The organism is Acidovorax sp. K2F (assembly GCF_025246485.1).
GTDB classification, from domain to species: domain Bacteria; phylum Pseudomonadota; class Gammaproteobacteria; order Burkholderiales; family Burkholderiaceae_C; genus Acidovorax; species Acidovorax delafieldii.
The window spans coordinates 1-55,045 of the sequence record NZ_JAOBSQ010000059.1; the positions used below are offsets into that span (position 1 = coordinate 1).

Consider the following 55,045-nt stretch of genomic DNA (forward strand, 5'->3'; position numbering starts at 1 on the left):
TTAGGGGTGGGGTTCTAAAAGCCTGCGAACCCTTTGGGGCTTCACGCAGGCATCACGGCTGTCATTTGACGGTGTCGAACACGGCCTTGGCCTGCGCATGGCAGAACGGCGGCTCGTAGGTGCCGTGGTAGCTGCCGTAGTAGGTGGCAAAGGCTGCCGAGTTAGGGTCGGTGGGCGCCTTGCCGCCAGGGCCGTAGGTGGCCTGGATGGCAGCGTCCACATCGACTGTGTTGACGTTCGTCACACCCCGGCTGTCAAAGTCGGCTTTCATGACGACCATGTGAACGGCCGGCGGCACGGTGGGGTCGCCAGCACCGCCACACAGCATCACACGCGCCTTGGGGGTCCAGCCGAGCAGGTCATTCTTTTTGGCGGCCAGGTACAGCGGGTGGGTGGTGCTGGTCTGGGAGCCGGTGATGAACGCCGACTGGAACAGCGCGTCACGCGCCTGGTTGGGTGTGCCCGAGGGCAGCGTGCCCGTGGTCACCAGGGTGGTGTAGTTGAGCGTGGGGTTGGGCAGCAGGTTCTCGATGTAGCCGGAGTACGGCGCCTTGAACACATCCTTCACGTCGGTATAGACGTTGCCATAGACCTTCTGCCAGGCCGTGACGAGGTAGGGCACAAAGAACTGCACGCCCGCGATCGCGTCCGGAATGCGCAGCGAGCCCGACAGGTTGTAGGGGCCTGCCAGGTGCGCGCCTGCGACCACATTGAATTCGTTGCCGTAGTCCCGCTCGGCTGCGCGCTGCGCTGCCATGGACGAGTGGCCGCCCTGCGAGTACCCGGTGAACATCACCTTGCCAGACAGCGTGGCCCCCACCGTGCCTGCCGCATTGCGTGCAGCACGCACCGAGTCGATGACCGAGGTGGCTTCCGAGTCGGCATGCAGGTAGGGGTGATAGCTGTAGCCCGACTTGGCAAAGCCCAGGTAGTCGGTGGCTACCACGGCATAGCCCTGCGCGGCGTACATGGCCGCCAGCAGGAAGGTTTCGCTGTCCTGCGGGTTGGCCAGGGTGCGGGGCTTTTGCACATCGGTGCCCTTGGCATAGGCCACCAGCGGGGCTGCGGTGGTGCAGCTGCCGGCTGGCACCAGCATCACGCCCGAGGCGTTGGTGTTTTCGCCGCTCTTGGCACCCACGGTCGCATAGTTCAGCGACACCACCTTCACATCGCACTTGGCCTTGCCACTGATCGCCTGCAGGCCGCTGCTGGCCGTGGCCGCGTCGATCTGCGCTACGGTGAGCGTCGTGAGCGTGGCGGGGGGGTCGATCAGTGCGCCGCGCGCCGGGTCGTCAGAGCCACCGCAGGCGACAAGCAGGACCGCTGCAGCGGCCACACAGGTAAGGCGGAAATAGGTCATGGATGGATACCTCGGTCAGTGAAGAACGACGCATCGTGCGCGCACCTGCGCTGCAGCATCCATAGGGGATAACGCGGGAGGACGGGCGCCGCCAGACACCTAGGCGACAGCGCGCGCAGGCCTGTTAGACCAGTCAGTCGGGACGTCGCACGCCGTACAAAACCTTCATGCCCAGGATGGTGCCCGCGAGGGCCAGGGTGATGGCATTGGCCACCACGATGGGCCAGGCCGCCAGCGCCAGGCCGTAGGCCAGCCACAGCGCGACCCCCACGGTAAAGACGCTGTACATGCCCAACGAGATACCGCTCACGTCCCGCGTGCGAAAGGTGTGCAGGGCCTGCGGCACAAAGCTGCAGGTGGTCAGGCAGGCGGCCACGTAGCCGATCAGTTCATGGAGTTGCATGGTGGGGAAAACGCAGGGCAGCAGCGATTATTCACTGCTCACGCGCCGTCCAGTCGATGAGGCTGTCGAGCACGGGCCGCGCTGCCCCTGCATTGGCGTGGTTGACCACCGCCACCAGCACATAGCGGCGCCCGCTGGCGGCATGCACATAGCCTGCCACAGCCATCACGTCGCGCAGGCTGCCCGTCTTGAGGTGGGCGGTGCCAGCGCGGCTCTGGCTGCGGCGCAGCGTGCCGTCCACCCCCGTGATCGGCAGCGACGCCACCAGCTCGGGCATCACGGGCGATACCCAGGCCACCTGCAGCATGCGGGCCAGTGCCTGTGCGGTCAGGCGTGCGTCGCGGCTGAGCCCGGCGCCGTTGTCCACCTGCGGCAGGTCGGCATCGCCCATGCGGGCCTGCCACCACTGGCGCAGCACCTCGCGGGCGCCGTCGAATGTGGCCACGCCATTTTTTTGCAGCGCCAGGGTCAGAAAGACCTGCTGCGCCATCACGTTGTTGCTGTACTTGTTCAAGTCGCGCACTACCTCGGCCAGTGCAGGGGACGGGACCACAAACGCGGGCTTGAGGCCCGGGGGCACCTTGCCGTCGCGCACGCTGCCCGTGAGCTTGCCGCCCAGATCGCGCCACATGCCCTCTACCGCCCGCGCCGCAAAGCCACGCGGGTCGGCCGCCGCCACCGGCCACACCCGCTCGCCACACGCAGCGGGGTACACGCCCTGGAAAGACACCTTGGAGGGGTCCGACAGCTCCGCTCGCAACGCTGTGCGCCAGTCGCCACAGTCGGCGCCCGGCGCCGCCAGCGCCACGGTGGGCTGGCGCTGCACTCCAGCCAGAGGCGGGTCGTACTGGATGCGCGCCAGACCGGCGGCCGCATCGGGCACAAAGGTCATCACCGACGATTTGTAATTGAGCAGCAGGGCGTCGGGTGAGGCGTTGTAGGGCCGCAGCGGCTCGCCATCAAACCGTGCCGGGTCCTGGTCCTGCACGTCGAACGCCGTGCGGTCCAGCACGATATCGCCCACGATGACCTGGATGCCCTGGCCCTGCAGCCGCCGCATCAGCAGCCACAACCGCTCCATGACCAGCTTGGGGTCGCCCTGGCCCTGGATGTAGACATTGCCCCGCAGGCTGCCGTCCTGCACCGTGCCTTGCACATACACCGGCGTGTTCCATACATAGGCAGGGCCCAGCTGCTCCAGCGCCGCATAGGTGGTCACCAGTTTCATCACCGACGCGGGGTTCACAGGCACCTGGGCACGGTGTGCAAGGCGCGGGCTGGCCTTGCCGGCAGCTTGCGCGTCCACCACCACCACTGACAGGGACTCGCGCGGCAGCTTGGCGCGCGCCAGGGTGGCCTCCACCTCGGGCGGCAGCGAGCCAGCAGGCGGCCCGCCCGTCTGCGCCCCCGCCAGGCCCGCCCCGCCTGCAGCCACTAGCCACGCAGCCCCACAACCCACCACACCACGCAGCACACGGCGGCGCCAAAGAGCAGAAACAGACAACATGGCGGGGAGTCTAGCGCCCGCGCACCCGCACCAGGCCCCGCGCCAGCACGGCATGCGGCGGGCGCCGATAATCGCGCGATGCGTTTTTCTCCCCGCACCATCGGCCTGCTGGCGGCCGTGGTCACCGTCACCATCTGGACGGGCTTCATCATCATCGCCCGCGCCTCGGCCCAGCGCACGCTCACCCCGTTCGACATCGCACTGCTGCGCATCGTGGGCGCCAGCCTGGTGCTGCTGCCCTGGGGCTGGTGGATGGTGCGACGGCGCCAGACGGCATTGGGGGCCTCGGCACCGCCGTCCAGCCTGGCGGGCATCTCCCCCTTGCCCTTGCGCACCACGGCGCTGCTGGGCAGCTTTGGCGGGCTGCTGTACGCACTGCTGGCCTATTCAGGGTTCTTCCATGCACCGGCCACCCATGCGGCGGTGCTCATGCCGGGCAGCTTGCCGCTGTGGACGGCGCTGCTGGCCGCCTGGTTGCTGCGCGACCACATCACGCCGCTGCGCGCTGCAGGCCTGGCGCTGATCGTGGCGGGCGACCTGCTGGTGGGTGGGCGCAGTCTGCTGGCGGCGTTTTCGGGCGGGGACGTCTGGAAGGGCGACCTGCTGTTCATGCTGGCCGCGTCGTCCTGGGCCACCTACAGCGTGCTGGCGCGGCGCCACGCGGTCGATGCGGTGCAGGCCACCATCGCCATCACCGCGTTTGCCTGCGTGGTGTACCTGCCCAGCTACGCGCTGCTGGTCTGGCTGGGTGCGGTCACCAGCCATCTGGCCCAGGCGCCGTGGAGCGAGATCGCGTTCCAGATGCTGTTCCAGGGCGGTGGCTCCGTGGTGGTCTCCGGCATTGGCTTCACGCGCATGATCCAGCACTACGGCCCCGTACGCTCGACCATGATCACGGCGCTGGTGCCAGGTCTGTCCGCCATGGGGGCGGTGATTTTCCTGGACGAGCCGATGCACTGGAATCTGGTGGCCGGCCTGCTGCTGGTCACCGCCGGTATCCTCCTGGGCGTGCTGCGCAAAAGCCAGGCCCCGTCCACCCCAGCCACAGCCACCTCCTGAGCGCCTGCTCACCGACCGCGCCACCCAAGATCTTCCGACCCTGCCCATGAATCTGCTCGCCTTTGACACCAGCACCGACACCCTCTCCATCGCCGTGCAGCATGGCGATGGGGTCTGGCAGCACCAGGGGCCGGGGGGCGCACAGGCCTCGGCGGCGCTGATCCCCGCCGTGCGTGCGCTGATGGCGCAGGCGGGCCTGACTTTCGACATGCTGGATGCGGTGGTGTTCGGGCGCGGCCCCGGCTCTTTCACCGGACTGCGCACCGCCTGCGCCGTGGCCCAGGGGCTGGCCTTTGGCGCCAAGGGCGGTCAGGGCGTGCCGGTATTGCCCGTGGACACCCTGCTGGCCGTGGCGGAGGAAGCACGCCAGCAACACGGCTGTACCCACGTGGTGGCGGTGCTGGATGCCCGCATGGACGAGGTCTACCACGCGCGCTGCGAATGGTTGCCCGCCGAAGCCCGCTGGCGCGCAGACGAAGACTTTGGCCTGGGGGCGCCCGAGTCGGTGCAGCCACCCGATGGCTGGACGGTAGCCGGCAATGCCCGCGCAGCCTATGGCGACCGGCTGGCACCGACCGCCACGCACGTCACCGCGTTGCCCACCGCCACGGCCCTGCTGCGCCTGGCGCCCGCGCTGATTGCAGCGGGCCATGCCGTGGCCGCTGGTGACGCCCAGCCCCGCTACATCCGCGATAAAGTGGCGCAAACCACCGCTGAACGCGCCGCACTGCGCGCCGCCCAGGCGGCTGTGACGCCCTGAAAAAAGGGTGAACGAATCCAGCATGAGCGCACTGCCTACCTCCTCCACATCGCCGTCCGATGCCAGCCAAAACCGCCCCGAGGCGCGCTTTGAGGCCCTGACCCTGGCCCGGCTCGATGCCGTGCTGGCCGTGGAGCAGCGCGCCTATTCGCACCCTTGGACCCGTGGCAACTTCACCGACGCCATGGCGTCTGGCTACGAGACGCAGCTCCTGATGGCGGACGACCATCTGCTGGGCTACTTTGTGGCCATGATGGGGGTGGATGAGGTGCACCTGCTCAACATCACCGTCACCCCCGAATACCAGCGCCAGGGCTGGGCCCGCGTGCTGCTGGACGCCCTGGCCTTGTGGTCACGCGGGCGCGGTGCACAATGGCTGTGGCTGGAGGTGCGGGCGAGCAACCTGCGCGCCCAGCAGATCTACCAGACCCACGGATTCCGCCGCGTGGGCGACCGCAAGCGTTACTACCCCGCAGCACACGGACAGCGCGAAGATGCCGTGGTCATGAGCCTGGCGCTCTGACCGCGCACCGCACCCCGTACCTGCTGAACCACCGATGGCCTGTTTTCTTTCCGTATGAGCCTCCACCTCGATGCGCGCCAGCGCGCCATGCTGCAAGAAATGGGGGTCACCGTGTGGGGCCCATCCCCCGCCCAGGAGGCCAGCGCCCAGCCCCCGGCAACCGCCTCAGCAGATCCTGCGGCCGTGGCGGCACCTGCCATGACGCCGCCGCGCGCACAACCACAGACACCGGCCCCTACGCTCGCCGAGCGCCCTCAAGCGCCACCAGCCCACACCACCAGCCGCAGCGCACCGCCGGCTCCGACTCCTGCACCTGCCACCACAGGCGCGGCCGCGCCCGCCCTGCGGCTGCACCCACGCCAGACGCTCTACCCCGCCGCCGACCCGGCGCAAACGCCCGCCGGGTTGGGCCGGGGCTGGCTCATCGTGGCCGAGAGCATGACGCCCGCCGAGCCCCTGGGTGGCGATGCGGGCCGCCTGCTCGACAACATGCTGCGGGCCATGCAATTGCACCGGCACCCGCGCGTGTTCCTGGCGGCGCTGGAACGGTCTGCGCCCGGCACGGAAGCCAGCGCCGACATCCCGGCCAGCCTGGCCGACGCTGTGGCCCAGCTGCAGCCCGCCATGGTGCTGGTGCTGGGTCATGTGGCGGCACGCGCGGCGCTGGGCCGGACCGAGCCCCTGGGCCGCCTGCGCGCGGGCCCGCATGTGCTGGCCGGTTGCCCGGCGGTGGTGACCTACGACCCCGCCTTTTTGCTGCGCTCGCAAGACAACAAGGCCGCCGCCTGGGCCGACCTGTGCCGGGCGCTGGCCATGGTGCGCAGTGCCGAGGCCGAGGGCTGAGAGCCTGTTGGCAGGGCCCCAGCCCCCTTCCATGCCCCCCGCCGGACCGGCGAGATCATCGCCCGGTGCCATAATCCGCCGCTTGCCTAATTTTTACGGAGACAGCTCCTTGGAAACCTACCCGAGTTGGTAGCTTTCAGCTCCCGGCGCATTTGACTGCTGTGGGGTTGAAAGCACCCCTACCCCCACACCGCAGACGCCAAAAAACAAGGGAGTGAGCCCATGCTCAACATCTTTACGCTCGCCAATGGCCGGCTGTTCCAGGAAGAAATCGAGTCCCTGGAAGAGTTGACCAAGTTCCAGCCGATCTGGGTGGACCTGGAAGCCCCCACGCTCGAAGAGAAGCGCTGGATCAAGCAGCACTACGGCCTGTCCATCCCCGAGGATGCGATGGACGAGGACATCGAGGAATCCGCCCGCTTCTACGAGGAAGACAACGGCGAGCTGCACATCCGCAGCGACTTCTTGATCGATGACGACGAAGACCCCCGTTCGGTGCGCGTGGCCTTCATCCTGAACCAGCACAACACCAACCTGAAAAGCCGGGGCGTGCTGTTCTCCATCCACGATGAAGACGTGCCCGTGTTCCGCCTGCTGCGCATGCGCGCGCGCCGCGCGCCCGGGCTGATTGAAGACGCCAAGGAAGTGCTGCTCAAGCTGTTCGACGCCGACGCCGAATACTCGGCCGACACGCTGGAGAACATCTACGACGAGCTGGAGGCCGTGAGCAAACAGGTGCTGGCGGGCGACGTGACCGACACCCGCGCCGGCGAGGTGCTGGCCGCCATCGCGCGCCAGGAAGACTTGAACGGCCGCATCCGCCGCAACGTGATGGACACGCGCCGCGCCGTGAGCTTCATGATGCGCTCCAAGATGCTCAACTCCGAGCAGTTCGAGGAAGCCCGCCAGATCCTGCGCGACATCGAGTCGCTGGACAACCACACGGCGTTCCTGTTCGACAAGATCAACTTCTTGATGGACGCCACGGTCGGTTTCATCAACATCAACCAGAACAAGATCATCAAGATCTTCTCGGTGGCCAGCGTCGCCTTGCTGCCACCCACCCTGATCGCCAGCGTGTACGGCATGAACTTCAAGTTCATGCCCGAACTGGACTGGTCGCTGGGCTACCCGTATGCGCTGGGCCTGATGCTGGCCAGCGCGCTCGGGCCCATGTGGTACTTCCGCAAGCGCGGCTGGCTGAAGTAGCCCCCCTCCTGTGGCGCTGCGCGCATCCCCCCGAGGGGGGACGCCTCCAGCGGCCCGGCAAAGCCGGTTCCGCGGTGGCGCTGGTAGATACATAGCGCCGGTTGCAGCGCATCGTATCGAACGGCAAATGGGATGCGGTGGAGTCCTCTTTAGAGGGAAAATCTGCCGCAAGCGCTAGTGCAACATGCCTTAGCCGCTATCAATTTCATAGTTTTTTTAAAAACGACAGCACCATGTGCTCGGCGTACCGGCTGGCCACGGTCTGCACGAATTGGGCGAAGTCGCCGTGTGCGTCGTCGTCGGCGCGGTCGGAGATGGTGCGCACCGCGGCAAAGGGCAGGCTGTAGTCATGGCACACCTGGGCGACGGCGGCACCCTCCATCTCCACGGCCAGCACATCGTGCCCGGCCGCGCGCAGGGAGGTGCACAGGCGCTCGGACTCTTGTGCGGTGGCCACAAAACGATCGCCGCTGGCCACCAGGCCCTGGTGCGCCCGATGGGCACCCCCATCGATATTTTTCAAGCCCCAGAGACCGCTTGCGCTAGTGACGCATAGGTTGGCAGCTTCCAAAAGCATAGCAGTCAGTACCGGATCGCACGCCAAGCGGGTGCGTGCGTAGCCCGGCAGCTCCCACCGAGGGAACAGCGGCGAGGCATCCATGTCGTGCTGCACATAGTCTTGCGCCACCACCACATCGCCCCGGTGAACCCCATCGCCGACACCACCCGCGACGCCCGTGAAGACGATGCGCGCTACCCCAAAATGTTCAATCAAGGCCGTGGCCGTGGTGGCAGCGGCCACCTTGCCGATGCCCGACAGCGCCAGCACCACCGGGCGGTCGTGCAGCTCTCCGCGCCAGAACGCGCGGCCGGCGTGCATCAGCCGCTGCGGGTGCGCCAGCTGTTGCACCAGCGATCTCTGTTCTTCGGGCAGCGCACTCAGAATGGCAGTGCTCATGCAAAGGTCCTTGGGGTCATGTCATGGGGCCACAAAACACCCGCGCCATCCTGGGCAGCGCGGTCGCAAAAAAGGCGGCCGAAGCCGCCTGGGGATTGTGACGTGCCAGCAGGCCGCGTCACTTCTTGTCGCGCAGTTCGCGGCGCAGGATTTTGCCCACGGGGGTCTTGGGCAGCTCGGTGCGGAACTCGATCACCTTGGGCTGCTTGTAACCCGTGAGCTCGTGGCGGCAGAACTCCTTGACCTGCGCTTCGGTGAGCGCCGGGTCCTTCTTCACGATCACGAGCTTCACGGCCTCGCCGGTCTTTTCGTCGGGCACGCCCACCACGGCGCATTCGAGCACGCCAGGGCAGTTGGCCACCACTTCTTCGACCTCGTTGGGGTACACGTTGAAGCCGCTGACCAGCACCATGTCCTTCTTGCGGTCCACGATCTTGAAGAAGCCGCGCGCATCCATCACGCCGATGTCGCCCGACTTGAAGTAGCCGTCTTCGGTCATGACCTTGGCGGTTTCATCGGGACGTTGCCAGTAGCCGGCCATCACCTGAGGGCCCTTGATGGCGATTTCGCCCGGCTCGCCCAGCGTGGTGACCTCACGGCCTTCATCGTCCAGCAGCTTCATGGAGGTGCTGGGCAGCGGCACGCCGATGGTGCCGGTGTATTCGGTGCTGGTGGTGGGGTTGCAGCTGGCCGAAGGGCTGGTCTCCGACAGGCCATACCCTTCGCAGATGGGGCAACCCGTCTTTTCGAGCCAGAGCTTGGCCACAGCACCCTGCACCGCCATGCCACCACCCACCGAGACCTTGAGGTTCTTCCAGTTGACGGTGTTGAAGTCCGGGTGGTTGGCCAGGCCGTTGAACAGCGTGTTGACGGCCGGGAAGCTGTGGAAGGTGTGCTTGGACAGCTCCTTGAGCACCGCAGGCAGGTCGCGCGGGTTGGGGATCAGGATGGTCTTGCCGCCCGTGCGCATGCTCAGCATCATGTTCACCGTGAACGCGAAGATGTGGTACAGCGGCAGCGCGCAGATGCTGGTGGGCTGCTCACCTGCGGGCACCTTCTTCATCACGGGCTCGTTCCAGGCCTCGGACTGCAGCACGTTGGCGATCACGTTGCGGTGCAGCAGCACCGCGCCCTTGCTGACGCCCGTGGTGCCGCCGGTGTACTGCAGCAGCGCGATGTCGTCGGGCTTGATGTCGGGCTTCTTGAGGGTGCCGCGCGTGCCCTGGGCCACGGCGTCATTGAAGCGCACCGCACCCGGCAGGTTGTAGGCGGGCACCATCTTCTTGACGTTGCGCACCACGTAGTTGACCAGGGTCCCTTTGAGCAGACCGAGCTGGTCACCCATGGCGCACAGCACCACGTGCTTGACGGGCGTGTGCGCGATGCACTGCTCCAGCGTGGTGGCAAAGTTCTCGATGATGACGATGGCCTTGGCGCCCGAGTCCTTGAGCTGGTGCTCCAGCTCGCGCGGCGTGTACAGCGGGTTCACGTTGACGACCACAAAGCCCGCGCGCAGCACGGCCGCCACGGTCACCGGGTACTGGGGCACGTTGGGCATCATGATGGCCACGCGGTCGCCCTTGACCAGCCCCAGGCCCTGCAGATAGGCAGCAAAAGCGCTGGAGAGCGAATCGGTCTGGGCGTAGGTCACGTCCTTGCCCATGAAGCTGTAGGCCACGCGGTTGGCGTACTTCTTGAACGCCTCGTCCATCAGCGCCACAAGGGAGCTGTACTGCGTGGTGTCGATGTCTGCGGGAACACCTTGTGGATAGGCGGCCAGCCACGGGCGGTCGGTCATTGGGATTGTCTCCTGGTAGGTTTTATGGGGGTCCTGCAAGCACGCCGATGTTTTTCAGCACGATCGTGCTTTTATTGTGGAGGAATTATGCCCGTCAGCTCTTGAGCGCGGTCAGTACCTCATCCAGCATTTTCTTGGCATCGCCAAACAGCATGCGGTTGTTGTCCTTGTAGAACAAGGGGTTGTCCACCCCCGCATAGCCCGAGGCCATCGAGCGCTTCATCACGATGGAGGTCTTGGCCTTCCACACTTCGAGCACCGGCATGCCAGCGATGGGGCTGGACGGATCGTCCAGCGCGCTGGGGTTCACGATGTCGTTGGCGCCAATGACCATGGCCACGTCGGCATCGGGGAAATCCTCGTTGATCTCGTCCATCTCCATCACGATGTCGTAGGGCACCTTGGCCTCGGCCAGCAACACGTTCATGTGGCCGGGCATGCGGCCTGCCACGGGGTGGATGGCAAAGCGCACATCCACACCCTTCTCGCGCAGGGTCTTGGTGATCTCGTACACCGTGTGCTGCGCCTGGGCTACGGCCATGCCGTAACCGGGCACGATGATGACGCTCTTGGCGTCGCGCAGCAGCTCGGCCGTCTCAGCGGAGCTGACGGGTACGGCCTCGCCCTGAGGCTCGGCAGCTTCGCCCTTTTTGGCGGGCTTGCCCGCGCCCGAACCAAAGCCCCCCGCAATCACGCTGATGAAATTGCGGTTCATCGCATTGCACATGATGTAGGACAGGATGGCGCCCGAAGAACCCACGAGCGCGCCGGTCACGATGAGCAGGTCGTTGGACAGCATGAAGCCCGTGGCCGCCGCCGCCCAGCCCGAGTAGCTGTTGAGCATGGACACCACCACCGGCATGTCGGCACCACCAATGGCCATGACCATGTGGATACCGAACAGCAGCGCAATCACCGTCATCACCATGAGCGGCACCATGCCTTGCTCGACGGTCTCGGCGCGCAGGAACTCACGGCCAAACCAGATCACGATCAGCAGCGCGGCCAGGTTGAGCCAGTGGCGGCCGGGCAGCAGCAGCGGCTTGCCGCCGATCTTTCCGTTGAGCTTGCCAAAGGCAACCAGCGAGCCGCTGAACGTGACGGCACCAATCAGGATGCCCACATAAATCTCCACCTCGTGGATGATCTTCTCGGCACCCTGCAGCTGAATCGAGGTATCGACATAGCTGGCAAACCCCACCAGGCAGGCCGCAAGGCCCACCAGGCTGTGCATGAGCGCGACCAGTTCGGGCATCTGGGTCATCTTGACGACCCGGGCCGCATACAGGCCAATGCCGCCGCCAATGACCAGAGCGCCGACGATCCAGGCCACGCCCGCAGGACTGACACGCGGGCCGAACACCGTGGCCAGCACGGCGAGCGCCATGCCGACCATGCCAAACAGGTTGCCGCGGCGCGAGGTTTCAGGGTTGGAGAGCCCGCCCAGGCTCAGGATAAACAAAATGGCCGCACCCAGATAGGCAACGGTGGCGAGACTTTGGGACATGTTCTGTGCTCCTCGTTGTTCTTGTCGTTATCGGATTACTTGCGGAACATGGCGAGCATGCGGCGCGTGACCGCAAAGCCGCCGAACATGTTGATGGCCGTGAGCACCAGCGCGGCAAAGGCCAGCCAGAGGATGAGTCCATCCGGGCGCCCGTTGATGCCCGCATCCGGCGGTGCAATCTGCACCAGCGCACCGATGGCGATGATGCTGGAGATCGCGTTGGTCACGCTCATCAGCGGCGTGTGCAGTGCGGGTGTGACGTTCCACACCACCATGTAGCCGATGAAGCAGGCCAGCACGAACACCGTGAAGTGCCCCAGGAAGGCCACGGGCGCGTAGGCACCGATGGCCCAGAACAGCACAGCCAGCACGGCAAAAACGATGGTCAGCGTCTTGGCGGACATGGGTGCGCCTGTGCCGTGGCTCGATTTCTTCTCGGCCACCGGGGCTGCCGCCTTGGGCGCGGGTGCCGGCGCCTGCTTGAGCGGCGGCGCAGGCCAGGTGATCGAGCCTTCCTTGACCACAGTGAGGCCGCGGATCGCGTCGTCCTCCATGTTGACCACGGCCACGCCGTCCTTGGCCTTGCACAGCTCTTCCGTCAGGCGCAACAGGTTGGTGGCGTACAGCGTGGACGACTGCTTGGCCAGGCGCGAGGCCAGGTCGGTGTAGCCGACGATGGTCACACCATGGCGCACCACGGCCTGGCCGGGCACGGTCAGCTCGCAGTTGCCGCCCTGCTCGGCCGCCATGTCCACGATCACACTGCCGGGCTTCATGCTCTGCACCATCTCGGCGGTGATGAGCTTGGGCGCGGGCTTGCCCGGGATCAGCGCGGTGGTGATGATGATGTCGGCGTCCTTGGCCTGCTCGGCGTACATCTTGCGCTGCGCAGCCTGAAAGCCCTCGCTCATGACCTTGGCATAGCCGCCGCCGCCCGAGCCTTCTTCCTCGTAGTCCACCTTGACGAACTCGCCGCCCAGCGACTTGACCTGGTCGGCCACCTCGGCACGGGTGTCATTGGCGCGCACGATGGCGCCCAGGTTAGCTGCGGTGCCAATGGCGGCAAGGCCGGCCACACCAGCGCCTGCAATGAACACCTTGGCGGGCGGCACTTTGCCTGCGGCCGTGATCTGGCCGTTGAAGAAGCGGCCGAAGGCATTGGCCGCCTCGATGACGGCGCGGTAGCCACTGACGCCTGCGGTGGAAGTGAGCGCGTCCATCTTCTGGGCGCGCGAGAGCGTGCGCGGCAGGCAGTCGATGGCCAGCACCGTCGCCTTGCGGGCCGCCAGCTGCTGCATCAGTTCGGGATTCTGGGCGGGCCAGATGAAGTCGATGAGCGTCGTGCCCTCGCGCATCAGCGCCACTTCATCGCTGCTGGGCGGGCGGACCTTGAAGACGATATCGGATGCAGCCCACAGCGAGGCAGCGTCGCCCACGATCTCGGCGCCCGCAGCGCGGTAGGCGTCGTCACTGAAGTTGGCGCCATCCCCAGCCCCAGACTCCACCGTGACAGTGAAGCCCAGCTTGATCAGCTTCTCCACCACATCGGGCACGGTGGCCACGCGCTTTTCACCGGGAAAGGTTTCCCTTGGCACGCCGATACGCTGCGGCTGCGGGACGGGGCTTGTCTGCATCAGAGGTCTCCTCGAGTTTCGTAATCGTTATGCAAGGCCGCCAGGCAGGGGAGGACTGGCGCGCTAGGGTTTGGATGTGGGCGCAGGGAACGGGAAGGGCGGAATGGCCAGATGGCCGTCCACCATGCCGGAGCTCAGGCGCACGGCCTGGGCCAGGTCACGCCCCCATTGCAGCGCGGGTCTTCCCGCCACAAGGAACTCCTCGTTATTGCGCGTAGCCGGACGCAACAGCCGCTGGTCCACCAAGGCATCGACCTTCACCCAGGCACCCGCCTCCGTCACGTAGCGATAGCTCAGATAGGTATAGGGCTGGGTCAGAGTGATCTGGCGGGTGCTGAGCCACTCGACAAGGTCCGGCCGGTTCTTGTCCAGCCACTGGGAACTGCTTCCCCACCGCTTGAGGCGCAGACAGTCTGCGCGCACGGGGCTGCCTGCAGCGCCATCCTCCACGGTGACGTCCTGCTGGGTGGGGCAATAACCGATGCCCTGCGGAGAACCACTCAGGTCTCCTGCGCGGTTGGTCTGCACGCGCAACACGGCCAGCCAGTCTCCCTGCGCATTCCGCAAGCCCACATCGCGGGTCTGGAGCGCAATACGTCCTCCGGAGCCTGCAATGGCTTCCTCGGAGGTACCCAGGTCCTGCCAGGCCCCCGGCGGCAGTACAAGGCGGGCACGCCCGACTGGATATTCGGACTTGGGAGGAACGGTCAGGGGCGCGCACGCCACCGTGAACACCGTCACAGCCAACACAGGCAACAGCCGCCGGAACTTTGAAATGGTCAGAGTCATAGAGAAAGGTTCATACGAATTCGCCTTCAATCATCCCACGGCACCCAAGTCCGTCCCTCGACGGCTTCTGCCATGCAACAACCAGCGCGGTGTAGCTGGTGAAAATGTGTTGAAAGCGCCCTGGTATCGGACACTTCTCGCGGCGCTGCCGGTGGGCAAGCTGACCACGAGCTTACATGAAGAAAATCTTGTCGCTGTCGCCTTTGTCTGCAGTAGAGGGAACTCCCCAGTCTCCCCCCGCAAACAGGTAAAAAAAAAGCCTGGCAGCACAAAGCAGCCAGGCTGGGCAGCGGCCCCGCAGGGCCTGGTGCCAACGATCAGTTCACCACTTGGGCCAGCGCACCCGAGGCGTACTGGGCGGCCACGGCCTGCAGGCTCAGGCCCTTGATCTTGCTGCCCTGGCCTTCGCAGCCGAACTCCAGGTAACGCTGCTTGCACACCTGCTTGGCCGCTTCGCGGGCGGGCTTGAGCCATTCGCGGGCGTCGAACTTGTCGGGGTTTTCAAACAGGAACTTGCGCACCGCGCCCGTCATCGCCAGACGGATGTCGGTGTCGATGTTGATCTTGCGCACGCCGTGCTTGATGGCTTCCTGGATTTCCTCGACGGGCACGCCGTACGTTTCCTTCATCTTGCCGCCGTACTGGTTGATGATGGCCAGCAACTCGGCAGGCACCGACGAGGAGCCATGCATCACCAAGTGGGTGTTGGGGATGCGCTGGTGGATTTCCTTCACGCGGCTGATGGCCAGGATGTCGCCCGTGGGCTTGCGGCTGAACTTGTAGGCGCCATGGCTGGTGCCGATGGCGATGGCCAGGGCGTCCAGCTGGGTGGCCTTCACAAACACGGCGGCTTCTTCGGGATCGGTCAGCATCTGGCTGTGGTCGAGCTTGCCGACGGCACCAATGCCGTCTTCTTCGCCCGCGTCCCCGGTTTCGAGGTTGCCCAGGCAGCCCAGTTCGCCTTCGACCGTAACGCCCACCTTGTGCGCCATGTCCACCACCTTGCGCGTCACTTCAACGTTGTAGTCGAAGGACGAAGGGGTCTTGCCGTCTTCCATCAGCGAGCCGTCCATCATCACCGAGCCAAAGCCCAGGTCGATGGCACCCTGGCAAATCTTGGGCGAGGTGCCGTGGTCCTGGTGCATCACCAGCGGGATGTGGGGGAAGGCCTCGACCGCCGCCTGGATCAGGTGCTTGATGAAGGGCTCGCCCGCGTACTTGCGTGCGCCAGCGCTGGCCTGCAGGATGACGGGAGCGCCCACTTCGTCCGCAGCAGCCATCACGGCCTGCACCTGCTCCAGGTTGTTGACGTTGAAGGCAGGGATGCCATAGCTGTTGGCAGCGGCATGGTCGAGCAGTTCGCGCATCGAAACGAGGGGCATGGTCGTGGGGTCCGTGGTGGGTTGATGAAGGAGGGGGCGAGGCGCTATAGCGCCCGGCAATGCGGTGGTAACCGCTTGGTAACTCGCAATTTTAACCGGGGGCCGACACGGAGGGCGATGGCAAATCCAACCGGTAGCAGGTGGTAAAGGGCGCCGGTGCAGGGGCTGCGCCAAAGTGCCCCCCATGGATGTCCGCCACGCGGCGCAGGATTTCGTGCCCCAGATGCAGGCTGTCCACCGGCACCGCCGCCGCACGGCCCGGTGCGCCGCCGGCCTGCGGGCGCGCCCCGTCATCACACACCTGCAGCCACACGCCACCAGCGTCCGCCATGCGCAGCTGGACGGCGATCCGGGTGCCTTCGGGCGTGTGCTTGAGCGCGTTTTCCACCAGATTGCGCACCGCGATGTCCAGCAACACGGCATGGCCGGGCACGGTGAGCGCGGGCGGAGCCGACAGGGCCAGGTCGTCGCCGCGTTTCCACGCCGCCTGGGCATAGTCGGCGCACACCGACCGCGCCAGTGCGCTCAGGTCCACGGGCGCCTTGGCTTCGTGCAGCTCGGCCCGGCTGGCGCGGGCCAGGGCCAGCAGCTGGTTGAGAACGTGACCCGCACGCAGAGCATCCTGGCCGATGCGCGCCAGCGACTGAGCACGGGCCTCTTCCGTCAGCTCCCCCGCCAGGGCGCTGGCCTGCAGCGCGATGGAGGACAGCGGGGTGCGCAATTCATGGGCCACCTCATTGGCCAGGCGGCGCTCGCGCACCATGGCGACCTGCTGGCGGTCCAGCAAGGTATTGATCGATGCCACGACCGACTCGAACTCGCTCCAGGCATGGCGCGATGCCAGCCGCTGGGTACTGGTCGGATCCAGCGCTGCCACGTCGGCCGACAGCGCGTACAAAGGCCGCAAGCCGCGCCACAGCGCGAGCCCCAGAGCCAGAGACACCACAGGCAGCAACCACAGACCAGGCTCGATGAGCTGTCCGGCAATGTCATCCGCCAGCTCGTCCCGCTCGCGCAGCTCCAGCATCACCATGATCTTGCGGGTGCGCTCCGCATCCCATTGCGAGAAGCTGCGCCAGGCCACCTTGTCCGGGCCCAGCGTGAGGTCGGCAAACCCCTCGGCATCGCTGAAAGGCGGCTCGGACACCGAACCCGTGAGGGAGAGCACCCGCCCCTGCGCATCCCACTGCACCACGCTGATGGTCTGCTGGTAATCGTGCGATTTGAGCCATGGCGTGGGGGTGCGCTCGGTCCGCTGTGGGCCTTGCATCGCCTCGGTGGCACGCAGGTTGAGCAGCAGCGCGGCCACGCTGGCCAGGTGCCCGTCGGTCAGCTCGTCGGCCTCATGCACACCGGTCTGGTAGCCAATGAAGACGAAGCTGCCCCAGACAATGGCCAGTGCCCCCAGCGACCATAGCAACAGTTGCCGGGTCAGCGATGGGCGACGCGCTGGCGCCGGGCGAGGAGCGGTGGGTGCGTTCACGCCGGTTTCTCCTGCGGCATGAAGTAACCCACCCCGCGCATGGTCTGGATACAGGCACTGCCCAGCTTGCGGCGCAGGTGGTGGATGTGGACCTCGACCGCATTGCTCTCCACAGCGGCATCCCAGCTGTACAGGCGTTCCTCGATCTGCTGGCGCGACAGCACCCGACCCCGCGCCTCCAGCAGCACCAACAACACGGAAAACTCGCGCGGAGACATTTCCACGGGTTTGCCTTGCTGGCGCACCGTGCGGGTCGCTGGATCCAGCTCGATATCGCCCAGACGGATGGTGGGCGACGTCCGTCCCGCCGCGCGCCGCAGCAGCGCCCGCAAACGCGCGTCCAATTCATCCACATCAAAGGGCTTGGTCAGGTAGTCATCGGCGCCCTGGTCCAGCCCCGCGATGCGCTGGTGCACCTGGTCACGCGCCGTGACGATGAGGACCGGCGTAGCGGGGTCCGGCAGAGCTGCCGATGCAGCCCCGGTGGCGTGCGGGCTCAGGCGCAGACGCCGTAGCAGTTCGCTACCGTCACCGTCCACCAACCCCAGGTCCAGCAGCACAGCGTCAAAACGCTCGGCGCGCAGGGCACTCCAGGCACTGGCGACGCCGTCACTGACATCCACCGCATAGCCGCGTTGCTGCAGATTGCTGCGCAGGCCACTGGCTATGCCCGCATCGTCTTCGACCACGAGTATTCGCATGCAGGCATTGTCGCAGCCCATCGGACAGGGGCGGGACAAGGGCGGCACCGGCTTTAAGACGGCGTTAAGTACGCCCGCCTATCTTCCGGCACATGCAGCCTTCGCCCGTCACGCCGTCCATCACACCCCACGCCCCCTCTCACCGCCACACGCTGCTTTTCTGGACCCTGGGCGCTCTGGCCTGTGTGGTGGCCTGGGATGCCGCAGGGCAGGACCTGGCGTTTGCGCAGGTGTTTGGATCGTCCAACGGGTTTCCGATGCGGGACCAGTGGTTTTTTGTGCAGGTGCTGCATGAAGGCGCCCGCCGTCTGGGCTGGCTGCTGGTGCTCCTGCTGGCGCTGAGCGTGTGGTGGCCGCGCGGCTTTCTGCGCAAGCTGGACGCCAGCGAGCGCCTGCAGATGGCCGTGAGCGCCCTGCTCTCGCTGGCCGTGGTCAGCATCACCAAGAACCTCAGCGCCACCAGTTGCCCGTGGGACCTCGCACAATTTGGCGGCGTGGCGCGCCATGTGTCGCACTGGGCGCTGGGTGTGCTCGATGGCGGTAGCGGTCGCTGTTTTCCGGCGGGCCATGCGTCGGCGGGATTCGCCTTTTTGGGAGGCTACTTCGCATTGCGCCACAAGCTACCGTCGGCCGCACGCTGGTGGTTGGCGGGTGCGTTGCTGGCGGGATTCGTGTTGGGTGCGGCCCAGCAGGTACGGGGCGCCCATTTCATGAGCCACACACTGTGGACGGGCTGGCTGTGCTGGGTCACCGGCTGGCTTTGCGACCTGGCGGCCACGGCTCTGCGTCCACGCTTCCCGCATTTCGCCACCACCACCACGCCACCGGACAGCTCCCATGCTTGAACTCGATCTGGCCCTGTTTCAGGCCCTCAATGCCGACGCCGCGACCTTGCCTGCCGTGGTGGCGGTGGCACGGTGGGTGTCACAGCAACTACCCACCGCCATGGGCGGCCTGCTGCTCGGCAGCTTTGTGCTGGGCAACGCAGCGCAGCGGCGCGCCCTGGTGCTGGCGCTCGCGTCCATGGCCCTGGCGTGGGTAGGAGTACAGCTGTTGCGACTGGCGGTGCCGGCGCCGCGGCCTGCGCAGCTGGGCATTGGCGTCCAGTGGATCGAGCACGCAGCGCGCGCAGGCTTTCCCAGCATGCATGTGGCAGGCGCCGCCGCGCTGGCGGCCAGTCTCGCCCTGCGGCCGGTTCGCGGGCTGACCTGGCTGGCCGCGGCGGTCACAGCCGCCATGGTCTGGAGCCGCGTCTGCCTGGGAGTGCACTTCCCGTCTGATGTGCTGGCGGGCCTGGTCACCGGGGGGCTGGCAGCGGCGGCCATCCACGCACTGGCCGCGCGCGCACCGCGCTGGCAAGCAGCCCTGGAGCACAAGTCGCCACAAGGCAACGCGCACTGACCGCCGCCCAGCGCCGCCGGACTCCTGCCCGGGACGCTGCCCCGCAGCGGTGAGGGTGCAACCCCTCGATCGGTCAGCTGGCCACGCAGATCTTCAGCATGTTCGTGCCGCCGGGTGCGCCCATGGGCTCACCACAGGTGATGGCGTACACATCCCCCTTTTGCACGATGTTGCGGCTCTTGAGGTGGCGCTCGGCCTGATCCAGCGCGGTGTCGCGGTCGGCACTGGTGTCCATCAGCAAAGGGCGCACGTTGCGGTACATGGCCATCTTGCGTTGCGTGGCCACCTTGGGGGTGAGCGCATAGATGGGAATGCGGATGCTGTGCCGGCTCATCCACAGTGCCGTCGCGCCACTGTCGGTCATGGCGACGATGGCCTTGGCGCCCAGGTGGTGGGCGGTAAACAACGCGCCCATGGCAATGGACTGGTCGATGCGGCCAAAGGTCTGGCCGGTGAAGTCGGCATCGAGCTGGTGGTCTTCCGCCGCCTCGGCCGCGGCGCAGATGGTGGCCATCTCTTCCACGGTCTCGAGCGGGTAGCGGCCTGCGGCCGTTTCGGCACTCAGCATCACGGCGTCGGTGCCATCCAGCACGGCGTTGGCCACGTCACTCACCTCGGCGCGCGTGGGCACGGGGTTGGTGATCATGCTTTCCATCATCTGCGTGGCGGTGATCACGACCTTGTCCAGCTCGCGCGCCATGCGGATCATCTTCTTTTGCAGCGCGGGCACGGCCGCGTTGCCCACTTCCACCGCCAGGTCGCCGCGCGCCACCATGATGCCGTCGCTCACGCGCAGGATGGCTTCGAGGTGCGGGATGGCCTCGGCCCGCTCGATCTTGGCGATCAGGCCGGGCTTGTGGCGGTACTCGGACGCGGCCACATTGCACAGCTGGCGCGCCATTTCCATGTCGGTCGCGTTCTTGGGAAAGCTCACCGCTACATAGTCGGCCTGAAAGCTCATGGCCGTGCGGATGTCTTCCATGTCCTTGGCCGTCAAGGCCGGTGCCGTAAGGCCGCCGCCCTTCTTGTTGATGCCCTTGTTGTTCGACAGCTCGCCGCCCACCTTGACGGTGGTGTGTACTTCTTCGCCCCGCACCGCATCCACGGTGAGCACGATCAGGCCATCGTTGAGCAGCAGCAGGTCACCTGCTTTCACGTCACGCGGCAGCTCCTTGTAGTCCAGCCCCACGCCTTCGATATCGCCCAGCTCGGTGCGCGAGGCGTCGAGCACGAATTTGGCACCCGATTCCAGCTGGACCTTGCCTTCGGCAAACTTGCCCACGCGGATCTTGGGTCCCTGCAGGTCGGCCATGATGGCCACCTCGCGGCCTGCGCGCTGGGCGGCGGCACGCACGGTGGCGGCGCGATCGATGTGGTCCTGCGCCTTGCCGTGGCTGAAGTTCAGCCGCACCACGTTCACCCCTGCTCGGATCATCGCCTCCAGCAGCGCCGGGTCGCTCGATGCAGGACCCAGGGTGGCAACAATCTTGGTGGCGCGGCGGGTAGGCATGGACATGTCTCTTTTCTCTCGGTCGTTGGGGATGTAATCGAGTTTCAATTCTCACACGAAGCGGTTACATGCGAGTTACCCCGTGCAGCGGCACCGTGAATCGGCCTCTCAGAGCAGCGGAGATGACAGGAGATGCGCCAGCACGTGCGCAATGACCGCTGCCTCCAGGCCGTGGCGCGCATAGAGCCAGCCCGCCACCAGACCAAAGGCCGTGTTGCCCACCAGCACGAATGCCACCACGGGCACGGTCAACACCCCAGCCAGCGCCTGCGCGGCAGGCAGGTGTCCCAAAGCAAACAACACAGCGCTGAGCACCACCGCCACAGCCACCAGCCCCTTGCCGGGCCGCCCCTGACCACGCTGCAGCAAGCGCCAGCCCAGCCACAGCAGCAGGGTCATCACACCCCAGCGCACCAGCAGCTCTTCGGTGATGCCGCCATACAGCAGCTTGACCGCTAATGGCATGGCACTGGCAGGATCGGAGGGCTGCAGCGCCGTGGGCGCCAGCCGGGACAGCACCCATAGCCACGCAGCGCCCGCCACACCACCGCAGACTCCGGGCAGGAGTTGGGCCCGCAGCGCGGGCCCTGCGGGCCGGCCGGCCAGCCAGGAAGACATGGCGGGCGCCTGCAGGCCCACGCGAGGCGCCAGCCAGACCCCGATCGCCGCTGCCAGCGCCAGGAGCACCGCCGTCTGCAACCCGCTGAGCACCAGTACGACCCCTGGTGGCAGCGGCAGCAGGGCTTCGTTGGCCTTCAGTGTGGGCAGCAGCGCCCAGACCACCGCCACCACGCCGGGCATGCCCAGCAGCCACAGCGCACCGCCCAGCCGCCACTTGCCGGGTTGCGCCGGAGCGCGCGCTGCGTCTGCCCCCGCAGTGTTGTCCACGGCCATGGTTTTGCCCACGCTCAGGCGCGCATCAGCGCTTCGATCTCGTCGGCCTTCACCGGGACACCGCGCGTGATCAGCTCACAACCCGTCTCGGTGACGATGGCATCGTCTTCGATGCGGATGCCGATGTTGTGGAACTGCTCGGGCACGCCGTCGGCGGGGCGCACGTAGATGCCGGGCTCGATGGTCAGCACCATGCCGGGCCGCAGGATGCGGCTGGGGCGATTGGTGATCGTTTCGCCCGAGAGAGGGTCTTTGCGTTCGCTGGTCTGCCCCACCTCGCCGGGCTCCACATAGCTGCCGCAGTCGTGCACGTCCATGCCCAGCCAGTGGCTGGTGCGGTGCATGTAGAACTGGAAGTAGGCGCGCTTGTCGATCACGTCCTGCGCGGTGCCCACCTTGTTCTTGTCGAGCAGGCCCAGGTCCAGCATGCCCTGCGCCAGCACGGCCACCGTGGCGTCGTGCGGGTCGTTGAAGCGTGCACCCGCCTTGGTGGCAGCCACGGCCGCGTCCTGGCTGGCCAGCACCAGGTCGTACAGCGCGCGCTGTGGGCCCGTGAATTTTCCGTTGGCGGGGAAGGTGCGCGTGATGTCGCTGGCGTAGCTGTCCAGCTCGCAACCCGCGTCGATCAGCACCAGCTCGCCATCACGCACCGGTGCGGTATCGGCCCGGTAGTGCAGCACACAGGCATTCGCGCCCGCCGCCACGATGGAACTGTAGGCCGGGTACTGCGAGCCCGCGTCGCGGAACGCATGCAGCAGCTCGGCATCCAGGTGGTATTCACGCACATCCTCCCCGGCGCGTAGCATGCGGGCCGAGCGCTGCATGGCGCGGATGTGGGCCTGCGCGCTGATGGCGCTGGCGCGGCGCATGATGTCCTGCTCGTGGGTGTCCTTGAACAGGCGCATCTCGTCGAGCAGCGTGCACAGGTCGTTCTGTTCTGCGGGGCAGATGGCGCCATAGCGCACACGGCCGCGCACCACGTTGAGCCAGCCCTCCACCCGGGCGGCCAAGCCGCTGTGCGTGGCAAACGGGTACCAGACGCAGGCCGTGTTTTCGAGCAGGCGTGGCAGTTTGCTGTCCAGTTCGGCCATCGAATGCGCGGCATCCACACCCAAGGCCGCAGGCGCAGCGGTCGGGCCCAGGCGGTAGCCGTCCCAGATCTCACGCTCCAGGTCCTTGGGCTGACAGAACAGCGTGCTGCGGCCATCGTGCGCCAGCACCAGGCAGGCGCCAGGCTCGGTAAAGCCTGTCAGGTAGTAGAAGTAGCTGTCGTGGCGGAACAGAAAGTCGCTGTCCCGGTTGCGCGGACGCTCCAGTGCCGTAGGAATGATGGCAATGCCCCCGGGGCCCAACTGGGCAGCGAGGTGCGCGCGGCGCTGGGCATAGACAGAGGCAGGCACGGTGGTGTTCATGGCGCGTCGTGAGAATAGGAATTGAGTTCGGCCAGCCGCTCTGGCGTGCCCACATCGGTCCAGCGGCCGGTGTAGAGCTGCGCACTGACGCGGCCATTGTCCATTGCACGGCGAAGCAGCGGCGCCAGCGGGGCTTTGATGCCGCCGGGGTTTCCGGGCGGAATGTCGCACCACGGCGCTGCAAACAGCTCGGCGCGCAACAGGGCGATGGTGCTATAGGTGTAACGCGGTGCGGAGTCGTCGGCGGGCAGGTTCAGCGCCAGCCCGTCTGCCGACAGGCCAAAGTCGCCGCGCGGGTTGTGGGCGGGGTTGGGCACCAGCCACAGGTGGGCCAGGTGGTGGCTGGCTTCAAAGGCCGCCACGGCGGCGCTGTCGAACACGAAGTCGGGGGCAAACACATCACCTGCCGCCAGCCAGAACACGGGGCCCAGCTGGGGCAGCGCGCGCGCGATGCCACCGGCGGTTTCCAGCGCATCGCCAAAGTCCACGCCTTCGTGCGAGTATAAAATTGATAGCTGCTTGCGCTTACCCATTAAGCGCTGGAGGCCAAAAACACCTAGAAAATGGTCACTGATCTGCGCCCCCAGCCACGCGGTGTTGATCACCACCTGTTCCACACCCGCCTCCTGCAGCGCCGCCAAGTGCCACTGCAGCAGCGGCTGGCCCTGCACCGGCAGCAGAGGCTTGGGGGTGGTGTCGGTCAACGGGCGCATGCGCTCGCCACGGCCGGCGGCCAGCAGCAACGCGGGTACCTGGTGATGGGAGGCGGCACTAGAACTCATGCCGCCACCTCGTTCACAGCACCCCGCTGCAGCGCGTGGCGCTCCACCGTGGTGGGGTCGAACAGGGCCAGCAGCGCGTCCATCAGCGCCCGCGCCTTGCCCGAATGGTCGGCGCCAAAGTTGCACACATACACATCCAGCGTCACCGCGCGCTGCTCGGGCCAGGTGTGCACGCACAGGTGGGATTCTGCTAGCAAAACAGTAGCGGTCACCCCTCCAGGGCCATGCGCCGTGGCCGGAAATTCATGAAATAACTGCCCCACGGGCTGCAGCCCGGCGGCGTGCACCGCATCGGTACAGGCGCGGCCCAGGGCGGCGGCGTCCAGCAGCCAGGCAGGGGCACAGCGGCAGCCATGGAGATCGGCGGTGAGGTGCAGTCCTTGCATGGCCCGCACTGTAGTGCATTGCCACCGGGCTTACGGCTTGCAGCCTGCGAATTCAGGTGGGCGAAAGCCGCCCCGGTAAAATGCCGGGTTTCCCCCGAATCACCCACCCTGAACCCTCCCCCCATGGCCAACACCCAGCAATCCCAACAGATGGCAAATGCGATCCGCGCATTGGCCATGGACGCCGTTCAACAAGCCAACTCCGGCCACCCCGGCGCCCCCATGGGCATGGCCGACATGGCCGTGGCGCTGTGGAGCCGCCACCTCAAGCACAACCCTACCAACCCCCAGTGGTTTGACCGCGACCGGTTTGTGCTGTCCAACGGCCACGGCTCGATGCTGCTGTACGCGCTGCTGCACCTCACGGGCTACGACCTGCCGATTGGCGAGCTGAAGAACTTCCGCCAGCTGCACAGCAAGACGCCCGGCCACCCCGAAGTGGGCTACACCGCTGGCGTCGAGACCACCACCGGCCCCCTGGGCCAGGGCATCACCAATGCCGTGGGCTTTGCGCTGGCCGAAAAGCTGCTGGCCGCCGAGTTCAACCGCGAAGGCCATGCCGTGGTGGACCACCACACCTACGCCTTCCTGGGCGACGGCTGCCTGATGGAAGGTATCAGCCACGAAGCCGTGTCTCTGGCAGGCGCCTGGAAGCTCAACAAGCTGATCGCCCTGTACGACGACAACGGCATCAGCATCGATGGCCAGGTCGCTCCCTGGTTTGCCGACAACACCCCCCTGCGTTTTGTGGCCAGCGGCTGGAACGTGATCGGCCCCATCGACGGCCACGATGCTGACAAGGTGGCCGCAGCCATCGAAGAAGCCAAGAAGCAGACCGAGCGTCCCACCCTGATCGTGTGCAAGACGCACATCGGCAAGGGCAGCCCCAACCGCGCCAACACCGCCAAGGCCCACGGCGAACCGCTCGGCGCCGAAGAAATCGCGCTGACCCGCGAAGCCCTGGGCTGGGCCAGCGAACCCTTCGTGATCCCCGAAGACGTCTACGCCAGCTGGGACTGCAAGGCCAACGGCCAAGCTTTTGAGGCCGCCTGGAACGAGCGTTTTGCCGCCTACACCGCCGCCTTCCCCGAACTGGCTGCCGAGCTGACGCGCCGCATGAACGGCGACCTGCCCGCCAACTTTGCCCAGGTGGCCGTGGACACCGTGGTGGCCGCCCACACCAAGGGCGAAACCGTGGCCAGCCGCAAGGCCAGCCAGCTGGCGCTGGAAGCCTTCACCGCCGCCCTGCCCGAACTGCTGGGTGGCAGCGCCGACCTGACCGGCTCCAACCTCACCAACACCAAGAGCACGCCCAACCTGCGCTTTGACATGCAGGGCAACGTGGTCAAGACCGAAGCCGCGAATGGCGACAAGGTCGGTGGCCGCCACATCAACTACGGTGTGCGCGAATTCGGCATGGCCGCCATCATGAACGGCGTGGCGTTGCACGGTGGCTTCATCCCCTACGGCGGCACCTTCCTCACGTTCAGCGACTACAGCCGCAACGCCATCCGCATGGCCGCGCTGATGAAGCAGCGCGTGATCCACGTGTTCACGCACGACTCCATTGGTCTCGGTGAAGACGGCCCCACGCACCAGTCCATCGAGCACGTGGCCAGCCTGCGCCTGATCCCGAACCTGGATGTGTGGCGCCCTGCCGACACGGCCGAAACCGCCGTGGCCTGGAGCGTAGCCCTGTCCAACCGCAACAAGCCCACCGTGCTGGCCCTGTCGCGCCAGAACCTGCCCTACGCGCCCAAGCGCGACCTGGGCGACATCTCGCGCGGCGCCTACGTGCTGAGCGAGCCTGCCGACGTGGGCCTCAAGAAGAAGCCCGTGGCCGTGATCATTGCCACCGGCTCTGAAGTGCAGCTGGCCCTGAAGGCCCAGCGCCTGCTGGCCGACAAGAAGATCGGCGTGCGCGTGGTCTCCATGCCCAGCACCACCACCTTTGACCGCGAAGATGCCAAGTACAAGAGCAGTGTGCTGCCTGCGGGCGTGCCGCGCGTGGCCGTGGAAATGGGCGTGACCGACGGCTGGTGGAAGTACGGCTGCGCCGCCGTGGTGGGCATCGACACCTACGGTGAATCGGCCCCCGCGCCTGTGCTGTTCAAGCACTTCGGCTTCACCGAAGAGAACGTGGCCGACGCAGTGCTGGTGGCCATCGGCGCGGCCCGCCTGAAGCCTGCCAAGAAGGCGCGTTAAAACGCCCTTTGCCCGCTGCGCACCGCTGCCAGCGGGCGCGCGGCGGCCAATTCATGATTTCGACTTTGCAACTTTGAAGAGGCTCCCTATGACGATCAAGATTGGTATCAACGGCTTCGGCCGCATCGGCCGCAACGTACTGCGCTCGGCCATCCAGAACTTCAGCGACATCGAAGTCGTGGGCATCAACGACCTGCTGGAGCCTGAGTACCTGGCGTACATGCTGCAGTACGACTCGGTGCACGGCCGCTTCAAGGGCACCGTGGCGGTCGAGGGCAACACCCTGATCGTCAACGGCAAGAAGATCCGCCTCACGCAAGAGCGCGACCCCGCCAACCTGAAGTGGAACGAAGTCGGCGCCGATGTGGTGATCGAATCCACCGGCCTGTTCCTGGACAAGGTCACGGCGCAGAAGCACCTGGACGCTGGCGCCAAGAAGGTCATCCTGTCGGCTCCGTCAAAAGACGACACCCCGATGTTCGTGTTCGGCGTGAACCACGACACCTACGCTGGCCAGGCCATCATCTCCAACGCATCGTGCACCACCAACTGCCTGGCTCCCGTGGCCAAGGTGCTGAACGACAAGTGGGGCATCAAGCGCGGCCTGATGACCACCGTGCACGCTGCCACCGCCACGCAAAAGACCGTGGACGGCCCTTCGAACAAGGACTGGCGCGGCGGCCGTGGCATTCTGGAAAACATCATCCCCTCCAGCACTGGCGCTGCCAAGGCCGTGGGCGTGGTGATCCCTGCGCTGAACAAGAAGCTGACCGGCATGTCCTTCCGCGTGCCCACCTCCGACGTGTCGGTGGTGGACCTGACGGTGGAGCTGGACAAGGCTGCCACCTACGAAGAAATCAAGGCCGAAATGAAGGCCCAGTCCGAAGGCGCCCTGAAGGGCGTGCTGGGTTACACCGAAGACAAGGTGGTAGCCACCGACTTCCGTGGCGACACCCGCACGTCCATCTTTGACGCTGACGCCGGCATCGCGCTGGACGGCACCTTCGTCAAGGTCGTGAGCTGGTACGACAACGAATGGGGCTACTCGAACAAGTGCCTGGAAATGGTGCGCGTGGTCGCCAAGTAAGCTTTTTTGAGAAGTTGAAAAAGCGCTAGTAGCAACTACCCTGTTCAAGCCGGTCGCCTGCAAAGGCCGCCGGCTTTTTTTCGTCTGCGCGTTTGTGGTGGCTTGCCCCGCCTCAGAGCATGGCAGCGGTAGGTGCCCGCGGCGGCGCGCTGGCAATGTGCACCGTGCGGGTAGGAAACGCAAATTCCACGCCCATGGCTTTGAACTCGCGCAGCAGCCCCAGGTTGATGGACTGCTGCAGGTCCATGTAGAGGTTGTAGGCCGGGTCTTCGACGATGTAGACCACCTCATAGTCCAGCGAGTTGGTGCCCAGCGCCTTGAAATGTGCACGGTCAAAGCGCAGCTCCGGGTGTGCCTCGATGAGGTTGCGCACAACGCCTGGAATGGCCTCGGCCTGCTCGGGGGTGGTGCCATAGGCTACGCCAAAGGTGAACACGATGCGCCGCCGCTCCAGCATGCGGAAGTTGCTGATGGTCTGCTTGAGCAGGTCGGTGTTGGACATCACGATCTGCTCGCCCTGCAGACTGCGGATGCGCGTGGTCTTGAGACCAATCACCTGCACGGTGCCCGACACATTGCCCACCACGATGAAGTCGCCCACCTCGAAAGGCTTGTCCACCGCAATCGCCAGCGATGCGAACAGGTCGCCCAAAATGTTCTGTACCGCCAACGCCACGGCAATACCGCCCACCCCCAGGCTGGCGATGAAGGCCGTGATGTTCACCCCCACGTTGGACAAGATGGCCAGCAGCACCACGCTCCACAGCAGCGTGCGCAGCCCCCACGACATCAGCGTGGCCGAGGCGCTGACCTGCGTCATGCCGCTGGACGAGTGCCGCTCCACATAGCGGCGTACGCCAATGCCAATCGCGCGCATGCCCCACAGCCCCATCTGCAGCGCCACGGCGACAAACCACAGCTGGCTCAGACGGCTCTCCCAGCGGCCCGGCAGGTCGAGCAGGCTTGCGCCCACCAGCAGTGCCACCACCAGCATCAGCGTGCGGCTCGTGCCTTCCAGCACATCCACCAGAGTCAGTGCCATGCCGCTGTGTGACTGCGTGGCCCACACTTTGGCGCGGCGGGTCAGTAGGTGCAGCACCACAAGGATGGCTGCGTAGGTGGCCACAGCCGCCGCCAGGGCCACACACAGGCTCCATAGCGGCACGCCCGCAAAGGTGGTCTCCTGGACCCAGTTAAAAAAGGTGGATGGCGGCATGCAGTAACTCTCCTCTTCGTTGTGTTGCGGTGATGGAGCAGGCGTGCGCAGCGCCCGCGCAGAGGCCACGGCCATGGGACGTGGCGTACGGGTGAAGGGCACCCGCAACAACACGCTGCGTGCGCGTGCTGTCATTGATCGAGACCTGGGGGAGATGAGAGTTCCCGAACGCAACAAGCCACTCTCCTTCACGCAAATAGTGGGCGCCTTGTTTGCAAGTGTTCGTAAGACATGCCCCACAGCAATACAGAGGCAGGGCCTACGCCTGCTTGCCGGGCGAGCCCCAACAATGCATCAACACCAGAACCCCCTGGTGGCCCGCCCGATACGTCGGTACGGCCTACCCAACCACCTCCAGAGGAGTCCACCACACCATGCATTCATCCGCATTGATCCGTACCGCCACAGCGGCACTCGCACTGGGCGCACTGGCCGCCTGTTCTTCCACCCCGGCGCCCACCGAACAGATGGCGGTCACCCGCACCACTGTCAACCGCGTGGCGGCTGCCCCGGCTGTGGCCACCAGCTCCCCCGTGCAGCTGCAGCAAGCACGCGAGAAGCTGATGCAGGCCGAAAAAGCGATGGCAGAGAAGGACTATGTGGCGGCACGCCGCCTGGCCGCTGAGGCCGAGGTAGATGCCCGTGTCGCTGAAACACGCGCAGACGCGGCCAGCAATGCCGCCAACCTCGCCCAAGTGCAAGACGGTATCCGCGCACTGCAAGAAGAAATCAACCGCCGATCGCCCCGCTGAGCCAGCGCCAACCATGGGGCCACCGCGCCCCCTGGCTTCGCCTCAGGCACACACCGTTGAGGCCCCCGCGATTGCCCCACCCCATTTCAAGGAACACCTGACCATGCACCGCTTTTTTCACCGAACCACCGCCCTGTGCACCAGCCTGATTGCCGTTGGCCTGCTGGCCGCCTGCGCCAGCACCACCCCATCGCCCGCGCTGGAAGAGGCCCGTACCGCAGTGAGCACCGCTGCAGGAGACCCGGCCGTCAACCAGTACGCGCAGCTCGAACTGAAGCAAGCCACCGACGCACTGGCCAAGGCCGACCGCGTGTGGGCCGATGACCGCGACACGTCCGAGACCAACCACCTGGCGTACATCGCCCGCCAACGCGCCGAGATCGCCACCAATGCAGCCCGCGCACGCCAGCTCGATGCCAACATCAAACAGGCAGGCAGCGAAGCCGACCGCATCCGTCTGCAGGCCCGCACCCAAGAGGCTGACGCGGCCCGCCTGCGCGCCCAGCAAGCCCAGCAGCAGGCGATGAGCGCCGAGCAACGCGCCGCACAACAGCAGGCGCAAGCCACCGCTGCCATGGCCCAGGCCAATGCGGCACAAGACCGCGTGCGCGCACTCGAAGCGCAATTGCGCGAACTCGAAGCCCAGCAGACCGAACGCGGCCTGCTGGTGACCTTGGGCGATGTGCTGTTTGCCTTCAACAAGGCCGAACTCTCGGCCCAGGCCGGCCCGCGCCTGGACAAGCTGGCGAACTTTCTCAAACAGTTCCCGGACCGCAAGCTGTTGATCGAGGGCTACACCGACAGCGTGGGTGGCGACAGCTACAACCAGGACCTGTCAGACCGCCGCGCGCAGGCCGTGCGCGATGCGTTGGTGCAGCGCGGCGTGGACAGCAGCCGCATCGCCGCACGCGGCTACGGCAAGGCCCACCCGGTGGCTGACAACGCGTCGCCCGAAGGCCGCGCCATGAACCGCCGTGTGGAGATCGTGATTGCCGATGACAAGGGCAATTTGCGAGGCCGTTGAGGCCCCACAAAAAGTCCTACCGTGAAGCCGTATTGAAGCTGCAGTGAACCTGCACTGAAGCCCACAAAGACCGCGCCGCCTACGCTGCGCGGTCTTCAAACGTTTCGGTATCGACTTCGCTCGCGGATTGTGCGTTGTAGCGCTGGCCCACTACCGTGCGCTCGTTGATCAGCGCATCCAGCCGCGCCATGGTGGCGGCGTCCAGCCGTACGTTGGCAGCACCCAGGTCGTCCTGCAAATGCTCCACACTGGTGGTGCCTGGGATGGGAATGATGTGCTCGGCCTTGTGCAGCAGCCACGCCAGCGCCAGCTGGGCGGGGGTGCAACCCATATCGTGCGCAATGGCTTGATAGCCGTCGAGCAGATTCAGATTGGCGGCATAGGCGTCGGGCGCAAAACGGGGCATGGCGCGGCGGATATCCTTGGCATCCAGCGTGCTCACATCGCGCAGATCGCCACACAGAAAGCCCCGCGCCACGGGGCTGAACGCCACAAAGGCGGCGCCCAGTTCTCGGCAGGCGTCCAGCACAGCAATCTCGGGGTTGCGCGTCCAGAGCGAATACTCGGTCTGCACCGCAGCAATGGGGTGCACCGCGTGCGCCTTGCGCAGCGTGGCGGCCGACACCTCCGACAGGCCGATGCTGCGGATCTTGCCCGCACGCACCAGGTCGGCCAGTGCGCCCATGCTGTCTTCAATGGGCACCTTCTTGTCCCAGCGGTGCAGGTAGTACAGGTCGATCACGTCGGTCTGCAGACGGCGCAGGCTGTCTTCGCAGGTCTGGCGCAGCGTGGCGGGGCGGCCGTCGATCACGCGCACCAGCTTGCCGTCGCCATTCACATCCACGCCCTGCATGCCGCATTTGCTGGCCAGGGTGAAACGGCTGCGGTGCTGCTTCAGCACACGGCCCACCAGGGTTTCGTTGGCGCCAAAGCCGTACAGCGTGGCGGTGTCAAACAGCGTCACGCCCGCATCCAGCGCGGCCAGCAGCACGCGTTCGCCCTGCTCGGCAGACACCGGGGCGCCATAGGCGTGCGACAGGTTCATGCAGCCCAGGCCGATGGCCGAGACGGAGAAAGGTCCAAGGTTTCTTTGTTGCATGCCGCGAGCTTACGGCAAGCGAGGCAACCCACCGGGTGGCTCGGGCTTGGAGGCTGGGCTAAGCCTTTGCAACGGGTGGCCGCTTCGCCCACAGCTCAATGCGCTCGCCCGCAGCACAGGCGGCCACCAGCTGCGCAAACCGCGCCTCCCGGGTCGCATCGCGTTTGGCGGATGTGACCCAGTGCAGCATCACCTTGCGGTAGCTGGGCGGTGTGGACTCCTGAAAGTACCGCCACGCGGCCTTGTTGCGCTGGAAAATGCGTTGCAGCGCCACCGGCAGCTCGGCCCCCCCCGCCTGCTCGTGCGAGTAAATGGCCGACCTGTCTGCCTTGCGGTGCGCGAAGGCGGCCAGCCCCGCAGGCGTCATGCGGCCTGCCGCCTGCAACTGCTCCACTTTGGCGATGTTGACCGCACTCCAGATCGACGACGGCTTGCGCGGAGTGAAGCGGATCGAATACGTGTGCTCGTCAATACGCCGCCGAATGCCATCGATCCACCCAAAGCACAGCGCTTCGTCCACCGACTCCGGCCAGCCCAAGCTGGGGCGGCCCGAGCCCACCTTGTGAAAACCCACCAGCAGCTCCGTCGCGCTGGCGGCGTGGCGCTCCAGCCAATCGCGGAACGCCTGCGGGGTGGCAAAGAAGGTGGGCGCGGGCTGCTGGATCATGGTGCTGCAAACGTCCTTCCGTCTTGCCTTCTTCCTACCAGTTGCAGCTGCAGGTGCGCGGGTCAGGCCACCACGGCGTCATGCACTTGCTCGGCGTGTGGTCCCAGCGGCACCACGCACAGCGTCACACCATCAAGCGTGAGCACCAGCCCCAACTGCCCGCCTACCTGCACCACCCCACCCACAGTGGCGCTTGCGCGCTGGGCACGCGGTGGCACAAGCTGCATCGCCTGGGCTGCGGCATGCACCGCCCCCGCGCTGACGGGCGGCTGGCGCAGCAGCGCCCACAGTGTCTGTGGGTCTCGCGATTGCAGCGACTGCAGATACAGGCGCAGCACTGCGGCGTTGGCGCCCTTGGGTTCATCGCTGGATTCGTCGCCCTCCTGCGCCTGCCGCAGCCGCTGCAAGGCGCGGCGCAGTTGCTGGCGGCTGGCTGCTTCAGACCGACCGCTGGCCTGCGCCAGCTCGGCATGGCTGGCGTCGAACACCGCATGCAACAGCAACGCAGCGCCCTCCGCAGGCGTCACATACTCGGCAAGTCGCCGCAGCGCCAGCGTGGCCTGCTGCGCAAGAGCCGCATCGGCCTCCGCAGAAGGTGCGACCGCGCCAGCGACATCGGCGTGCGCGCTCTGCACGGCTTCAGCCAGCCATTGCGCCATCCACTGGCGCCGCCGCAAACGGTCGATGGCCAGATTGCGCACCACAGTCAGCAGCCAGGCCTGGGCAGCATTGAGCGCAGGGGCATTGGCCTCCAGCGCGCGCACATAGGCGTCCTGCACCGCGTCTTCAGCATCGGCCGGGCCTAGAAGGCGCGTGGCGGCGCGCACCAAGGCACTGCGGCTGGCGCCTACGAGCGCCACGGTGTGTTCGTCTTTTCGCATCGGAGCATGGTGCCACAGGCAGACCCAAAGCAGACTAGGACAGCAGTTGATGGACGAATGCAAGGATCCGGCGTTGGGTCGAAGGAAGGGCTCAGGCCCAAAGCAGACCTTGCGCGTAGCGTACCAATCGATCGGTGTGGCGGACTTCTGTAAAGTCTCAACATGTTGATCCATCACCCTCGTTCCACGCCCCAACTCCACCGCGATTTCCTCGATCGCGCCGTCTCTATCTTGGCAGCAGACTCCCGGGTTGTCGGTGTTGCAGCGGCCGGCTCCTATTCTGCAGACCTGATGGACGACTACAGCGATCTAGATTTGGTCGTCGTGTGCGAGGGCGCGAGCTTTGACGAGGTGATGCAGAGCCGCAAGCAAGTCGCTTCCAAGCTCGGGCGGCTGGTGGCAGCGTTCACAGGCGAGCACGTCGGCGAGCCACGCTTACTGATCTGCCTTTACGGACCACCCGCCCTTCATGTTGACCTCAAGTTTGTTCGCATTGAGGATCTGAAAGACCGGGTCGACCAACCCACCGTGTTGTGGGAGCGCGATGTGCGGCTGACCGAGGCACTAGCCCACGGGAAGCGAGCATTTCCCCCGCCCGACCACCAGTGGATCGAAGATCGATTCTGGGTGTGGGTGCACTACGGCGCCTCGAAGATTGCCCGCGGAGAACTGCAGGAGGCGTTGGACTTCTTCTCTTTTTTGCGCGGGTGCGTGCTTGGTCCGCTTGGGCTTGAACGTGCGGGCAAGGCACCCATCGGTGTTCGGCGGGTAGAACTAGTGCCAGAGTTGGCGTCATTGCTGGCAAACACGGTTGCTACTCTGAATGCTCCCGCATTGTTGGAAGCGCTGGAGAACACTATCGCGGCGTATCGGACCCTTCGTGCGTCGACGGTCAAAGTGAACACAGACGGCGAATACGTTGCCATGAATTTTCTGCACCAAGTACGCAGCCAAATGGGTTGAAGGCCCCGGGGCGTTCTTCACGTACCCTGGAGCCGCAAGTTCCGGTTCTGGCCGATAGCACCCACCCCAATGTCACCCAGCAGTTGCAATGCAGCCTAACCCTCTGGCCTGGGGGAAACATAGGTAGCTACGCCTGACAAGGCTGGCTGAACGGGCACAACCCGCAGCAAAAAGCCACCCGCTATTCCCCCCCGCGACAAGCTCCACCCGCCGTTCCATGGACAATCTCGGCATGTCTGGCGCACCTACTCCTACTTCACCCCCCTCCTCGCCCCGCCCCGTGCTGATCGCTGGCGGCGGCATCGGTGGCATGGCCACTGCCCTGACCCTGCACCAGATCGGCGTGCCCTGCATCGTCTTTGAAACAGTGCCCGAGCTGCAGCCGCTGGGCGTGGGCATCAACCTGCAGCCCAACGCCGTGCGAGAACTGGCCGACCTGGGGTTTGGCAACGAGGTGCTGGACACGATTGGCCTGCAGGCGCGCGAATGGGCGCTGGTGGGTCGCAACGGCAACGAGGTGTACGCCGAGCCACGCGGGCTGGAGGCGGGCTACCACTGGCCCCAGTATTCGGTGCACCGGGGGCAGCTGCAGATGATGCTGTTCAACGCGGTGCGAGAGCGCCTGGGAACCGACGCAGTGCAGCTGGGGCAGCGGGTGGTGGGCTACCGGCAGGATGCAAACGGCGTCACCGCCATTGTCGAGACACGCGACGGAGAGAAGCGTGAGGTAGCTGGCTCGCTGCTGATTGCCGCCGACGGCCTGCACTCGGCCGTGCGGGCGCAGATGCACCCCACGCAGCCGCCCATCCAGTGGGGCGGTGCCATCATGTGGCGCGGCACCACGCCGGGGGTGCCGGTGCGCACGGGCGCGTCGTTTGTGGGCGTGGGCTCGCTGCGGCACCGTGTGGTGTTCTACCCCATCACCCCGCCCGACCCGGCCACAGGCCTGGCCACCATCAACTGGATCGCCGAGATCACGGTCGACAACCAGGGCGGCTGGCAGCAGGGCGACTGGAACCGGCGCGTGGCACTGGAGGAGTTCATCCACCACTTCGAGGGCTGGAACTACAGCTGGCTGGACGTGCCTGCCATGCTGCGCGGCGCCAAGGACATTTTTGAGTACCCCATGATCGACCGCGACCCCGTGCCCACCTGGGTAGACGGCCGCGTGGCGCTGCTGGGCGACGCGGCGCATGTGATGTACCCCGTGGGCTCCAACGGTGCCAGCCAGGCCATCGTGGATGCGCGCGTGCTGGGGGCGCAGCTCATCGCGCACGGTGTGGGCCCGCAGGCGCTGCGTGCCTATGACGACAAGCTGTGCAAGGACATCTCTGCGCTGGTGCTGCGCAACCGGGGCTCCGGCCCGTTTGGTCTGCTGGGGCTGGTGGACGAGCGCTGCGGCGGGGTGTTCGACCATATTGACGACGTGCTGCCACGTGAGGAACGCGAGGGCTTCATGGCCCGCTACAAGGCGGCGGCGGGCTTTGCCATCGAGACGCTGAATGCGGCGCCGCCCACCATTGCGCCGGGGCAACGCGTGGCCGCAGGCTGAACAGTCCGAGGGGCTCAGTGCGGGCCAGTGGGTCCGCCATGCAGCGCTGGCCTGAATATGCAAGCGCAGAGAAATGTCACGCCCGGCGTGTCTCGTTCGTCAAGACAGTCCTATCACTCGCAAGGACTTGCCCCATGGACACGCCAGACACCACCACACCCGCTCCAGCCCCCGCCCAAGGCGCCGAACCGCGCACGTCTTACCTGGAAGAGAAAGCCTTCAAGGCCCGCACCCTGCTGGTCTTTGGCACCATCACCGACACCCTGGCCGCCGATGTGGCGCGGCGGCTGATTGCGCTGGATGCCGAGAGTGCCGAGCCCATCGACATGCTGGTGAGCTCGCCCGGCGGGCACCTGGAGTCGGGCGACACGATCCATGACCTGGTGCGCTTCATCACTGCACCGGTGAACATGATTGGCACCGGCTGGGTGGGCAGCGCGGCCACGCACCTGTACCTGGCGGCGCCCCGCGAGCGGCGGTTCTGCCTGCCCAACACGCGCTTTCTGATCCACCAGCCCAGCGGTGGCGCCGGCGGACCGGCCAGTGACATCGCCATCCAGGCGCGCGAGATGGTGAAAGCGCGTGAGCGAATTGCGGGCACCATCGCTCGGCAGACCGGCAAGCCGCTGGAGGTGGTGCTAGCAGACATCGAGCGCGACCGCTGGCTGTCGGCCGAAGAGGCGGTGGAATACGGCCTGGTCTCACGCATCATCGAGCACAAGGCGGCATTGAAGGGGTGATGCCAGGCACCCCTAACTATCAAATGCATAGCTGCTGACGCTTGATACAAAAGCGCCAGCAGCCAATTGGGCTTGCAATCAGCCTGCGTTGAGCTGCAGCTCCAGGTCGTGCAGCACCTGGTAGCACGGCAGCACCTGGGCCACGCTGGCATTGGGCTCGCGGCCTTCGCGGATGGCGGCGAAGAACTCGCGGTCCTGCAGCTCGATGCCGTTCATGCTCACATCGACCTTGCTCACGTCGATCTTCTCTTCCTTGCCATTCACCAGGTCGTCGTAGCGCGCGATGTACGTGGCCGAGTCGCCGATGTAGCGGAAGAAAGTGCCGAGCGGGCCGTCGTTGTTGAACGAGAGCGACAGCGTGCAGATGGCACCGTTGGCGGCCTTGAGCTGGATGCTCATGTCCATCGCAATGCCCAGCGTGGGGTGGATGGGGCCCTGGATGGCGTTGGCCTTCACGATGGGGCTGCCGGCCTGGTAGGCGAACAGGTCCACCGTGTGGGCAGCGTGGTGCCACAGCAGGTGGTCCGTCCAGCTGCGGGCCTGGCCCAGCGCGTTCATGTTGGTGCGGCGGAAGAAGTAGGTCTGCACATCCATCTGCTGGATGTTGAACTCGCCTGCCGTGATCTTTTTGTGCACGTACTGGTGGCTGGGGTTGAAGCGGCGGGTGTGGCCACACATGGCCACCAGGCCCGACTGCTTTTGCAGGGCGATGACCTTCTCGCCATCGGCCAGCACATCGCACAGCGGGATCTCGACCTGCACATGCTTGCCCGCTTCCAGGCAGGCGATGGTCTGGCTGGCGTGCATCTGCGTGGGCGTGCACAGGATCACGGCGTCCACTTCCTTGATCGCCAGGCTGTCGGCCAGGTCGGTGGTGACATGCTTGATGCCGTACTTGTCGGCCACTTCCTGGGTCTTGGCCAGGTCGCGGCTGATGAGGGAGACGACTTCGACGCCGTCAATGTTCTTGATGCCGTCCAGGTGCTTGATGCCGAAGGCGCCAGCGCCGGCGAGTGCGACTTTGATGGTCATGGTGTGTGTCCTTTGGCGTGTTTTTTAGGTGTTCTCAAGAATCAGGTGGCCCACGGCGGTGTTGGACGCGGGCACATGGTAGAAGCGGTGCGCCAGCTTGGGCGGCTTGCCACCAGCCACATCGGCCATGGCGCCGCGGGCGATGAGCCACATCACGAGTTCGATGCCTTCGCTGCCCGCTTCGCGCACATAGTCGATGTGCGGGATGCTGGCGGCGGCCTCGGGGTCGTTGATGAGCTTGTCGAGGAAGGCGTTGTCAAACTCTTTGTTGATGAGACCTGCGCGCGGGCCCTGCAGCTGGTGGCTCATGCCGCCCGTGCCCCAGATGTGCACATTGAGGTCTTCGTCGTAGCTCTCCACCGCCTTGCGGATCGCCTGGCCCAGGTTGTAGCAGCGGCGGCCGCTGGGCACGGGGTACTGCACCACGTTGACGGCGAACGGGATCACCGGGCAGGGCCAGGCGCCCGTCTTCGGGTCTTGCTGGCCGCACATCAGAGACAGCGGCACGGTGAGGCCGTGGTCCACGTCCATCCTGTTGACGATGGTGAGGTCAAAGTCCTGCTGGATGACCGACTGGGCAATGTGCGCGGCCAGGTCGGGGTGGCCCTGCACCACAGGCACAGGGCGGGGGCCCCAGCCCTCGTCGGCGGGCTGGAACTGCGCGGCCGTGCCGATGGCGAACGTAGGGATCATCTCCAGGCTGAAGGCCGTGGCGTGGTCGTTGTAGACCAGGAAGATCACGTCGGGCTTGTTGTCCTTCATCCATTGCTTGGAGAAGTCGTAGCCCGCGAACAGCGGCTTCCAGTAGTCTTCCTGCGTCTTGCCCAGGTCCAGCGCAGCGCCAATGGCAGGCACGTGCGACGTGAACACGGAGGCGGTGATCTTGGCCATGGTCAGTTTCCTTTCTTGCCGGCAGCGCCTTGTGGCTGGCGGTGTGCCTGTGCGTCGCCGTCTTCGCCGATCACGCGGTTGCCATTGGCCGAGCGGCCGCCGCTGATCATCATGTTGCGGTATTCCTCTTCGGTCATGCCAGTCATGCTGCCCGCCATCTGCTGGAAGCTCTTGCCATCGGTGGCGCCGATCTTGGCCAGAAAGTAGATGTTGCCGCCCAGGCGGATGCACCAGTTCAGGTCGCGTGCCAGCACGGCCTGCTTCTGCTCTTCGGTCATCGCCCATTCATCGAGGTAGGCGCGTTCGTTGGCCTTGAAACGCTCGCGGTTGCCGGCCTTCATCAGGCTCATGCAGAACTGGTTGAGCCAGTAGCCCTTGCGGCTTTGCTCGGCGTCGAAGATGGTCGTGCCGGGCACGTCCAGGTAGGGTTTGTCGAGTGGCATGGCATCAGCCTTTCTTTGTCACTTCTTCAGGCCAGTAGAGGCGCATGGGGTTATCCACCAGCAGCTTTTGCTGCAGCTCGGCCGTGGGGGCGATGTGCGGAATGAAGTCCACCAGCAGGCCGTCGTCGGGCATGTGGTCCTTGAGGTTGGGGTGCGGCCAGTCGGTGCCCCAGAGCACACGGTCGGGAAACTCTGCGACCACCTTGCGGGCGAACGGGATCACGTCGGTGTAGGCATTTTGCTCGCCGTTCAAGGCCTTGGGGCCAGTCACGGAGAGGCGCTCGGGGCAGCTCACCTTGCTCCACACATTGGGATGCTGGCGCATGAATTTGAGGAACAGCTCAAACTCCGGTCCGTCCACCGGCTTGTTCACATCGGGGCGGCCCATGTGGTCCACCACCACGGTGGTGGGCAGTGCAGTGAAGAAGTCCCACAGCTCGGGCAGGTCCACGGCCTCGAAGTAGATCACCACGTGCCAGCCGAGCTTGGCGATGCGCGCGGCAATCTCCATCAACTCGTCCTTGGGCGTGAAGTCCACCAGGCGCTTGACGAAGTTGAAGCGCACGCCACGCACACCGGCGTCGTGCATGGCCTGCAGCTCTTGGTCGGTGACCGAGCGCTTGACGGTGGCCACGCCCCGCGCCTTGCCGCCAGAGTGGACCAGCGCATCCACCATCGCGCGGTTGTCCGCACCGTGGCAGGTGGCCTGCACCACCACGTTGCGCGCAAAGCCCAGGTGGTCGCGCAGCGCGTACAGCTGGTGTTTGCTGGCGTCGCAGGGCGTGTACTTGCGCTCAGGCGCGTAGGGGAACTCGGCACCGGGGCCGAACACATGGCAGTGCGCGTCCACAGCGCCTGCGGGCACCTGGAAGCGGGGTTTGCTGGGGCCGGCGTACCAGTCCAGCCAGCCGGGGGTCTTGGTGAATTCGCTCATGAGTGTGGGTCCTTGGTTGCTGGGTGGGGCAGGTCAGTCGAGGGACACGTTGGCCTTCTTGATCACGTCGCCAAAACGCTGGCTCTCGTCCTTGACGAACTGGGCGAACTGCGCGCGCGTTGTGGGGAAGGGCTCGTAGCCAAAGCTCTTGAACTTCTCCTGCACATCGGCGCCGGACAGGGCCTGCTCGATGTCCTTGCGGATCTTGTCGGTCACGGCAGCGGGCAGGCCGGGCGGCACGGCGATGGCGTTCCAGCCCGTCACCTCAAAGCCCTTGGGGCCACCCGATTCGCCCACGGTGGGCACATCCGGAAAGCTGGCCAGGCGCTGCGGCGCGGTGACGGCCAGAAAGCGCAGCTTGCCCGCACGTTGCAGCGGCCCGGCCGTGGCGGCGCTGCCCAGCGCAAACGACAGCTCGCCGGTGGAGACCGAGGTGTAGAGCTGCGTGGTCTCTTTGTAGAGCACGTGCTCCATCTGCGTGCCGGTGGCGCTTTCAAACAGCTCGGAGCCCAGGTGCACCGGGTTGCCGATGGACCAGGAGCCGTAGTTGAGCTTGCCGGGGTTGGCCTTGGCGTCGGCCACGATGTCGCCCACGGTTTTGTATTTGCTGTTGGCGGCCACTGTGAAGAAGAAATAGGTCTTGAACAGCGGCAGCAGCGTGTCGAAGTCTTTGGCCGTGTCGTACGGCAGCTTTTTGAACAGGCTGGGGTAGGCGGCCAGGTGCACGTTGTCGAGCACGATCAGATCATGCCCGTCCTTGGCTCCGCGCTTGAATGCATCGATGGCGATGAAGCCGTTGCCACCGGGGCGGTTCTCGACCACCACGGGCTGGCCCCAGCTTTTGGACAACTTGTCGGCCACCAGGCGGGCCACGCCGTCCGGGCCACCGCCCACGGGGAAGGGCGTGATGATGCGCACGGGCTTGGACGGAAACGCCTGCGCCGAGGCGAACTGGGGCACACAGCCCAGGGCTGTGGCCAGGCCCACGGCCAGGCCCACACGGCGGGAGAGAGAAACAGGAGACACGGAACAACGCATGGAAAGAAGAAGCTGCTTGCTATTAATTACATAGCTGCAAGCACATGATTGACTGGCGCTTGCAGCCCAAAAGACTGAAAAACTGCTCAATCGATGTACTTGAGGCCCGCCTTCTCCAGGCCGGGGCGCATGTTGTACATGTCCAGGCCCAGCACGCCGCTGGCGAGCTTGGCGCGCTTCTCGCCTTCAAAGCTCTCGCGCTTTTGGGCGGCGGCCAGGGTCTCGGCCGCGCGGGCGGCGGGCACACACACCACACCGTCGTCGTCGGCCACGATCACGTCGCCCGGCGTGACCAATGCACCGGCGCACACCACGGGGATGTTGACCGAGCCCAGCGTGGCCTTGATGGTGCCCTTGCTGCTGATGGCGCGGCTCCACACGGGGAAGTTCATCTCCTGCAGCGTCTTCACGTCGCGCACACCGGCGTCGATGATGAGGGCGCGCGCGCCGCGGGCCTGGAAGCTGGTGGCCAGCAGGTCGCCAAAGTAGCCGTCGGTGCACTCCGAGGTGACGGCCGCCACCACGATGTCGCCGGGCTGGATCTGCTCGGCCGCCACATGCATCATCCAGTTGTCGCCAGGCTGCAGTAGCACGGTGACGGCCGTACCGCTGACCTGCTGGCCGCTGTAGATGGGGCGCATGTAGGGCTTGAGCAGCCCCACGCGACCCATGGCCTCGTGCACGGTGGCCGAGCCGAGGGCAGCCAGGCCGTCAGCGGCTGCGCGGTCAGCGCGGGTGATGTTGCGATAGACAACGCCAAGTTCAAACATGTCAGAGCCCCTTTGCCTTCAGGCGTGAATCGAGTCGGGAGAACACGCGGCGCGTGTTGGCTTCGTAGATCTGGTGCTTGTCGTCGGCACTCAGGATGGTGGAGGCCTCGATGTAGCGCTTGGTGTCGTCGTAGTAGTTGCCGGTGGTGGGGTCAATGCCCCGCACCGCGCCGATCATCTCGCTGGCAAACAGCACGTTCTTCACAGGAATCACGGTGTTCAGCAGGTCGATGCCGGGCTGGTGGTACACGCAGGTGTCGAAGTACACGTTGTTCATCAGGTGCTCGTCGAGCAGCGGCTTCTTCATCTCCTGCGCCAGGCCCCGGAAGCGGCCCCAGTGGTAGGGCACCGCGCCGCCGCCGTGCGGGATCAGGAACTTGAGCGTGGGGAAGTCCTTGAACAGGTCGCCCTGGATGAGCTGCATGAAGGCCGTGGTGTCGGCGTTCAGGTAGTGCGCGCCGGTGGTGTGAAAGCACGCGTTGCAGCTGGTGCTCACGTGGATCATGGCGGGCAGGTCGTACTCCACCATCTTCTCGTAGATGGGGTACCAGTGCTTGTCGGTCAACGGGGGGCTGGTCCAGTGGCCGCCGGAAGGGTCAGGGTTCAGGTTGATGCCCACGGCGCCGTATTCGTGCACGCACTTTTCCAGCTCAGGGATGCAGGTCGCGGGATCGACACCGGGGCTTTGCGGCAGCATAGCCACGGGCACGAAGTGGTCGGGGAACAGCGTGGAGACCCGATAGCACAGCTCGTTGCAGATGGCGGCCCAGGTGCTGGACACATTGAAGTCGCCGATGTGGTGGGCCATGAAGCTGGCGCGTGGGCTGAACAGCGTGATGTCGCTGCCGCGCTCCTCCATCAGCTTGAGCTGGTTGGTCTCGATGGACTCGCGCAGCTCGTCGTCGCTGATGTGCAGGTCTGCCACTTTGGGCATGGCGGCTGGGTCTTTGATGCCGGCGATCTGCGCATTGCGCCAGTTCTCCAGCGCCTTGGGGGCCGTGGTGTAGTGGCCGTGGCAGTCGATGATGAGGCTCATTTTTGGGTGCTCCAGGAAGGTGTTCTTGTGATCGGTCAGGCGGGGGTCATGCCCTGCTTTTGCTTGGCGTCCGCCGCAGCGGGAGAGGCCAGGTAAGCCAGCAACGCACGTGCTGCATCCGCCTGTTGCGAATGCACGCCAACGCCTGCGGAAAACGTGGTGGTGATCTGGATGGCCGGTGGCAGCGGGCCCACGATCTGGATGCCCTGCACGTGCAGCAGCTCGCTCAGTTGCTGAAAGCCCAACGCCACCTCGCCCTTGGCCACCAGCGAGCCCACGGGCACGCCGGGGGGCGCCTGCACCATGCGCGGGGCGATCTGATCGGCAATGCCCCAGCGCTCGAACAGCTTGGCCAGCGCCACGCCGCTGGGGCCGGTGGACAGGCTGATGCTGGGCGCAGCCAACACGGCCTGGCGCACGGCGTCTTCGCTCGACAGGTCGGGCAGCGGCGCGCCGGCAGGCACGGCCACGGCCACGCCGGAGTGCACCCAGTCCACCTTGCTGCCGGGCACCAGATGGCCCGCAGCCAAAAGCTTGTCGATGGCGTCGGAGGCGAGGATCACCACGTCGAACGCCTCACCGGCCGCCACACGCTTGGCAGCGTCCACACCGCCCACCGATTCGATGGCGGCCTGTGTGCCCGATTGCTGCGCAAAACCGGCCACCAGGTCTGCCAGCACTTGGCGCGTGGCCATGGAAGAAATGCCTCGGATCACTGGCGCCGTCATGCGTTGTCTCCTGCCGGGCTGCGGGTGGCCCAGGCGGTGCGTGCAGTTGTATACATGCCGCCGATTGTGGGCAGCCGCAGCCCAAACATGAAGGCGGCACCGGCACTACCAGATATATCATTCCGTGATCGTTGACCTACAGCTATTGCAAATAGCAGAGAGCCTTGCCATGGACCTCAAGCAGATCGAATACTTTGTGCGGGTGGCCGAGCTGGGCAGCTTTACCCGCGCCTCGGTGGTACTGGACATCGCCCAGCCCGCCCTGAGCCGCCAGGTGCGCCTGCTGGAGGTGGAGCTGCGCCAGAACCTGCTGGTGCGCAACGGCCGGGGCGCCACGCCCACCGAGGCGGGCAAGCTGCTGCTGGAGCACGGGCGCGGCATCCTGCACCAGGTGGAGCGCGCCCGCGAGGAGCTGGGCCGCGTGCGCGGCGCCCTGGCCGGGCGCGTGGCCATCGGCCTGCCGCCCAGCATTGCCAAGGTGCTGACCGTGCCGCTGACCCGCGCCTTCCGCGTGAAGATGCCCGACGCGGCGCTGGCCATCAGCGAGGGCCTGTCGGTTGCCATGCGCGAATCGCTGACCACCGGGCTGCTCGACATCGCACTGCTTTACAACACCACGCCCGCGCCGGGCATCGAGACCACGGCGCTGCTGGAGGAAGACCTGTTTCTGGTGCAGCGCCGCGCCCCAGGCCAGAGCGAGGCGGAGGCCGATGCCCTGGCCCGCACGCCCCTGCCGCTGGACGAGCTGCCGCGTTTTCCGCTGGTCATCCCTACGCGCCCCAACTCCATCCGCATGCTGGTGGAATCCGAACTGGCCGCACGCGGCAAGCGCCCGCAAATCAGCCTGGAGATCGATGGCGTGGCGGCCATCCTGGACCTGGTGGCCGATGGCGCGGGCTGTGCGGTGCTGCCCATGAATGCGGTCACCACGTCGGGTAAATCGGAAGTGTTCAGTACCCGGCCCATCCACGGCGCGGGCAGCGATGGGGACGGCGAGGAGGAAGGCGGCAGCACCCGCCTGCGCAGCAAGCTGTTCATGGCCGTCAGCTCGCAACGCCCGGCCACACTCACACAGCAGGCGATGGCAGAGCTGATTCGGACGACGCTGCAGGCGTTGTACAGGTCTCCCCCCTGAGCCGCTGCGCGGCATCCCCCCAACGGGGGACGGCACCCTTGCTGCGGGGCGGCCCTTGCTCGGTGCCTCTGGCATTGCGCCGCGCCAGTTTCACCGGCGGGTGGCGATTCGCAGGCTCAGTCCTTTGCAGGCACGACGGACAAACTGCCCAACACCCGGTCCGCATAGTCCTGCCAGCGCGCGTCCTTGGGCAGGCCGTGAAAGACGCCTCCGCGCGCGAGGTCGGCCACCCACTGCTGCTTGGCGGCGATGGCCGAGGCCATCAGTGGCTCCATGCCGGCCTCGTGCACCGTGTGGGCCGATTCGCGCATCTCTTCGGCGCGGCGCTGGCCGTGCTGCACGACGCGGCTGAAGAAGTAGCGACCCTGTTCGTGCCAGTCGATAGAGGGAAAGGTCTCAGCCAAGGTGGGCAGCACATGGTCTTCCACGCCGTAGTGGCGGGCGGTGGAGTAGCTCTCAATCACCAGGGCTTCGAGGCCCTTGATCATGATGCTGCGGCACATCTTGATGGCACTGGCCACGCCCAGTTGCTCGCTCACGGGTTGGGCATCCATGCCCCAGCTGGTCAGCACAGTGGCCAGCGCGGCAGCCTGCACGCCGCCCAGCAGCATGGGCACGCGGATGCCGTAGGGGGGCACCGAGGTCATCACGCCCGCCTCGACATAGTGCGCACCCCGCGCCTCGATGAGCGCAGCGGCCTGCTGCTTGGTGCCGGGCGATGCCGAGTTGAGGTCCAGGAACACGGTGCCGGGGCGGATGTGCTGCGCGGCCTCCTGCGCCACGGCCAGCGTGTTCGATGCGGTGACGGCCGAGATGATGCAGTCACAACGCGTGCACAGTGCCTGCATCCCATCCACGGCCACCACGCCCGCTTGCGCGGCGTGCTTCTGCAGGGCGTCGCGGTGCGCGGGGTCGGCCAGCTTCAGGTCCCAGGCAGCGACCGAGGCCACGCCGGGCTGGACACGCAAGCCCGCACTGAAGATCTTGCCCACCTCGCCATAGCCCACGAGGCCGATGTGTGTGATGTTCATCCGATTTGCCTTTCGGTCACAAAAGCCGAAGCGCAGCAACCGTCACTGCCGCGCGATCTTGGCCTGGGCGATCACGTCGCTCCAGCGGCGCACATCGGCCGCCAGGTGCTCGCCCAGTTGCGCGGGGGTGCTGCCCTGGGCATGGAGGTTCAGTTCCAGCAGGCGCTTTTTCACATCGGGCTGGGCCAGTGCGGTCTGCACTTCGCGCGACAGACGCTCCACCACGGCAGCAGGTGTCTTGGCGGGCACGGCCAGGCCGTTCCACGACGTGACGTTGAAGCCCGCCAGTGGCCCGCCGCTTTCGCGCACCGTGGGCACGTCGGGCAACTGCGGCGCCCGCTGCGCGCCCATCACAGCCAGCGGCCGCAGGGCCTTGGCGCCGATCTGTGGCATGAGACCCCCCAGGATGTCGATCATCACGTCGATCTCGCCACCCCGCAGCGCCGTGATGACCGGCGGCGTGCCGTTGAAAGGCACCACCTGCGCGTCGATGCCCGCCGTCACCTTGAACAGCTCGGCCGCCAGGTTCTGTGTGGTGCCGATCTGTGGCGTGCCGATATTGAGCTTGCCCGGGTGGGCACGCGCATAAGCCAGAAGCTCGGCCAGGGTGGCAAAACGCCCGCCTTCTTTCACCACCACGGCCAGATCAAACGTGGCCAGCAGCGAGACAGGCGCAAAGTCCTTGAGTGTGTCGAACGGCAGCGACTGGAACAGCGCCGCGCTGACCGCCGTGCCACTGCTCACAAGCAGCAGCGTGTGGCCGTCGGGCTCAGCCCGCGCCACCAAGTCTCCCGCTAGGACGCCGCCAGCGCTGGGTTTGTTTTCGATGACCACGCTTTGCCCCAGCGGGCCGGCGATCTTCTGGCCCACGGTGCGCGCCGTGATGTCGGCCGCACCGCCCGCCGCATTGGGCACGACGATACGCAGCGGGCGTGAGGGGAAAGCGGCCTGAGCGCTGGCCTCACCGCCGAACGACGCTGCCAGCCAGGCCAGAAGGGTTCTGCGGTGCACGGCTTGCATGGCGCGCGCTACCGTGCCACGCCCAGCAGGCGGTCCAGCAGCTCGGGTTGGGCGCTCAGCTCGGCAGCGCTGCCGGTGTGCACCACGGTGCCCCGGTCCAGCACGGCGGCGTGGTCCGAGATGGCCAGGATGGCCTGCGGATGCTGCTCCACGATGATGGCCGACAGGCCCTCTTCGCGCGTGATGCGGCGGATGGCGCGCAGCAGCTCTTCCACGATGATGGGCGCCAGGCCTTCGAGCGGCTCGTCGAGCAGCAGCAGGCGCGGGTTGAGCACCAGCGCGCGACCCACGGCCAGCATCTGCTGCTCGCCGCCCGAGAGCTGCGTGCCCAGGTTGGTCTTGCGCTCGGCCAGGCGCGGGAACATTTCGTACACGCGCTCGGGCGTCCACGGCCGTGCGGTCGATCCTTTGCGGCCCGGGCGCGCCACGGCCGTGAGGTTCTCGTGCACCGTGAGCGACTTGAAGATGTTGCGCTCTTGCGGCACCCAGCCGATGCCGGCCGCTGCGCGTTCGTGCGGGGGCAGCTTGTGCAGCGCCACGCCGGCCAGGCTCACCGTGCCGGCATGCTGGCGCGTGGCTCCGGCCAGAGTGTTGATGAGCGTGGTCTTGCCCGTGCCGTTGCGCCCCAGCAGGGCCAGCGTGTCGCCTTCGGGCAGGGCCAGCGAAATGCCTTGCAGCACCACGGCCTCGCCGTAGCCTGCGCTCAGGCCCTCGATGCGCAAGAGTTCTGTCTTAGACATGCGCATCCTCCCCATGACCGAGGTACACCGCCTTCACCTGCGGGTCATTGGCAATCGTGTCCGGGTCGCCCTCGGTGAGCACCGTGCCGTTGACCAGCACCGTCATGCGGTTGGCAAAGCTGAAAACCAGGTCCATATCGTGTTCGATCAACAGCACCGAGACATCGGCGGGCAGGGCCGCCACGGTCTGCAGCAGCTCCTCGCGCTCGCCGGCGGGCACACCGGCCACGGGTTCGTCGAGCAGCAACACGCGCGGCTCGCAGGCCAGCGCAATCGCAATCTCCAGCAGGCGGCGCTTGCCGTAGGCCAGCACGCGCGTTTCCTCGGCCATCACTGAGGTGAGGTGGAACTGCTCCAGCAGCTGCTCGCAGCGCTCGGTGACGGCCTTGCGCGCCCCCAGCGGTTGCCACCACTTGCCGCCCAGGCCCTGGTGCTGCGACACGGTGAGCGCCAGTGTCTCCAGCGGCGTGAGGGTGTCGAACAACTGGTTGATCTGGAAAGTGCGCACCATGCCGCGCTGCACACGCTGGTGCGGCGCCAGGCGCGTGATGTCCTGGCCTTCGAGGGTGATGGAGCCTTCGGTGGGCTCCAGCACGCCAGTCAGCAGGTTGATGAGCGTGGTCTTGCCCGCGCCATTGGGGCCAATGAGCGCATGGCGCGCGCCCTTTTTCAGGTTCAGCGTGACGTTGTTGGTGGCCGTGATGCCGCCAAAACGCTTGACCAAGCCCTTGGCCGACAGCACGGTGGTGGAGGTTGTCGTGTTCATATCAATGGCCTCCCGCTTTGGAGGCAGCCCCGGCCTTGCGACCGGCGCCAAACCAGGTCCAGGGGCGGAACAGACGGTCACGCCCGACCAGTACCAGCACCACCAGGAACAAGCCCACCCAGAAGGTCCAGTACTGCGGTGTGATGGACGAGATCACGTCCTGCAGCAGCTTGAAGCCAATGGCGCCGAGGATGCCGCCGTACAGCCAGCCCACGCCGCCGATCACCAGGATCAGCATCACGTCGGCCGAGCGGTGGAACTCGAACAGGTCGAGCGAGGCAAAGCCCGTGGTCTGCGTGAGCAGTGCGCCCGCGGCACCGGCCAGCGCAGCGGCCAGCGTGTACACCTGCGCCAGCTTGGCCGTCACGGGGATACCGATGGCCATGGCGCGCAGCCGGTTGTCGCGGATGGCCTTGAGCGTGGCACCAAAAGGCGACTGCACGATGCGGCGCGCGATGAGGAAGAACACCAGCAGCACGGTGAGCGAATACCACGCGGCCGTGCGGCCGTACAGGTCAAACTCGAACTGGCCAAGCACCGGCCCCATCATCACGCCCTGCAGGCCGTCGGCGCCACCGGTCAGCCAGTCGAGCTTGTTGGCCAGCTCCAGCATCACCAGTCCCACGCCCAGCGTGACCATGAGGCGGGTGAGATCGGTGCCGCGCATGATGGTGAGCGACGCCACGGCGCCCAGCACGGTGGCCGCGCCAATGCCCACGGCCAGGCCCACCAGCGGGTCGGGCATCACATGCTTGGCAAACAGCGCGGCCGCGTAGCCGCCCAGCCCGAAGAAAGCCGCATGGCCCAGCGAGACGATGCCGGTGTAGCCCAGGATGAGGTCCAGCGAAATCGCGAACAGCGCCACGATGGCGATCTCGTTGATGATGAGTGCGTGGCTCGGCAGCGCCAGCGGCGCGGCAAAGGCCAGCAGCCACAGCACGGGCTCCCACCAGCGAAAGTGCCGGGCCTGCAGCAAGGTGTTTTGCAGGTTTGACATCACTTGCCCCCCTTGCGCACAAAGAGGCCCTGGGGGCGCCAGATGAGGATCAGGATCATGAGGCTGTACACAATGAAGGCGCCCAGCTTGGGGATGTAGTACTTGCCTGCCACGTCGGCAATGCCGAGCAGCAGTGCGGCCAGCAGCGGGCCGGTGATGGACGAGGTGCCGCCCACCGCCACCACGATCAAGAAGTAGATCATGAACTTGAGCGGGAAGCTCGGGTCGAGACCCAGCACCTCCGCGCCCAGCGCACCGCCCAGGCCCGCCAGGCCAGAGCCAAAAGCGAAGGTGGACAAAAACACGATGTTCACGTTGATGCCCATGCCAGCGGCCACGCGCTGGTCGTCCACACTGGCGCGCAGGCGGCTGCCGAAGCGGGTTTTGGTGAGCACATACTGCAGGCCCACGGTGAGCGCAGCGCACACCGCGATGATGAACAGGCGGTAGTGCCCCATGCCCAGCATGAGGGCACCGCTGCCGATCTCGGTACGGCCCTTGAGCCATTCAGGCAGCTGCATGATCTGCTGCGTGGAGCCCACAAAGTAGTCCACGCTGGCCACGGCCATGAACACCAGGCCAATGGAGAACAGCACCTGGTCCAGGTGGGCCTTGTGGTACAGCGGGCGGTACAGCGTGCGCTCCAGCACGCCGCCCAGCAAGGCCGTACCGACAAAGGCGATGGGCAGGCAGACGAGGAAGGGCACATCCAGCCGCTGCATGAGCAGCACGGTGATGTAGCCCCCCGCCATGGCAAAGGCCCCGTGCGCGAGGTTGATGAAGTTCATCAGCCCCATGGTCACGGCCAGGCCGACTGCCAGGATGAACAGCAGCATGCCGTAGGCAACGCCGTCGAAAAGAATGGTCAGCATGAAATCACTTCATTGAAGACAAAAGTGCACCACCCTGCTCAGGGCTGTGGAAGTGCGACGAATCACCAAAGCCGGACGTTCAACCTGCGGCCCCCGGTTTCGACAGGCTCAGCCCGAACGGATCGAGAGGGAGCCTGCCCGTAAATACCGGCGCGGCCCAGACCAGCGGCCGCCGCGCAAGGACCGCCCCGCCACGCTGGCGGCGTCCCCCTGGGGGCTGAGTGCCGCGGCTCCGAGCCTGCCTGCGCAGGCTTGGACGGCAACGAAGAGTGGCCGCATCTGGCGGACACACCGAGCGGGTCGCGGCTCAGGGGGGCTTATTTAGTCTTGCCGGGGTCCTTGACGTCCTTGATCACGTCGAACTCCACGTTGTACAGCTGGCCGTTCACGCGCTCCACCTTGCGCAGGTACACGTCCTGCACGATGTCGCGGGTCTGCGCATCGATGAACACCTTGCCGCGCGGGCTTTCGAAGATCTGGCCCTTCATGGCGGCCAGCAGGGCGTCACCGCCGCCGGCACCCTTGGTGGTCTTGAGCGCTTCATAGATCACGCGCATGCCGTCATAGCCGCCCACGGCCATGAAGTTGGGACGCAGGCCCTTGTTGGCCTTCTCGAAGGCTTCCACGAACTTCTTGTTCATGGGCGAGGGGTGCGCAGCCGAGTAGTGGTGCGAGGTGACCACGCCCAGCGCGCCATCGCCCATGTCGTTGAGTTGATCGTCGTCCGTCACGTCGCCGGTGCCGATGAGCTTGATGCCGGCCTTGTCCATACCGCGCTCCAGGAACTGCTTCATCACCGCAGCGCCCGCGCCCGAGGGCACAAAGACAAACAGCGCGTCGGGCTTGGCGTCGCGCACCTTCTGCAGGAAGGGAGCGAAGTCGGGGTTGCGCAGCGGCACGCGCAGGGCTTCGGTCACCTGGCCGCCGTTGAACGTGAGGCGCTGGTTGAAGAACTTTTCGGCGTCGATGCCGGGGCCGTAGTCGCTCACCAGGGTCACGACCTTCTTGATGCCGTTCTTGGGTGCCCAGTCGGCCAGGGCCACCGACACTTGCGGCAGCGTGAAGCTGGTACGCACCACATAGGGCGAGGCCTCGGTGATGCTGGACGTGGCGGCAGCCATCACCACCAGGGGGGTCTTGGACTGCGTGGCCAGCGGGGCGGTGGCCATGGCCGAGGGCGTGATGCCCATGCCGGCGAGCACGTTGACCTTTTCGTTGACGACCAGCTCCTGGGCCAGGCGGCGGGTCACATCAGGAAGACTGGTGTCGTCCTTGATGATGAGCTGCACCTTCTTGCCACCCACCATGTCGCCGTTCTGGGCCATGTACAGACGCGCCGCGGCTTCGATCTGCCGGCCGGTGGTGGCTTGCTGGCCGGTCATGGGCAGAACCAGGCCGATCTTGAACACGTTGTCCTGCGCCACGGCGGGCAACACGGTCAGGCCGGTGGACAGCGCGATGGCGGCGGCAGCCGAGGCACGAAGAAGGTGGCGTTTTTGCATCGTTGTCTCCTGTGGAAAGTCGTTGTATACAGAAAATGCTTGCGGGAGTTTGGCGTGGGCTGGGTTATTTCACAAGCGCAAATTCAAGCATTCAGGTATCGCCAAATGCAATAACCCAAGGAGCCCCGGACGCCTGCACCGGCCGTTATGCCCGCTCGCGGATCAGCTGTACACCGGGCAAGCCCTGCACCTGCGACGCCTGCACCGCCGCCAGCAGGTTGCGCCGGGTGATGCGCGAGTGCTCTCGCAGGATGGCCTCGGCCCGTGCCCCCTCGCGCCGCTCGATGGCGTCCAGCGCCTGGCGGTGCTGGTCTTGCGCCACCACCAGCATGTCGCGCGCCTGGGTCGAATGCGTCTGCACCACCACAAACGCAGAGGGCGACGCAAACGGCAGGCCCTTGACACGGTCCAGCTCCCGCGCCACCACATCGCTGCCCACCATGCGGCTGAGCAGCAGGTGAAACCGTGCATTCAGCTCCACATAGCGCGAAAAACCTTCGTCATCCAGCGTGGGCGGGGCCAGGGCACTGTCGATGGCGTCCAGGCAGGCATGGGCCTCGGCCAGCAGGGCGGGGGCTACGCCCCGCTCGGCCGCCAAGCGCGCGGCCAACCCTTCCATGGTGCCGCGCAGTTCAATGGCGTCGGCCACATCGGTTTCAGAGAACGTGCGCACGGCGTAGCCGCCACCGGGCAGGCGGTGCAGCAGGCCCTCCTGCTCCAGCCGCATCAGCGCGGCGCGAATGGGCGTGCGCGATACCCCCAGCTTCTCGACGAGGGTCAGCTCGGCAATGCGGGCGCCGCCGGGCAGCTCGCCCGCCAGGATCATCTCGCGCAGGCGCAATTGCGCCTTGACGGCCTGCGAGGTACCTGCCTCGGCGGCCTCGGCCGGCAGGGCAATGGTCAGGGGTTCGGGAGGGTTCATGGCAATAGTGAGCGACGCGACCAGCGAGGGGGAGGGAGTCAGTCAGCGCAATGTATACACAAACCATAACAACATCCACTCAAAAACACTTCAGCACATTACAAAACAACAAGTTAGAAGATATTCCAGAGTGCAATAGCTGCTTTACGTCTTTACTATGTATACATAAACCCACCTTTTTCGCACAATCGCCCCACCTAACCTGCGATCTGCGAGCGGGCTGTATACCAAGCCTGCAACGACACCATCCACCCACGGAGAGAGACAACCATGTATCCCAAGAACGCCTGGTACGTAGCCTGCACGCCCGACGAGATCGCGGACAAGCCCCTGGGCCGCACCATCTGCAGCGAGAAGATCGTGTTCTACCGCCCCGCGCCCGACCAGGTCGCCGCGCTGGACGACTTCTGCCCCCACCGGGGCGCCCCGCTGTCGCTGGGCACGGTGTGTGAAGGCCACCTGCAATGCGGCTACCACGGCCTGCGGGTGGAATGCACGGGCAAGTCGGTGTCCATGCCCGGCCAGCGCGTGCAGGGGTTCCCCAAGGCGCGCAGCTTTCCGGTGGTGGAGCGCTATGGCTTCATCTGGGTGTGGCCCGGCGACGCCGACAAGGCCGACCCCGCCACCATCCACCACCTGCCCTGGGCCAACAACCCTGAATGGGCTTACGGCGGCGGGCTGTACCACATCGCCTGCGACTACCGCCTGATGATCGACAACCTGATGGACCTGACGCACGAGACCTATGTGCACTCCACCAGCATCGGCCAGAAGGAAATCGACGAGGTGCCCTGCAAGACCCGCGTGGAGGGCGACGAGGTGATCACCAGCCGCTTCATGGAAGGCATTGAAGCCCCCCCGTTCTGGAAGATGGCGCTACGCATGAACGGCCTGCCCGATGACCAGCTGGTGGACCGCTGGCAGATCTGCCACTTCACGCCCCCCAGCCACGTGCTGATCGAGGTGGGCGTGGCCCTGGCCGGCAACGGCGGCTACAACGCACCGGCCGACAAGAAGGCATCGAGCATCGTGGTGGACTTCATCACGCCCGAGACCGAAACCTCGATCCACTACTTCTGGGGCATGGCGCGCAACTTCAAGCCACAAGACCCGTCGCTCACCACCCAGATCCGCGACGGCCAGGGCAAGATCTTTGCGGAGGACCAGCAGATGCTGGAGCAGCAGCAGGAGAACCTGCTGCGTTACCCCGACCGCAAGCTGCTCATGCTCAACATCGATGCGGGTGGCGTGCAGTCGCGCAAGATTCTGGACCGCCTGCTGGCGGCAGAACGCACACCTGCCGCAGCACAGGCGGTGGCCGCATGACCGCGCAGGAGACCCTGCAGGTCCGCGTCGTCAAGAAGCAGGCCGAAGCCGAGGGCATCGCTAGCTACGAGCTGGCGCGGCTGGACGGCGCCGCACTGCCGCCGTTCAGCGCGGGCTCGCACATCGATGTGCATCTGCCGGGTGGGCTGACGCGGCAGTACTCGCTGTGCAATGCCTCGCACGAGTCGCACCGCTACCGCATCGCCGTGTTGCGTGACCCGGCATCGCGCGGCGGCTCGGTCGCCATGCACGACAGCGTGCACGAGGGCGACGTGATCACCATCAGCACGCCGCGCAACCACTTTGCGCTGCACCCTGCACAGCGCACGCTGCTGCTGGCGGGCGGCATTGGTGTGACGCCATTGCTGTGCATGGCCGACCGGCTGGCGCGCACGGGCGCTGACTTTGCGCTGCACTACTGCACCCGCTCTGCCGAACGCACGGCGTTTGCTGCTGAAATTGCCGCATCGGCCATTGCGCCCCACGCCCACTTTCACTTCGATGCAGGCGCCCCCGAGCAGAAGCTGGACACCGCCGCCGTGCTGGCAGCCCCCGGCCCCGACAAGCGTCTGTACGTGTGTGGCCCGGCAGGCTTCATCGACCATGTGGTGACCACCGCCAAGGCCCTGGGCTGGGCGCAGGACCACATCCACCTGGAATACTTTGGCGCCCCGGCGCAAGACACCTCGGGCGACCAGGGGTTTGAGGTGCGCATTGCCAGCACGGGCAAGGTCTACCCGATTGCGCCCGATGTGTCGGTGGTGGAAGCGCTGCGCAAGGAGGGCATCGACATCCTGACCTCGTGCGAACAAGGCGTGTGTGGCACCTGCCTCACGCGCGTGCTGGAAGGCGAGGTGGACCACCGCGACATGTACCTGACCGACGAAGAAAAGGCGGCCAACGAGCAGTTCATGCCCTGCTGCTCCCGCGCGCGCAGCAAGCTGCTGGTGCTCGACCTGTAGGCGACCCCAACAAAAAGGCGCTGCAACCTTCGGGCTGCAGCGCCTTTTTCATTACTCCTGAATTGATAGCTACCAGCACATGAAAATCATGCGCTAGAAGCCTATTTCACCTCGAATTCACTTCAATCCCGTTCGTCGGCGGCCACACGGATGGTGTCACGGCCATTGCGGTCCTTCACACGGCCCAGGTCAGTGTCGAGGGCGCGGGCCAGTTTGTCGGCCGCGCCGATGAAGGCGTTGGCCATCTTGTCGGCCTCATCAGTCACGGTGATGGGCTGGCGGCCCGTGACGCGCGCTTCGATGCGGCAGCGCTTGTCATTGGCACCGGACTTGCCCGCATCCAGATCGGTGAGGAACACCTCCAGCCGCGTCACATGATCCTGAAAGCGGGACAGCCGGCTCTTGCACTCGTC

54 protein-coding genes (1 of these 54 cut by a window edge) are annotated in these 55,045 nt (G+C 66.0%); 17 read left to right on the top strand and 37 right to left on the bottom strand.

What is annotated here, in order from left to right; genetic code table 11:
• Positions 1 to 61: 61 nt before the first annotated feature.
• The 3 genes from N4G42_RS22785 to dacB all read right to left on the bottom strand — a co-directional run bounded on the left by N4G42_RS22785 (position 62) and on the right by dacB (position 3,270).
• Positions 62 to 1,360 (bottom strand): lipase family protein, encoded by a 1,299-nt coding sequence (locus tag N4G42_RS22785; protein ID WP_056068049.1) that lies wholly within the window; start codon positions 1,358 to 1,360, stop codon positions 62 to 64.
• Positions 1,361 to 1,493: 133 nt separating this feature from the next.
• The gene (locus N4G42_RS22790) at positions 1,494 to 1,763 is read right to left on the bottom strand and encodes a SemiSWEET transporter (RefSeq protein WP_056068048.1); all 270 of its coding nucleotides are present in this window, start codon (positions 1,761 to 1,763) and stop codon (positions 1,494 to 1,496) included.
• 31 nt (positions 1,764 to 1,794) lie between these two features.
• On the bottom strand, positions 1,795 to 3,270 hold the full coding sequence (gene dacB, locus N4G42_RS22795) for a D-alanyl-D-alanine carboxypeptidase/D-alanyl-D-alanine-endopeptidase (RefSeq protein ID WP_260668828.1): 1,476 nt from the start codon (positions 3,268 to 3,270) through the stop codon (positions 1,795 to 1,797).
• A 78-nt stretch (positions 3,271 to 3,348) separates the two neighbouring features.
• Between dacB and N4G42_RS22800 the strand changes: the two genes are divergently transcribed.
• The 5 genes from N4G42_RS22800 to corA all read left to right on the top strand — a co-directional run bounded on the left by N4G42_RS22800 (position 3,349) and on the right by corA (position 7,664).
• A complete protein-coding gene (locus tag N4G42_RS22800) occupies positions 3,349 to 4,329 on the top strand; it encodes a DMT family transporter (RefSeq protein ID WP_099731874.1) in 981 nt (326 codons plus the stop codon).
• Between the two features lie 46 nt (positions 4,330 to 4,375).
• The gene (gene tsaB, locus N4G42_RS22805; protein WP_260668829.1) at positions 4,376 to 5,089 is read left to right on the top strand and encodes a tRNA (adenosine(37)-N6)-threonylcarbamoyltransferase complex dimerization subunit type 1 TsaB; all 714 of its coding nucleotides are present in this window, start codon (positions 4,376 to 4,378) and stop codon (positions 5,087 to 5,089) included.
• Between the two features lie 22 nt (positions 5,090 to 5,111).
• Entirely contained in the window at positions 5,112 to 5,612 is a 501-nt protein-coding gene (gene rimI, locus N4G42_RS22810) for a ribosomal protein S18-alanine N-acetyltransferase (RefSeq protein ID WP_056068154.1), read from the top strand.
• Positions 5,613 to 5,666: 54 nt separating this feature from the next.
• Positions 5,667 to 6,455, top strand: a complete 789-nt coding sequence (locus N4G42_RS22815) for a uracil-DNA glycosylase family protein (protein ID WP_260668830.1) — start codon at positions 5,667 to 5,669, stop codon at positions 6,453 to 6,455.
• Positions 6,456 to 6,677: 222 nt separating this feature from the next.
• Positions 6,678 to 7,664 carry a magnesium/cobalt transporter CorA gene (gene corA, locus N4G42_RS22820; RefSeq protein ID WP_015016148.1) on the top strand — a complete coding sequence of 329 codons (987 nt, stop codon included), beginning with the start codon at positions 6,678 to 6,680 and terminating at the stop codon, positions 7,662 to 7,664.
• Between the two features lie 205 nt (positions 7,665 to 7,869).
• Here corA and N4G42_RS22825 read toward each other — a convergent pair whose 3' ends face one another.
• The 8 genes from N4G42_RS22825 to N4G42_RS22860 form a co-directional block, all read right to left on the bottom strand.
• Positions 7,870 to 8,622, bottom strand: coding sequence for a 5'-methylthioadenosine/adenosylhomocysteine nucleosidase (locus tag N4G42_RS22825; RefSeq protein ID WP_260668831.1), 753 nt, complete (start codon positions 8,620 to 8,622; stop codon positions 7,870 to 7,872).
• A 118-nt stretch (positions 8,623 to 8,740) separates the two neighbouring features.
• A complete protein-coding gene (locus N4G42_RS22830) occupies positions 8,741 to 10,420 on the bottom strand; it encodes a long-chain-fatty-acid--CoA ligase (RefSeq protein ID WP_056068036.1) in 1,680 nt (559 codons plus the stop codon).
• Positions 10,421 to 10,514: 94 nt separating this feature from the next.
• Complete coding sequence (gene pntB / locus N4G42_RS22835) at positions 10,515 to 11,927, bottom strand: Re/Si-specific NAD(P)(+) transhydrogenase subunit beta (RefSeq protein WP_260668832.1); 1,413 nt, start codon at positions 11,925 to 11,927, stop codon at positions 10,515 to 10,517.
• Positions 11,928 to 11,962: 35 nt separating this feature from the next.
• Positions 11,963 to 13,561 carry a Re/Si-specific NAD(P)(+) transhydrogenase subunit alpha gene (locus tag N4G42_RS22840; protein WP_260668833.1) on the bottom strand — a complete coding sequence of 533 codons (1,599 nt, stop codon included), beginning with the start codon at positions 13,559 to 13,561 and terminating at the stop codon, positions 11,963 to 11,965.
• A gap of 63 nt (positions 13,562 to 13,624) precedes the next feature.
• Positions 13,625 to 14,350: a hypothetical protein gene (locus tag N4G42_RS22845; protein ID WP_260668834.1), complete on the bottom strand. Its 726-nt coding sequence runs from the start codon at positions 14,348 to 14,350 to the stop codon at positions 13,625 to 13,627.
• Between the two features lie 317 nt (positions 14,351 to 14,667).
• Positions 14,668 to 15,732 carry a class II fructose-bisphosphate aldolase gene (gene fba / locus N4G42_RS22850; RefSeq protein WP_099731867.1) on the bottom strand — a complete coding sequence of 355 codons (1,065 nt, stop codon included), beginning with the start codon at positions 15,730 to 15,732 and terminating at the stop codon, positions 14,668 to 14,670.
• Positions 15,733 to 15,823: 91 nt separating this feature from the next.
• Positions 15,824 to 17,215: a histidine kinase dimerization/phospho-acceptor domain-containing protein gene (locus N4G42_RS22855; protein WP_260668835.1), complete on the bottom strand. Its 1,392-nt coding sequence runs from the start codon at positions 17,213 to 17,215 to the stop codon at positions 15,824 to 15,826.
• On the bottom strand, positions 17,212 to 17,916 hold the full coding sequence (locus tag N4G42_RS22860; RefSeq protein ID WP_260668836.1) for a response regulator transcription factor: 705 nt from the start codon (positions 17,914 to 17,916) through the stop codon (positions 17,212 to 17,214). Before N4G42_RS22860 ends, N4G42_RS22855 begins: the two co-directional genes overlap by 4 nt.
• A 92-nt stretch (positions 17,917 to 18,008) precedes the next feature.
• Between N4G42_RS22860 and N4G42_RS22865 the strand changes: the two genes are divergently transcribed.
• Together N4G42_RS22865 and N4G42_RS22870 are read left to right on the top strand one after the other, a co-directional pair.
• On the top strand, positions 18,009 to 18,761 hold the full coding sequence (locus tag N4G42_RS22865) for a phosphatase PAP2 family protein (RefSeq protein WP_260668837.1): 753 nt from the start codon (positions 18,009 to 18,011) through the stop codon (positions 18,759 to 18,761).
• Entirely contained in the window at positions 18,754 to 19,317 is a 564-nt protein-coding gene (locus N4G42_RS22870; protein WP_146870678.1) for a phosphatase PAP2 family protein, read from the top strand. Before N4G42_RS22865 ends, N4G42_RS22870 begins: the two co-directional genes overlap by 8 nt.
• Positions 19,318 to 19,390: 73 nt before the next feature.
• On the opposite strand, the gene pyk is transcribed toward N4G42_RS22870, so the two are convergent.
• The 5 genes from pyk to N4G42_RS22895 all read right to left on the bottom strand — a co-directional run bounded on the left by pyk (position 19,391) and on the right by N4G42_RS22895 (position 24,301).
• Positions 19,391 to 20,827 (bottom strand): pyruvate kinase, encoded by a 1,437-nt coding sequence (pyk, locus tag N4G42_RS22875; RefSeq protein WP_056743254.1) that lies wholly within the window; start codon positions 20,825 to 20,827, stop codon positions 19,391 to 19,393.
• 108 nt (positions 20,828 to 20,935) lie between these two features.
• A complete protein-coding gene (locus tag N4G42_RS22880; protein ID WP_260668838.1) occupies positions 20,936 to 21,721 on the bottom strand; it encodes a type II CAAX prenyl endopeptidase Rce1 family protein in 786 nt (261 codons plus the stop codon).
• 14 nt (positions 21,722 to 21,735) lie between these two features.
• A complete protein-coding gene (locus N4G42_RS22885) occupies positions 21,736 to 23,133 on the bottom strand; it encodes an aminopeptidase P N-terminal domain-containing protein (RefSeq protein ID WP_260668839.1) in 1,398 nt (465 codons plus the stop codon).
• Complete coding sequence (locus N4G42_RS22890; RefSeq protein ID WP_260668840.1) at positions 23,130 to 23,915, bottom strand: nucleotidyltransferase family protein; 786 nt, start codon at positions 23,913 to 23,915, stop codon at positions 23,130 to 23,132. The genes N4G42_RS22885 and N4G42_RS22890 overlap by 4 nt, the downstream gene beginning before the upstream one ends.
• A complete protein-coding gene (locus N4G42_RS22895; protein WP_057271400.1) occupies positions 23,912 to 24,301 on the bottom strand; it encodes an S-adenosylmethionine decarboxylase family protein in 390 nt (129 codons plus the stop codon). The genes N4G42_RS22890 and N4G42_RS22895 overlap by 4 nt, the downstream gene beginning before the upstream one ends.
• Before the next feature lie 123 nt (positions 24,302 to 24,424).
• Here N4G42_RS22895 and tkt point away from each other — a divergent pair, with 123 nt between their 5' ends.
• Positions 24,425 to 26,506, top strand: coding sequence for a transketolase (gene tkt / locus N4G42_RS22900; RefSeq protein WP_260668841.1), 2,082 nt, complete (start codon positions 24,425 to 24,427; stop codon positions 26,504 to 26,506).
• Between the two features lie 88 nt (positions 26,507 to 26,594).
• Positions 26,595 to 27,593, top strand: a complete 999-nt coding sequence (gene gap, locus N4G42_RS22905; RefSeq protein WP_099731861.1) for a type I glyceraldehyde-3-phosphate dehydrogenase — start codon at positions 26,595 to 26,597, stop codon at positions 27,591 to 27,593.
• A gap of 112 nt (positions 27,594 to 27,705) precedes the next feature.
• Here the strand turns inward: gap and N4G42_RS22910 are convergent, their stop codons facing one another.
• Positions 27,706 to 28,809, bottom strand: a complete 1,104-nt coding sequence (locus N4G42_RS22910; RefSeq protein WP_260668940.1) for a mechanosensitive ion channel family protein — start codon at positions 28,807 to 28,809, stop codon at positions 27,706 to 27,708.
• 374 nt (positions 28,810 to 29,183) lie between these two features.
• Here N4G42_RS22910 and N4G42_RS22915 point away from each other — a divergent pair, with 374 nt between their 5' ends.
• The gene (locus N4G42_RS22915; protein ID WP_108499265.1) at positions 29,184 to 29,561 is read left to right on the top strand and encodes a DUF4398 domain-containing protein; all 378 of its coding nucleotides are present in this window, start codon (positions 29,184 to 29,186) and stop codon (positions 29,559 to 29,561) included.
• Between the two features lie 103 nt (positions 29,562 to 29,664).
• Positions 29,665 to 30,585 (top strand): OmpA family protein, encoded by a 921-nt coding sequence (locus N4G42_RS22920; RefSeq protein ID WP_108499268.1) that lies wholly within the window; start codon positions 29,665 to 29,667, stop codon positions 30,583 to 30,585.
• A gap of 79 nt (positions 30,586 to 30,664) precedes the next feature.
• On the opposite strand, the gene N4G42_RS22925 is transcribed toward N4G42_RS22920, so the two are convergent.
• The 3 genes from N4G42_RS22925 to N4G42_RS22935 form a co-directional block, all read right to left on the bottom strand.
• On the bottom strand, positions 30,665 to 31,684 hold the full coding sequence (locus N4G42_RS22925; protein WP_108499264.1) for an aldo/keto reductase: 1,020 nt from the start codon (positions 31,682 to 31,684) through the stop codon (positions 30,665 to 30,667).
• A 58-nt stretch (positions 31,685 to 31,742) separates the two neighbouring features.
• Positions 31,743 to 32,351 carry a YdeI/OmpD-associated family protein gene (locus tag N4G42_RS22930; RefSeq protein WP_260668842.1) on the bottom strand — a complete coding sequence of 203 codons (609 nt, stop codon included), beginning with the start codon at positions 32,349 to 32,351 and terminating at the stop codon, positions 31,743 to 31,745.
• 62 nt (positions 32,352 to 32,413) lie between these two features.
• Positions 32,414 to 33,232, bottom strand: coding sequence for a sigma-70 family RNA polymerase sigma factor (locus tag N4G42_RS22935; RefSeq protein ID WP_260668843.1), 819 nt, complete (start codon positions 33,230 to 33,232; stop codon positions 32,414 to 32,416).
• A gap of 162 nt (positions 33,233 to 33,394) precedes the next feature.
• On the opposite strand from N4G42_RS22935, the gene N4G42_RS22940 reads away from it, so the two are divergent.
• From N4G42_RS22940 to N4G42_RS22950, 3 genes are all read left to right on the top strand, one after another.
• A complete protein-coding gene (locus N4G42_RS22940; RefSeq protein WP_108499261.1) occupies positions 33,395 to 34,195 on the top strand; it encodes a nucleotidyltransferase domain-containing protein in 801 nt (266 codons plus the stop codon).
• 232 nt (positions 34,196 to 34,427) lie between these two features.
• Positions 34,428 to 35,747, top strand: a complete 1,320-nt coding sequence (locus N4G42_RS22945) for a flavin-dependent oxidoreductase (protein ID WP_260668844.1) — start codon at positions 34,428 to 34,430, stop codon at positions 35,745 to 35,747.
• A 134-nt stretch (positions 35,748 to 35,881) separates the two neighbouring features.
• The gene (locus N4G42_RS22950; RefSeq protein ID WP_260668845.1) at positions 35,882 to 36,487 is read left to right on the top strand and encodes an ATP-dependent Clp protease proteolytic subunit; all 606 of its coding nucleotides are present in this window, start codon (positions 35,882 to 35,884) and stop codon (positions 36,485 to 36,487) included.
• 78 nt (positions 36,488 to 36,565) lie between these two features.
• On the opposite strand, the gene N4G42_RS22955 is transcribed toward N4G42_RS22950, so the two are convergent.
• From N4G42_RS22955 to N4G42_RS22990, 8 genes are all read right to left on the bottom strand, one after another.
• Positions 36,566 to 37,519 carry a Gfo/Idh/MocA family oxidoreductase gene (locus N4G42_RS22955; RefSeq protein ID WP_260668846.1) on the bottom strand — a complete coding sequence of 318 codons (954 nt, stop codon included), beginning with the start codon at positions 37,517 to 37,519 and terminating at the stop codon, positions 36,566 to 36,568.
• Between the two features lie 24 nt (positions 37,520 to 37,543).
• Positions 37,544 to 38,410, bottom strand: a complete 867-nt coding sequence (locus N4G42_RS22960; protein ID WP_260668847.1) for a class III extradiol dioxygenase subunit beta — start codon at positions 38,408 to 38,410, stop codon at positions 37,544 to 37,546.
• 2 nt (positions 38,411 to 38,412) lie between these two features.
• Positions 38,413 to 38,853: a protocatechuate 4,5-dioxygenase subunit alpha gene (gene ligA / locus N4G42_RS22965; RefSeq protein ID WP_056067994.1), complete on the bottom strand. Its 441-nt coding sequence runs from the start codon at positions 38,851 to 38,853 to the stop codon at positions 38,413 to 38,415.
• 4 nt (positions 38,854 to 38,857) lie between these two features.
• Complete coding sequence (locus tag N4G42_RS22970; protein WP_108498511.1) at positions 38,858 to 39,787, bottom strand: amidohydrolase family protein; 930 nt, start codon at positions 39,785 to 39,787, stop codon at positions 38,858 to 38,860.
• 33 nt (positions 39,788 to 39,820) lie between these two features.
• The gene (locus N4G42_RS22975) at positions 39,821 to 40,825 is read right to left on the bottom strand and encodes a Bug family tripartite tricarboxylate transporter substrate binding protein (RefSeq protein WP_056742992.1); all 1,005 of its coding nucleotides are present in this window, start codon (positions 40,823 to 40,825) and stop codon (positions 39,821 to 39,823) included.
• A gap of 86 nt (positions 40,826 to 40,911) precedes the next feature.
• A complete protein-coding gene (gene ligK, locus N4G42_RS22980) occupies positions 40,912 to 41,595 on the bottom strand; it encodes a 4-carboxy-4-hydroxy-2-oxoadipate aldolase/oxaloacetate decarboxylase (protein WP_056067987.1) in 684 nt (227 codons plus the stop codon).
• A gap of 1 nt (position 41,596) precedes the next feature.
• Positions 41,597 to 42,631: an amidohydrolase family protein gene (locus N4G42_RS22985; protein ID WP_260668848.1), complete on the bottom strand. Its 1,035-nt coding sequence runs from the start codon at positions 42,629 to 42,631 to the stop codon at positions 41,597 to 41,599.
• Positions 42,632 to 42,666: 35 nt separating this feature from the next.
• A complete protein-coding gene (locus N4G42_RS22990; protein WP_121941294.1) occupies positions 42,667 to 43,359 on the bottom strand; it encodes a substrate-binding domain-containing protein in 693 nt (230 codons plus the stop codon).
• Between the two features lie 169 nt (positions 43,360 to 43,528).
• Between N4G42_RS22990 and N4G42_RS22995 the strand changes: the two genes are divergently transcribed.
• Positions 43,529 to 44,494: a LysR substrate-binding domain-containing protein gene (locus tag N4G42_RS22995; RefSeq protein WP_056067984.1), complete on the top strand. Its 966-nt coding sequence runs from the start codon at positions 43,529 to 43,531 to the stop codon at positions 44,492 to 44,494.
• Between the two features lie 116 nt (positions 44,495 to 44,610).
• Here the strand turns inward: N4G42_RS22995 and N4G42_RS23000 are convergent, their stop codons facing one another.
• The 8 genes from N4G42_RS23000 to N4G42_RS23035 all read right to left on the bottom strand — a co-directional run bounded on the left by N4G42_RS23000 (position 44,611) and on the right by N4G42_RS23035 (position 52,344).
• Complete coding sequence (locus tag N4G42_RS23000; RefSeq protein WP_260668849.1) at positions 44,611 to 45,525, bottom strand: NAD(P)-dependent oxidoreductase; 915 nt, start codon at positions 45,523 to 45,525, stop codon at positions 44,611 to 44,613.
• Between the two features lie 42 nt (positions 45,526 to 45,567).
• Entirely contained in the window at positions 45,568 to 46,545 is a 978-nt protein-coding gene (locus tag N4G42_RS23005) for a tripartite tricarboxylate transporter substrate binding protein (protein ID WP_260668850.1), read from the bottom strand.
• 8 nt (positions 46,546 to 46,553) lie between these two features.
• Positions 46,554 to 47,285, bottom strand: coding sequence for an ABC transporter ATP-binding protein (locus N4G42_RS23010; protein WP_060984899.1), 732 nt, complete (start codon positions 47,283 to 47,285; stop codon positions 46,554 to 46,556).
• Complete coding sequence (locus N4G42_RS23015; protein WP_260668851.1) at positions 47,278 to 48,051, bottom strand: ABC transporter ATP-binding protein; 774 nt, start codon at positions 48,049 to 48,051, stop codon at positions 47,278 to 47,280. The genes N4G42_RS23010 and N4G42_RS23015 overlap by 8 nt, the downstream gene beginning before the upstream one ends.
• Position 48,052: 1 nt before the next feature.
• Entirely contained in the window at positions 48,053 to 49,048 is a 996-nt protein-coding gene (locus N4G42_RS23020; protein ID WP_260668852.1) for a branched-chain amino acid ABC transporter permease, read from the bottom strand.
• Complete coding sequence (locus tag N4G42_RS23025) at positions 49,048 to 49,920, bottom strand: branched-chain amino acid ABC transporter permease (RefSeq protein ID WP_060984885.1); 873 nt, start codon at positions 49,918 to 49,920, stop codon at positions 49,048 to 49,050. The genes N4G42_RS23020 and N4G42_RS23025 overlap by 1 nt, the downstream gene beginning before the upstream one ends.
• A gap of 317 nt (positions 49,921 to 50,237) precedes the next feature.
• Positions 50,238 to 51,422 (bottom strand): ABC transporter substrate-binding protein, encoded by a 1,185-nt coding sequence (locus tag N4G42_RS23030; protein ID WP_056067970.1) that lies wholly within the window; start codon positions 51,420 to 51,422, stop codon positions 50,238 to 50,240.
• Between the two features lie 145 nt (positions 51,423 to 51,567).
• Entirely contained in the window at positions 51,568 to 52,344 is a 777-nt protein-coding gene (locus N4G42_RS23035) for a GntR family transcriptional regulator (RefSeq protein WP_260668853.1), read from the bottom strand.
• 270 nt (positions 52,345 to 52,614) lie between these two features.
• Between N4G42_RS23035 and N4G42_RS23040 the strand changes: the two genes are divergently transcribed.
• Both N4G42_RS23040 and N4G42_RS23045 read left to right on the top strand, forming a co-directional pair.
• Entirely contained in the window at positions 52,615 to 53,670 is a 1,056-nt protein-coding gene (locus N4G42_RS23040; protein ID WP_260668854.1) for an aromatic ring-hydroxylating oxygenase subunit alpha, read from the top strand.
• Positions 53,667 to 54,632 carry a PDR/VanB family oxidoreductase gene (locus N4G42_RS23045; RefSeq protein WP_146870642.1) on the top strand — a complete coding sequence of 322 codons (966 nt, stop codon included), beginning with the start codon at positions 53,667 to 53,669 and terminating at the stop codon, positions 54,630 to 54,632. Before N4G42_RS23040 ends, N4G42_RS23045 begins: the two co-directional genes overlap by 4 nt.
• Before the next feature lie 122 nt (positions 54,633 to 54,754).
• Here N4G42_RS23045 and N4G42_RS23050 read toward each other — a convergent pair whose 3' ends face one another.
• Positions 54,755 to 55,045, bottom strand: partial view of an HPF/RaiA family ribosome-associated protein gene (locus N4G42_RS23050; protein ID WP_056742968.1) — the 3' portion only. It continues 66 nt past the right edge of the window; the window shows 291 of its 357 coding nt (coding positions 67-357); its start codon lies beyond the right edge, outside the window — the gene reads right to left on this strand; its stop codon occupies positions 54,755 to 54,757.

Bases quoted from the DNA above. Each gene is read 5' to 3' on its own strand.
- rimI (WP_056068154.1), top strand. From the start codon at position 5,112: ATGAGCGCACTGCCTACCTCCTCCACATCGCCGTCCGATGCCAGCCAA.
- dacB (WP_260668828.1), bottom strand. From the start codon at position 3,270: ATGTTGTCTGTTTCTGCTCTTTGGCGCCGCCGTGTGCTGCGTGGTGTG.
- N4G42_RS22785 (WP_056068049.1), bottom strand. From the start codon at position 1,360: ATGACCTATTTCCGCCTTACCTGTGTGGCCGCTGCAGCGGTCCTGCTT.
- N4G42_RS22960 (WP_260668847.1), bottom strand. From the start codon at position 38,410: ATGGCCAAGATCACCGCCTCCGTGTTCACGTCGCACGTGCCTGCCATT.
- ligK (WP_056067987.1), bottom strand. From the start codon at position 41,595: ATGTTTGAACTTGGCGTTGTCTATCGCAACATCACCCGCGCTGACCGC.
- gap (WP_099731861.1), top strand. From the start codon at position 26,595: ATGACGATCAAGATTGGTATCAACGGCTTCGGCCGCATCGGCCGCAAC.
- N4G42_RS23035 (WP_260668853.1), bottom strand. From the start codon at position 52,344: ATGAACCCTCCCGAACCCCTGACCATTGCCCTGCCGGCCGAGGCCGCC.
- N4G42_RS22920 (WP_108499268.1), top strand. From the start codon at position 29,665: ATGCACCGCTTTTTTCACCGAACCACCGCCCTGTGCACCAGCCTGATT.
- N4G42_RS23000 (WP_260668849.1), bottom strand. From the start codon at position 45,525: ATGAACATCACACACATCGGCCTCGTGGGCTATGGCGAGGTGGGCAAG.
- N4G42_RS22790 (WP_056068048.1), bottom strand. From the start codon at position 1,763: ATGCAACTCCATGAACTGATCGGCTACGTGGCCGCCTGCCTGACCACC.
- N4G42_RS22945 (WP_260668844.1), top strand. From the start codon at position 34,428: ATGTCTGGCGCACCTACTCCTACTTCACCCCCCTCCTCGCCCCGCCCC.
- pntB (WP_260668832.1), bottom strand. From the start codon at position 11,927: ATGTCCCAAAGTCTCGCCACCGTTGCCTATCTGGGTGCGGCCATTTTG.
- corA (WP_015016148.1), top strand. From the start codon at position 6,678: ATGCTCAACATCTTTACGCTCGCCAATGGCCGGCTGTTCCAGGAAGAA.
- N4G42_RS22950 (WP_260668845.1), top strand. From the start codon at position 35,882: ATGGACACGCCAGACACCACCACACCCGCTCCAGCCCCCGCCCAAGGC.
- N4G42_RS22890 (WP_260668840.1), bottom strand. From the start codon at position 23,915: ATGAGTTCTAGTGCCGCCTCCCATCACCAGGTACCCGCGTTGCTGCTG.
- N4G42_RS22990 (WP_121941294.1), bottom strand. From the start codon at position 43,359: ATGACGGCGCCAGTGATCCGAGGCATTTCTTCCATGGCCACGCGCCAA.
- N4G42_RS23015 (WP_260668851.1), bottom strand. From the start codon at position 48,051: ATGAACACGACAACCTCCACCACCGTGCTGTCGGCCAAGGGCTTGGTC.
- N4G42_RS22865 (WP_260668837.1), top strand. From the start codon at position 18,009: ATGCAGCCTTCGCCCGTCACGCCGTCCATCACACCCCACGCCCCCTCT.
- N4G42_RS23020 (WP_260668852.1), bottom strand. From the start codon at position 49,048: ATGTCAAACCTGCAAAACACCTTGCTGCAGGCCCGGCACTTTCGCTGG.
- N4G42_RS22870 (WP_146870678.1), top strand. From the start codon at position 18,754: ATGCTTGAACTCGATCTGGCCCTGTTTCAGGCCCTCAATGCCGACGCC.
- N4G42_RS22825 (WP_260668831.1), bottom strand. From the start codon at position 8,622: ATGAGCACTGCCATTCTGAGTGCGCTGCCCGAAGAACAGAGATCGCTG.
- tsaB (WP_260668829.1), top strand. From the start codon at position 4,376: ATGAATCTGCTCGCCTTTGACACCAGCACCGACACCCTCTCCATCGCC.
- tkt (WP_260668841.1), top strand. From the start codon at position 24,425: ATGGCCAACACCCAGCAATCCCAACAGATGGCAAATGCGATCCGCGCA.
- N4G42_RS22975 (WP_056742992.1), bottom strand. From the start codon at position 40,825: ATGCGTTGTTCCGTGTCTCCTGTTTCTCTCTCCCGCCGTGTGGGCCTG.
- pyk (WP_056743254.1), bottom strand. From the start codon at position 20,827: ATGCCTACCCGCCGCGCCACCAAGATTGTTGCCACCCTGGGTCCTGCA.
- N4G42_RS22925 (WP_108499264.1), bottom strand. From the start codon at position 31,684: ATGCAACAAAGAAACCTTGGACCTTTCTCCGTCTCGGCCATCGGCCTG.
- N4G42_RS22955 (WP_260668846.1), bottom strand. From the start codon at position 37,519: ATGACCATCAAAGTCGCACTCGCCGGCGCTGGCGCCTTCGGCATCAAG.
- N4G42_RS22915 (WP_108499265.1), top strand. From the start codon at position 29,184: ATGCATTCATCCGCATTGATCCGTACCGCCACAGCGGCACTCGCACTG.
- N4G42_RS23025 (WP_060984885.1), bottom strand. From the start codon at position 49,920: ATGCTGACCATTCTTTTCGACGGCGTTGCCTACGGCATGCTGCTGTTC.
- N4G42_RS23005 (WP_260668850.1), bottom strand. From the start codon at position 46,545: ATGCAAGCCGTGCACCGCAGAACCCTTCTGGCCTGGCTGGCAGCGTCG.
- N4G42_RS22880 (WP_260668838.1), bottom strand. From the start codon at position 21,721: ATGGCCGTGGACAACACTGCGGGGGCAGACGCAGCGCGCGCTCCGGCG.
- N4G42_RS22815 (WP_260668830.1), top strand. From the start codon at position 5,667: ATGAGCCTCCACCTCGATGCGCGCCAGCGCGCCATGCTGCAAGAAATG.
- N4G42_RS23045 (WP_146870642.1), top strand. From the start codon at position 53,667: ATGACCGCGCAGGAGACCCTGCAGGTCCGCGTCGTCAAGAAGCAGGCC.
- N4G42_RS23030 (WP_056067970.1), bottom strand. From the start codon at position 51,422: ATGCAAAAACGCCACCTTCTTCGTGCCTCGGCTGCCGCCGCCATCGCG.
- N4G42_RS22830 (WP_056068036.1), bottom strand. From the start codon at position 10,420: ATGACCGACCGCCCGTGGCTGGCCGCCTATCCACAAGGTGTTCCCGCA.
- N4G42_RS22985 (WP_260668848.1), bottom strand. From the start codon at position 42,631: ATGAGCCTCATCATCGACTGCCACGGCCACTACACCACGGCCCCCAAG.
- N4G42_RS22940 (WP_108499261.1), top strand. From the start codon at position 33,395: ATGTTGATCCATCACCCTCGTTCCACGCCCCAACTCCACCGCGATTTC.
- N4G42_RS23010 (WP_060984899.1), bottom strand. From the start codon at position 47,285: ATGTCTAAGACAGAACTCTTGCGCATCGAGGGCCTGAGCGCAGGCTAC.
- N4G42_RS22970 (WP_108498511.1), bottom strand. From the start codon at position 39,787: ATGAGCGAATTCACCAAGACCCCCGGCTGGCTGGACTGGTACGCCGGC.
- N4G42_RS22995 (WP_056067984.1), top strand. From the start codon at position 43,529: ATGGACCTCAAGCAGATCGAATACTTTGTGCGGGTGGCCGAGCTGGGC.
- fba (WP_099731867.1), bottom strand. From the start codon at position 15,732: ATGCCCCTCGTTTCGATGCGCGAACTGCTCGACCATGCCGCTGCCAAC.
- N4G42_RS22885 (WP_260668839.1), bottom strand. From the start codon at position 23,133: ATGAACACCACCGTGCCTGCCTCTGTCTATGCCCAGCGCCGCGCGCAC.
- N4G42_RS23040 (WP_260668854.1), top strand. From the start codon at position 52,615: ATGTATCCCAAGAACGCCTGGTACGTAGCCTGCACGCCCGACGAGATC.
- N4G42_RS22895 (WP_057271400.1), bottom strand. From the start codon at position 24,301: ATGCAAGGACTGCACCTCACCGCCGATCTCCATGGCTGCCGCTGTGCC.
- N4G42_RS22860 (WP_260668836.1), bottom strand. From the start codon at position 17,916: ATGCGAATACTCGTGGTCGAAGACGATGCGGGCATAGCCAGTGGCCTG.
- N4G42_RS22800 (WP_099731874.1), top strand. From the start codon at position 3,349: ATGCGTTTTTCTCCCCGCACCATCGGCCTGCTGGCGGCCGTGGTCACC.
- ligA (WP_056067994.1), bottom strand. From the start codon at position 38,853: ATGCCACTCGACAAACCCTACCTGGACGTGCCCGGCACGACCATCTTC.
- N4G42_RS22910 (WP_260668940.1), bottom strand. From the start codon at position 28,809: ATGCCGCCATCCACCTTTTTTAACTGGGTCCAGGAGACCACCTTTGCG.
- N4G42_RS22935 (WP_260668843.1), bottom strand. From the start codon at position 33,232: ATGCGAAAAGACGAACACACCGTGGCGCTCGTAGGCGCCAGCCGCAGT.
- N4G42_RS22840 (WP_260668833.1), bottom strand. From the start codon at position 13,561: ATGCAGACAAGCCCCGTCCCGCAGCCGCAGCGTATCGGCGTGCCAAGG.
- N4G42_RS22930 (WP_260668842.1), bottom strand. From the start codon at position 32,351: ATGATCCAGCAGCCCGCGCCCACCTTCTTTGCCACCCCGCAGGCGTTC.
- N4G42_RS22845 (WP_260668834.1), bottom strand. From the start codon at position 14,350: ATGACTCTGACCATTTCAAAGTTCCGGCGGCTGTTGCCTGTGTTGGCT.